The sequence below is a fragment of the Terribacillus saccharophilus genome (assembly GCF_000725365.1).
Taxonomy (GTDB): Bacteria; Bacillota; Bacilli; order Bacillales; family Amphibacillaceae; genus Terribacillus; species Terribacillus saccharophilus.
This window is the reverse complement of sequence record NZ_CP008876.1, coordinates 1,913,092-1,970,762: the sequence shown is the minus strand read 5'-3', so window position 1 is coordinate 1,970,762 and position 57,671 is coordinate 1,913,092. Positions and strand designations below refer to the sequence as shown.

The following is a 57,671-nucleotide window of genomic DNA, read 5'->3' as shown; positions in this document are numbered from 1 at the left end:
TACACCTACCAAAAATTCAGAAATGAATTTATTTGAAATATCGGTGATAATCACACCCACTGTATTAGAGCTTTGTGACCTGAGATTTGCAGCGACTCTGTCATATACATACCCTAATTCTTTCATTGAATTCATCACTATTTTCCGTGTTTTATCAGATATTCTAGGATTGTTACGAACGACAAGGGATGCAGTGGCAGTTGATACACCAGCATGCTTTGCAACCTCTTGTAATGTGACTCGCTTTTTTTTAGGATGTTTCATTGTTGAATCACCATCTTGAATAAAATTTTAATTTCTTAAAAGAAAACTAATTGTCGCAAATCATGCATTTCATAATTATTTTTCCTTTTGATAAGACACAGGATTTCACGAATAATGTTTCTTTCTTTATAGTACCTTTTTTTTATATAACCTACAATAACAGGTCATGCCATCGCAGGGGAGGTTAAGGCTTATTGCAGTAACTTTTATTTCTTTCTATGTGTGAGTTATGCCATATAAAAGCTATAATTTAATGAAATCTTGAAAGCATTATTTATGAAATTGATACTTGTCAAGATCATTGTGAAAAAAATCACAAGAGTTATAAAGTGAAGTCATAGGTTTGACACAATATTAGTGTGGCAGTATAATAGCTGAGGCGCACTTATTTTAGTTTATTTTCTGCGCAGATTAATAGAAAAATAAGTGGAATAGATAGGGTACAAAAAAGTTTTAATGTACTTTTCAATATGATGAGGTATACGTAGTTCCTGCACATTTTAATTTCAATGCCAATTTACATCTTTTTCAAGTAATTACTTATTAAAGTGTTATAAAAGAAAAGAATTTGTTGCAGCATATGTAGAAGGATATTCAACATGGAAGACGTTGAACATATTACTATGACTGTAAGAGTTGTCACTATGATCTAAATCTAATGCGAAGGTCAAATGTGTGAATTACTTTGCATAATTAGTAGAACGATATACCAAATTTAAATGTGGTATATACACAGCTGTAGTTGTCCTATGATCTTCATATATTGAGGAGCCAATGCGAGTTACTTTTCCTCTTAGTAGAACGATATACCAAATGAAAGATGTGGTATAGACATTGCTTTAGTTGTCACTATGATCTCAATATATTTAGAAGCTAATACGTGAGTTAATTTCGCATATTTAGTAGAACGATATACCAAACAAAAGATACGGTATAGACACAGTTGAAGCGGTCACTATGACTATGATTCCAAACTAATGCGAAGGCCAAATATGTAAGGCACCTTGCACAATTAGTAGAACGATATACCAAATTAAACGATGTAGGACAGATACAGTTGTCACTGTGACAATGATACGAATCAAATGCAAATGCCAAATGCGTAGGTATCTTACTCATTTAGTAGAACGATATACTAATCTGCTTTAAGTAACCACATGATTGTATAGAGAACTAATTAAATTAAAATCTCAGAGTTAAAGCCCTATTAACTATATGAAGTGGTTACTGGTGACACACGTTCAAGGAATTGACTAATCAGTGTGTATTGAGAGGTTGTGATAGATGAACAGGTCAGGTTGGAAGGGCGTACAAATATACTAATTTAATGTTTATTTTTTTATAGAGGGGATGGAGGATTTTTTTATGAAAAGTCCATATATAACAGCTGCTGGTGGAATGTATCTTAACTTTTTCATATTAGGCATGGTTAATATAATATTTGCATCAAATATGAGCAGTTTAACAGAACAATTAAATACAAGTACTTCAGGAATTAGTCTTCTTTTATCTGCTTTCGGGATTGGGAAGCTTCTTACTTACGCTTTAAACGGATATCTATCAGACAAATTAGGTAGAAAACCATTAGTTGCTTTTTCAAGTATCTTAATGGCTATATTCTTAATCGGATTTCCTATGGCACCCAATTACCAAATAGCCTTTGTTTTGGCTGTTTTAATGGGAATTGCGAACTCAGCGATGGATTCAGGGACGTATCCCGCCCTTACCGAGTCTTTTCCAAAATCTGCAGGAACAGCCAATGTTCTAGCAAAAGCATCTAATTCTGTTGGGGCAATCCTGCTTCCAATACTTATTACTTTTTTAGCTACTAATAATATAAGCTATCGATTTTCATTCTATATTCCTGCAATTGTAACAATAGTTGCGTTGGTCCTGATTCTTATTGCCAGATTTCCGCAACATAAAAATGAAGAATCTGATAAAGGAAGTGCGAAACAGTCTGAGGAAAGCGTATTTCTATCTCAACCGAAATTTTGGGTGGAAGGTCTTGCCCTCATCATCATCGGCTTTACCTCTTTAGGATTAATCATGATCGCGCCATTGTGGCTGCCTACTTTAGGACAAGAAGTATTAGGTATGACTGATACCGAATCCGTTACAATGCTTAGCTACTATAGTACAGGAGCATTTGTTTCTGTTATTTTGCTAGCTGTTGCACTGAAAAAGATTCGTCCAGTAACAATTATGGTTGTATACCCGATTATTACTGTTATTTCTTTGATTGTTCTCTTATCAGTAAATTCATTAAGTGTAGCAATTATCAGTGCTTTCTTTGTCGGGTTATCTATCTCTGGAGTACTGCAGTTAGCCATTACGGTTATCACTCAATTATTCTGGCAGAAGAAAGGCACGATGACGGGGATTATATCAACATCGGGAAGTATAGCAGTTATTTCTTTGCCAGCTTTAACAGGTATGATGGCAAATACTACTAGCATCACTGCGATTATCTGGCTTGAAGTGGCCATTGCTGTAATAGAAATTTTGGCTGCACTGGTAGTGATGTATCGATTTAATCTATTAACAAGAAAAAGCTGAGTCATTAAAACGCAAACGTTTTAGATTTAATAGGATTAAAAATATCTAGAAATAAAGATTTTAGTAGGAGGATCACTTAGTGAATACAGTAACAATAAAAAACACCATAATTGGAGAAGGTACTCCAAAAATTATTGTTCCATTAGTAGCGACTAAAGAAGAACAAATACTTCAAGAAGTTGAAGCAGTAAAATTATCGAAACCGGATATTGTTGAGTGGCGAGTAGATTGTTATGAGCACGTTGAAAGCTTAGAAGCTGTTTCAGATATGATTACAAAACTTAGAAAGGTTTTGCCAGATACACTTCTTCTTTTCACTTTTAGAAGTTTTAAAGAAGGTGGTAATAAAGAAATTTCCGATCGTTATTATTTTGAATTGCTGCATACAGCTATTCAAACGAAGCAAATAGATCTTGTTGATGTTGAATTGTTCTTTGAAGAATCCGAAGTAAAAGCAACAGTGAAATTAGCGAAAGAAAATGGTGTTTATGTCATCATGTGTAATCATGATTTTCATAAGACCCCACCTAAGGAAGAAATAATTTATCGGCTTCGCAAAATGCAAGAGTTTGGTGCTGACATACCGAAAATCGCTGTTATGCCCCAGAGTGCAGAGGATGTTCTAATTTTATTAGAGGCGACTAATGCAATGAACACAATGTATGCGGATCGACCGTTCATTACTATGTCCATGTCTGGTACAGGCCTTGTTAGTCGATTAGCTGGTTCAGTATTTGGTTCAGCTTGTACATTTGGTGCTGGGATAGAAGCATCTGCGCCAGGTCAAATTCCTGTGGACCAGTTAAGAAATGTTTTAGAAGTAATTAGTTAAACTCTGTAAGTTGGTATGGCTATTCTTATCTATTTTATTGTGAAGTAAGGTTATTCAATATAAATGAAACTTTTTATAGATAATTCATAAGGGAGATTTTAACATGGAAAACTTTGAAAAAAACTTAGAAAAAATTGATGGAAAAACAAAATTAGTTGGATTACTTGCTACACCAATCGGACACAGTTTATCACCGAGAATGCATAATTTAGGATATACATTAAAAGGCTTAAATTATGCGTATCTTGCATTTGAAGTGGGCAATGAAACGTTGGAAAAAGCTGTAGAAGGGATGAAAGCTCTTGATGTGGCTGGTTTCAATGTTTCGATGCCAAATAAGATGGAAGTTATTCAATATCTAGACGAATTAGATGAGAGCGCTAAGTATATTGGAGCTGTCAATACGGTCGTCAATAGAGATGGAAAATTAATTGGTTATAACACTGATGGAAAAGGTTATGTAAACAACCTTAAAGAACATGGAGTCGATTTACAAGGGAAAAAGGTAACACTAGTAGGATCAGGTGGTGCGGCAACACCAATAGCAGTTGAATTGGCACTTGCAGGCATTTCTGAGATTAGTATCTTTGCACGCAATGATCAATATTTCCACCAAGCTGAATTAAATGTAGAAAAAATCAACAATGACATGAAGGATTATAATGTAAAAGCAAACATTTTTCCACTAGAAGATAAAGAGGCATTTCGTCGTGAAGTAGCAGAAAGTGCAATACTTGCAAATGGGACAAGTTTAGGAATGAAGCCTTTAGATCATTTAAGTATACTGGATGATAATTTAGATGTATTGCGTAAAGATTTAATCGTGACAGATGTTGTTTATAATCCAGCAAAATCTAAATTATTAGCTCAGGCAGAAGAAGCTGGTGCAATAATTATCAATGGCTTGGGAATGATGTTAGGACAAGGTGCATTAGGATTTAAACTATTTACTGGTGAAGAAATGCCTAAAGATGAAATTAAAAAAATTATGTTTGAATAAAAAGTACTCTAACTATATGTAAATTAACTTAGAGTGGAGATAATAAATAAGATTGATTTATCACTTTATAATGTGAATGCTATACATCACATCTAATTAATGAATGAAGAATCAGAGCTAAGAAAAACAGGAGGCTACTCTATGTTTTTCTTAGTTTTTTTGGGGATTCTTTTATCAATATTAAGATCACTTTTTTTACTGTATTTTTCTATGGGGAGAACAATTGCAGGGTGTTTCATAGTATGGGGGGAAACAAATGAAGTATCAGTACTTTTTATCAGCCTTTGGGATGTATATTAACTACTTTTTATTAGGTATGGTAAATATTATCCTAGCTTCGAATATGTCTTCTTTAACAAATCAGTTGGATACAGATGCTACTGGTGTCAGTTATTTAATTGCAGCGATAGGTATAGGAAGGTTGATAACATACAGCATAGCAGGGGCATTGTCAGATAGAGTCGGTAGGAAACCTTTAATCATCTTTTCCGCAATTGCGATGGTCGTATTTTTAGTAGGAATTCCATTTGCGCCTAATTACGGGATAGCGATTGTGTTAGCATTGTTTGCAGGTATTTCGAACTCTGCTATGGATGCTGGAACTTATCCAGCTCTCACTGAGATGTTTCCAAAATCCGCTAGCTCAGCAAGTGTCATGATAAAAGGTTTTGTATCGCTTGGAGCTACTTTTTTGCCATATATCATTTTAATTCTATCCGATAATAATCTGTTTTATGGCATCTCTTTTTTGGTACCAGCAGTAATTTACATTGTTAATATGATTTTTTTGTTTTTCGCTATTCCAAAGACTCAAACTGAACAAGCAAGGAAAGGTGAGCATCCTCAAGTAAATCAGTTTTTAACCGAACCTAAATTTTGGAAAGAAGGTCTTGCTCTTATTATTATAGGTTTTACATCAACCGCATTATTAACAGTTTCACAAATTTGGTTGCCTAGCTATGGTCAAGAAGTTGCAGGGATGTCTGCATCCAATTCAGTCGAATTGTTGAGTTATTATAGCATCGGTTCTTTAATTTCAGTACTCTTTTTGTCTGTGCTGTTAAAGAAAATTCTAAAGCCTGTAACGGTGATTTTACTTTACCCAATTATTACTTTGATTGCTGTCACTGTTATTTTGTGCAACCATACTCCACTTGTTTTAAGTATAACGTGCTTTTTCCTAGGATTTTCGACCGCAGGAATCTTACAACTGGCTATTTCAATGATGACACAGCTTTTCTGGGAAAGAAAGGGGACTGTTACAGGGTTTGTTTCCACAGCCTCTAGTATAGCAAGTGTTGTCTTACCTGTAGCAACTGGACTAATAGCTAAAAATGGGGATATGGAACATATATTTATTTTTGACAGTGTTGTTGCATCAGTTGGAATTGTCGCTGCAGCTTTCCTATATTATCGTTATCAAAAGCTGACTAAACCGCAATTGAGAACCAATATATGAGATAAGTAAAAAACTTCGAGGCTTTGAATTAGCTCGAAGTTTTTTTGCAATGTCAGGTATACAAAGAAGTCTTTAATATAGAAGATCACCAAAAAATAAAGACTGCTTTCCTCTACTTTTTAAACATTTACCCCTGTTTTCTATATACCCTCCATTCCCATCCTTTTGGTAAAATCATAAATGTAATCGCTTACATTAGATCTGGGGGGATTGGACATGAAAAGAAAATCGCTTCTGTTGGTTTTTGGAATGATGATGGTTTTATTGCTTGCTGCTTGTAGCAGTGAGGGAAGCAGTTCTGGATCAGATGACGGTAAGGTGAAGCTCAGAATTGCATGGTGGGGCGATCAGCCGCGAAATGATTATACGACGAAGGTTATTGAGATGTATGAGGAACAAAATCCTGATGTGCAGATTGATGCGGAGTATGCGAGCTGGGATGATTATTGGCAGAAGCTTTCACCTCAAGCGGCAGCAAATGAATTGCCGGATATCGTACAAATGGACGTTTCCTATCTTGCTCAATATGCGCAAGGAAATAAATTAGCTGATTTGACTCCGTTTTTAGGTGAGCAAATCGACACGAGCAATATGACAGAGGATTACGTGAATGGCGGAAAAATAGATGATGGTATCTATGGAATGAACACTGGTGTAAACGCAGTTGGATTCCACTACAACCCGGAATTATTGGAAGAACTAGGTCTTGGAAGTGAAATTCCGGAAGATTGGACGTGGGATGATTATAAGAGCATGTCTGATAAAGCTGTTGCACAAGGTGCATTTTTCGATACGCATCTAAGACCTGATGTATTTTTCGATTACTACCTTCGTAGCCAAGGCTCTCGTCTTTATGCGGAGGATGGCAGCGGCTTAGGTTATGAAGATGATAAATTATTCGTGGATTACTGGAGCATGATCGCAGAGCAAGTGGAAAAAGGAGCAACTCCAACGCCAGATGCTCTTGCTCAAATAACTGGTATTGAAGATGATCCGGTTGTAAAAGGAGAGGCAATAGGGATTTTCCAATGGTCCAATCAGTTCGTAGGATTAAAACAGGTTGCAGAGAAGCCGCTGGAGATCGCGCCAATGCCTGGTCCTGGTACGTCTGACGGTCTTTATTTAAAGCCTGGTATGTTCTTCTCAGTGTCACAAAACTCTGAGCAGAAAGAAGCTGCTGCTGACTTCTTGGATTTCTTTATGAACGATGTAGAAGCGAATAAATTGATTCTAGGTGACCGTGGTGTGCCAGGATCTTCTGAAGTAAAAGACGCGTTGAAAGATGAAGTTTCCGAAGCGCAGAAACAAGTCTTTGAATATGTGGAATGGGCAGAAACGAACAGTTCTCCAATGGGAGCTCCAGATCCAGCTGGTGCTGGGGAGGTCATCGAATTATTAGAAACATTAGCGGAACAAATCAGTTATGGTCAGCTTGCTCCTAAAGAAGCTGCTGAAAGTTTTAGAACGCAAGCAGAAGGCATGCTTGGACAATAGTGCATAACAGTGATCAAGACGGCAGCTGAGCAGCTGTCGTTTTGATTACACTTGTATATGGAGAGGAGTAAGGTCATTGAGCTCACGTCTAAGAAGCAACTTGTGGGGATATCTTTTCATTGGTCCGTTCATCATCGGCTTTTTAGCTTTTACGATCATACCAATGCTAGCTTCTTTATATTTCTCATTTACGGATTATGGTTTATTTGATGATCCAGTATGGATTGGTTTTGAGAACTATATAAAAATGTTCACGGAAGACCCTCGCTATATTAATTCATTGAAAGTCACCATCATTTACGTATTCGCTGGCGTTCCATTGCGGCTCGCTTTTGCCTTACTGGTGGCCATGCTGCTAAATGTCGGATCACGAGCAGTTGGCTGGTACCGGACATTGTATTATCTACCTTCTCTTATCGGGGGGAGTGTGGCAGTTGCGATCATGTGGCGTAACATTTTTGGCGATGACGGGATTGTCAATATAGCTCTTAAGACTATGGGCATTGATTCGATTCGTTGGTTTGGTGAACCAACAGCAGCGCTATGGATGCTTATCTTTCTATCCATCTGGCAGTTTGGGTCATCGATGCTGATCTTCTTGGCTGGATTGAAATCCATTCCTGCTAGTTTTTATGAAGCAGCCAGTGTGGATGGAGCGAACTTTTTCCAGAAATTCTTCCGCATCACATTGCCGATGCTAAGTCCTGTTTTATTGTTCAACATTATCATGCAGACAATCTCTGCGTTTATGACCTTCGTGCCTGCCTTCATTATTTCCAAAGGGACAGGTGGTCCGCTCGATGGTACGCTACTTTACTCTCTATACTTGTTCAAGCAAGGATTTGAGTACTTCAATATGGGCTATGCGTCTGCAATGGCGTGGGTCATGCTGGTTATTGTAGGTATTTTGACAGGAATCATCTTCTTGACTTCTAAGTATTGGGTGCATTATGAGTCGGAGGGGAAATAAAATGACTAAAAGAAGACCTCGATATTTTCTCTACCACATTCTAGTCGGAGGCTTTGCCGTTCTGTTGCTTTACCCGGTTATTTGGCTTTTTGTCAGCTCGTTTAAGGAAAGCGGAGATATTTTCATTACCGCTAGTTCTCTTATTCCCAATCCCTTTACGTTGTTGAATTACGCGCAAGGATGGGAAGGCTTTGGCGGATATGGTTTTGGTACGTTCATTAAAAATACAATCGTTTTTGTTATATGGATGCTGCTTGGTCACTTGATTTCGTGTTCACTAATTGCATTTGGCTTTGCCAGACTGAAGTTCGTGGGACGAGGGTTTTGGTTTATGATCATGCTCGTTACACTGATGCTGCCTTACGAAGTCGTCATGATTCCGCAGTACATCATCTTCTCTGAGCTGGGCTGGCTGAATTCCTTAAAACCGTTAGTTGTGCCAGCCTTCTTTGGACACCCATTTTTCATCTTCTTGCTCGTTCAATTCATCCGAACCATACCGAGGGAGCTGGATGAGGCAGCGACAATTGATGGGGCGAATACGTTCCAAATCTTTTATAAGGTAATACTGCCACTTATCGTTCCTGCTTTAGCTACTACAGCAATCTTCACTTTCTATTGGACTTGGGATAACTTGCTTGGGCCGGTTCTCTATTTGAACAGTCCAGAAAAATATACAGTCTCGATGGCGTTGAACATGTTCTTGAGTAACGAAACGGTATCAAACTGGGGAGCGATGTTCGCCATGTCGATTGTCACACTTGTACCAGTGTTTGTTATCTTCTTCATCTTCCAGCGCTATGTTGTGGAAGGTATCAGCACAACTGGTCTAAAGGGATAGAGAGGAGATGCTTTTATGGCTGCTATAAATACAGGGCTGGAATGGATCATGAGAATGGCATATGTAAATGTTCTTTGGCTCGTTTTCTTGCTGCCAGGTCTGGTAGTCTTCGGGGTTTTCCCCGCTACCACTGCCCTGCTGCATGTGATGCATCAATGGCTGCAAGGAAAAACGGACATTCCTATTTTTCAGACCTTTTTACAAACATATAAAAAGGAGTTCGTGAACAGTAACAAGCTGGGATATATCTTCGTGCTGTTAGGATATATCCTCTATCTTGACTTCCTCTTCCTAACTTCTGCTGCGAACGCCGCTTTGTACTTCACGATTCCGTACCTCATTGTCACATCTATTGCTTTTTCGGCAAGTTTATATGCGTTTCCGATGTTAGTGCATTATGATATGAAGCCGTTTCAAATCGTGAAGCGTTCATTCTTTATTATGATGCTAAATCCAAGCCAAACGTTTGTCATGCTCGTCGGAACGATCGGAGTCGGTTCGATTTTATGGTATTTTCAAGGGTTGGCGTTGTTCTTCAGCTTCAGCATTGTGGCGTTAATTGTTATGATGCCAGCTGCTAAAGCATTTGAAAGAACAGAAAAGAAATCCTCAAAACTCCTAGCCAAAGAAATCAAATCAGTCCCGGCGAACTAAGATCAAACTAATGGGAGGTTGCGCTATGAAAAAGTATGTAGTTGTGGGAACAGGCGGCCGGGCGGAGTTTTACTTTGGAGCAATGGTGAAGGATTTTAAGGATACATGTACACTATCCGCTTTTTGTGACATAAACGAAACAAGGATGAATTATGCAAATCAACTGCTGGAGGAAAGGTACCAGCATCCCGCTATACCAGCATACCCAGCAGCGGACTTTGAAAAGATGATACAGCAAGAAAAGCCAGATATAGTCATTGTCACAACTATCGATCGAACGCATCACACATATATCATCAGAGCATTGGAGCTGGGATGTGATGTAATCACTGAAAAACCAATGACAACGGATGAAAATAAGTGTAAGGAGATTTTGGAGGCCATTGAAAGGACAGGAAGAGAAGTCCGGGTAACATTCAACTACCGATACGCCCCGCATAACACAAAAATCAAGGAATTGATAAGCTCGGGTGCCATCGGAAAAGTAAACTCGGTACATTTTGAATGGGCGCTTGATACGACACATGGCGCTGATTATTTCCGGCGATGGCATCGGGATAAACGAAATAGCGGCGGTCTGCTCGTTCATAAGTCTACACACCATTTTGATTTGGTGAACTTCTGGCTTGATACGACTCCACAGCGTGTGTATGCAATTGGCGATCTGCTTTTCTACGGAAGGGAAAATGCCGAACAAAGAGGGGAAACGAAGTTCTATCAGCGAGCGTATCAAAGCGAACAAGCAAAAACTGATCCGTTCGCTCTTGATTTGGCAAGCAATGAACATTTGAAACGCATGTACTTGGATGCAGAGAAAGAGGATGGATACCAAAGGGATCAAAGTGTTTTTGGAGATGGAATAAGTATTGAGGATACTTTAGGGGTGCTGGTGAACTATAAAAGTAAAGCAATCCTGACATATAGCTTGAATGCCTACTTGCCATGGGAAGGTTTTATCGTCTCCTTTAATGGAACAAAAGGGAGAATCGATGCACGCATTATAGAAAAGTCTTATGTGAATTCGGGAGGAAGCAAGGCCGAGGAAGGTCAGCTGGAGCAATTATCAATTGTTGTAAGTCCTATGTTCGACGTACCTTACGAGGTACAGGTGGATAATGGTATCGGAGGACACGGCGGAGGCGATACGGTGATGCTGCAAGATTTATTCGGCAATCCCAAGCCAGACCCATTTAATCGCGCAGCTACCCACATAGACGGAGCAATGTCCATCATGACAGGCATTGCAGGTAATCATAGCTTGAAATCAGGAAATGCAGTCAATATAAACGAGTTAATAGATCTATAAAAAACTGTTTGCTTGAATGGAGGATTTCTTGGTGGAGAAAACGGCCATCATTTCAGGCGGAGCTTCCGGAATCGGAAAAGCGGCGGCACTTAAGCTTGCTGAGGTCGGATTCCGAGTTTGCCTGCTGGATGTGAATGACACGAAATTGAAAGAAGTCAAAAAGGAGATGGAAGAAAAGAACTTCAAGGTAATAACCATCCCTTGTGATATGTCACAATACGACCAAGTAGAGACGGCCGTGAAAAAAGTGATAAAGCAGTGGGGAAGAATCGATGCGGTGTTCGCCAATGCCGGAATAGTTGGGCAAGTTTCGTCCATCGAGTCGATGAGCATTGACAATTGGAATCAAGTTCTCAGCATTAACTTGAACGGAACATTTTTCCTCGTGAAGGCAGCTATTCCACATGTAAAGCAACAAGGCGGGAGCATCATTATCACAAGTTCTATCAGTGGAAACAGAGTCTTTTCTCAAGCTGGATTCACAGCATATTCCACATCAAAAGCAGCACTGGCAGCATTTTCCAAGATGGCCGCATTGGAGCTGGCAAAATACCATATCCGTGTAAATGTCATCTGTCCAGGTGGGATAGAAACAAATTTCAAAGAGTCGATAAAACGATCACCAGATCTGGACGAAATCAAAATACCTGTGGCATTTCCTGAAGGAAGCAAACCATTGGATAACCGCTCTGGTAAACCTGAGGAAGTAGCGGATCTTGTGAAGTTTCTAGCCTCAGATGAATCCAGCCATATTACAGGTACAGAAATCTATATTGATGGAGCAGAGTCCTTATTGATCGGCTAAGACATCTTCTATGAACAAACACCATGAACTCAGTCATGGTGTTTGTCTGGTATACAAAGATCTTTATGAAAGGAGAGTAGTGGCATGATCATAGATTCCCATCAACATTTTTGGCGCAAATCACAGGAAGATATGAATCGCGGATCCGGCAGCAGAAGTTACTCCTATTTGCCTGATCAGTTAGAACCCATATTGCATGAACACAGCATAAACAAAACAATCGCTGTGCAAGCTTCACCATCATTAGAAGAGAATGAGTTTTTACTCCAGATAGCTAAAACTAGAAAAGAAGTGATTGGAGTTGTCGGTTGGGTTGAATTGGACGATCCCAAAGCTTTGCAAACATTGGATATGTATAAAGAAGATCCTCTTTTTATAGGGATCCGCCCAATGATACAAGATTTGCCTTCAGAGTGGCTGTTAAAAAGTACAGTGCTTCATAATCTCAACAAGTTAGCAGATGAAGGTTTTCCGATTGATTTACAGGCAAATCCAAGACATCTACCTATAATTATTGAGATCTTAGAAAAGATGCCTCACTTACACTGCGTAATTGACCATATAGCTAAACCGCCAATAGACAATGGACAAATGGAGCCTTGGGCCAGTCATATGCGAAAAATCGCAGAATACCCTAATATCATGTGTAAGATTTCTGGTCTTGTTCCCGAAAAAGTAGGAGCCATATGGACAACTAAGAGCATCTTACCTTATGTAGAAATTGTTTTAGATATTTTCGGTCCAAAACGAATTATGTTCGGAAGTGACTGGCCAGTCTGTTTGAAATCTGCTTCTTACTCAGAGGTGGTTCAGCTGTTTGTGGATACAGTGTCGGGTCAATTGTCTAAGAATGAGAGAGAAGATGTATATTACAATAACGCAAAGCATTTTTATAGATTAGAAGATACACTGCAGAGGAAATAAAGAGGATATTATTTCAATTGTAGAGAACTAGAACGGATAGGAAGCAAAAAGCAAGAGGAGGAGTAGCAGCATGAGAAAACTCAAAAGCTTATTTTCTAATCTAAAGATGAAATATAAGTTGGTTTGTTTACTCTTCCTCATTTTGGTTTCTTTTAGTATCGGCGGACTAGCGCTTTTACAATATGCCCTCGTTACGTACAATGATGAAATTCATCGACAGTCCGCGCAGTCATTGAAGGTATCATCTGCTTTGATTGAAAACGAGATCGAAAAAATGAAAGGGTTTTCATATGGGTTGTCTACTGATCCATATCTGCAATCTTATCTATACAATTTAAAAGAAACGGAAGATGATTACGAGGCGTATCTAATCGGAGTCACGATCAAAAAAAGGCTTGTTGATTTAGGAGCCTTCGAAGATTCAATAGATTCCATTCAGCTGTATGATACAACGGACAGAGGCTATAGTGCAGGAAACCGAGTTATTACCATCGGAAACGAGCGACTGCTTCAGTATAAAGAAGGCACAAATCAAAAAGATGGAGGAGCTGAATGGTTCACGCCTGATGAGCAGGACAAATCGTTTGTCGTGGCTCGCGAAGTAAATGCTTATCCAGATCTTTCGTTCGAGAGACTGGGTATGATTGTTGTGCGATTTGATATGCAGAATATTGTATCTTCCTTTGAAAATAGTCTCGACGAAAAAGAGATGCGATTGCTTATAGCGAATTCTAATGGAGACATTATCTTCCCACAGGAAACGACAAAGAAGGATTCCTATCTTATGGCCAGTGTGCAAGGAAACGATGGATATCAGCTAGTGAATTATGATGCTGCCAGGTATTTTGTGACGTACTCTTCAGCTGCTTATACGAACTGGACATATATGATCGCTTCTCCCTACAGTCAATTATTCCAGGCCGTTACTTTGGTGAAAAGTACTGTATTGTCCATTTATGTTTTGTTATTTGTGATATTACTGTTTCTTGGTATCCGTTTCATTAAAGGAATCACCAATCCAATAGAAGCATTGAATAAAAAGATGAAGAGAGTACAAAAAGGGGAGGTTGAGGACTTTAAGGTGGATAGTAACGTAAGGTTCTCTAAAGATGAGGCAGGGCAAATGCATGAAAACTTCAATAAAATGATGAACCAGATTCATTCATTAATTGAAGAAAATTATAAAAAGCAGCTAGTAATCAAGGACGCTGAATTCAAAACACTCCAAGCACAGATTAATCCTCATTTTCTTTATAACACATTGGAATCCATTAATTGGTCGGCAAGACTGGGCAAACATAAGGAAACATCACATATGGCAACGTCACTTGGCTTTATTTTACGGTCGTCTCTGGAAACGAAAGAAGCTCTGATTCCTCTTGCTGATGAACTGGAAATAGTGAGCCACTATATTACGATTCAATCTTATCGTTTTCAAGAACGTCTAAGATTCCACACGGATATTCCTGATCATCTTCTTTCGTGTAAGGTACCTAAATTCAGCTTACAGCCTTTGGTTGAAAATGCAATACGATATGGTCTGCAGGAAATTATTGGTGTATGTACGATAAGAGTGGAAGCGGTGCGCAAAGGAGGAGAAACGTTTATTTCAGTAACGGATGACGGGCCTGGAATGGAAAAAGAGCTACTAAATAAATTAGCTAGCGGAGATTATCGTCCAAAAGGCACGGGCTTAGGCATCAGAAATATAGATAATCGGTTAAGGATCATGTTCGGTCCCGAATACGGAATTCAAGTAATGAGTGAAATTGGCGTGGGAACAAAAATCATGCTGACGATTCCTTATGAAGGAGGAAGTGATAGTGTTCAAAGTTCTGCTGGTAGATGATGAGCCGATGCTTCTGGAAGGAATATCTTCTATTGTAGAATGGGAGCAGCAGGGAACTGTTTTACATGGTGTCGCAAAAAATGGACTGGAAGCTTTGGATTTTATTAAAGAGCAGAACCCAGATATCGTGATTACTGATATCACCATGCCAGGTCTGGATGGAATGGGATTGATCGAACAAGGAAGAAAAGTCTCTCCTCTAATCAAATGGATACTGCTTTCTGGATATAACCAATTTGAATATGCACAAAAAGCGATGCGTTTTGGTGTGAAGCATTATTTGCTGAAACCATCAAGTGAAGAAGATATTCATGAAGCATTAGCGGAAGTCGTCCAAGAACTTGCAGATGAGAATAAAGAGAAAAATATAAGCAGCCAAACGGAAGCATCTGTAAAATACTCCGCAGTCGTTAACAAAATAATAGATAGCATAAAAGAGAATATTGATAATCCGGACTTGTCATTGCAATGGATAGCCAATGAGATCTTATATATGAACACAGATTACTTAGGGAAGTTATTCAAGAAAGAAGTAGGAGAGAAATTCTCTGCTTATGTATTGAGATGCAGAATTGATAAAGCGATAGAAATTATGAGAAGACAGAGGGATATTAAAGTCTTTGAACTAGCAGAGCAATTAGGTTATGGAAATAATCCGCAATATTTCAGTCAGATTTTTAAGAAAAGTAAAGGATGCAGCCCTACTGACTGGATAAAAAACAGGTGAACAGGCTGGTATTTTAAAGGAGGTATTTAGATGAGTCAAAAATGGGTTTTTATCGGAGACAGTATTACCGAATGTGGAAGATTTGAAGATCCTCGAGACATAGGTAATGGCTATGTAAAAATGATTCAGGATGAACTGGTACCGAAAAAAGATGTAGATATCTTCAATAAGGGAGTAGGAGGCAACCGTGTCACCGATTTAGCGGCTAGATGGGAACAAGATGTACTCTCATTAAAGCCAGTCTTAGTATCAATCTCAATTGGAATCAATGACGTATGGAGACAGCTGGATCAGCCTCAAATAGACCAGGTGTATCCGGATGAGTTCAAAGCAGTCCTCTCTAATCTCCTCGCTGAAACAAAACATATGGGTGCTGAGATTTTCCTTATGGAGCCGACAATTATTGAAGAAAATAATGAATCAAAAGGAAATCAGATGTTAATTCCGTATGTAGACATTGTCAGGGAACTGGCCGCAAAGTATGATGCTACTCTCGTCCCGACACATACAGCCTTCTTGCAAACAAAGAAAACGGATTTGACAACAGACGGTGTTCATATGACCGATGCCGGTAATAGACTGATGGCTGATACGTGGTTGGAAGCATACTTTGCGACAGAACGTAATTGATTTTGTCTTATCACAAAGATGGGAAACCCTTATTGCAATGGTTTCCCAAATGCTTTACTTAACACTGAACTTCTTCTATTTTTTTCTGAATATAGCTGTATTTTCAACACGTATTGAATCAACTTCACCACATTCTAAGCAAAAAGTATATATTTTATTTCCGCCACTTAAAGCCATTTTGTTCGGTTTGATAGGTATGAAATCTGTACCTTCAGCAAATTCACTAGCACCACATTTAAGGCATTTTTTATTATCCATGTTCACAAGACCTCATTTCATCATTATTTTTATTTTTCTGAATAAATTCACATCTTCATTATATAGCTACTTCTGCAAGTATAAAACCCCAGTATTTACCTTTAGTAAGAGCTTTTCTTGTGAAAAATGAAAAATATATATTTTGCATACATAGGACTAAGCTTTCCTCTAATACAATGACATGAAAGAGGGCTTTTTTCATACGCTGTATGTGGGGTGATAACATGGCAAGAGTACAATACAATAGCTCAGACATTGACTTGATGGCTAGAATGATGCGCGCAGAAGCAGAAGGGGAAGGACAGCTAGGAATGCTGTTTGTAGGAAATGTCATTGTAAACCGTGCTGTAGCTGACTGTTTAGATTTTGGGGATGTAAGATCAATCAATGACGTCATTTTCCAAATACAGGGCGGGAATTATTCATTCGAAGCTGTTCAAAAAGGAAATATTTTTTATCAACGAGCACGTGAACAGGAAAGAAGGTTGGCAGAAAGAAACTTGAAGTCCTGGAGACAGCAGCCTGCTTCGTACGCGCTTTGGTATTTTAATCCGTATGCACCATGCCCTCCAACATGGTATGGCCAGCCGTTTGCAGGTCAGTTTAAAGATCATTGCTTTTATGAGCCGCAGGCTGGCACGTGTGATAGTGTTTATATGGGGTAAGATGAATGATGGAACGAGGCTGGAAAATAACTAAATTCTCATTACTTAAAATGAATGTTATTCTTGAGCGCCGCTTCGGCAGAACACTCCGCTTTCCACGGGCACGGCCTCAGCCTCCTCGTGGAAAGTTCACCACTGCGGGGTCTTCAGCTCGTGCTGTTCCCGTAGGAGTCTCCGTGTTCTGCCTACGCTAAGATGGATAACTAATCAAAATTACCGAACTTATGTAAATTTTCTTATGAAGATTTACAATATTGTTCGGTTTTTTTATGGTTAAAACACTTATGCCCAGCCTCGTTTTGATTTATCTAATTCACTATCATAGTATTACATTAATTTGTGGTAAGATTATCCTATTGAAAAATGTATATTCTAATTCGTGGTTTGAAAAGAGGCTGATTAAATTGTTGCAGAGGTTGTTTGGTAAAAGATCTAAATCAAAGAAATCAAATGCAAAATCGGAAAAGTCTAAAACTGTACCAAAAGCAAAGAAACCTATGATAACTTCAACCAGAATTGGAGAACTTGGAGAGTACAAAATCAACATTCAACTTGATCAATTACCCAAGAATAGCCGATATCTGAGTGATGTTTTACTCCCTAATCCTCGCGCAAAATCTGGTTATTCTCAAATTGATCATGTCATATTTACATCCTATGCAATATTCGTAATTGAAACGAAAAATTACGCCGGGACAATTTATGGCGACCGAAATAGAGATAAGTGGAGTGTGAATGGGAAATTTCCTATGATGAATCCTTTTCATCAAAATTTTGGACATATTAAAGCATTAAAATCGATATTGTCGGAAGAGGAAGAATCGAATTTCGTTTCCATTGTCTCGTTTACCAGAAGATGTATGTTTAAGGTGAATGAAGATCTGAGAAAAATTCAATCGAATGATCTCATCGTTTATGATACGGAATTATCGGAGTACATAAGTAGAAAAATGAATGTGTTAAGAGTGCAAGCCAATTCTCCAAGATACACTGATGAAGACGTCTTATCCATGTATCGTATATTGAGCAAAAATAACATAACGGATCCAAAGATTAGATCAGAGCATATTGATTCATTGAAACAAAAAAAATATAGAGAGGCATCAGCTGCTCAGTCTGAAGCGAAAGCGAAATGTTTCACCTGTAATATAGAAGTTTCTAGAAAGGTAAAGGCTTACTGCGAGGATAATCATATTCGTTTTAAAGGTAAGGTTTTTTGTTTTGAACACCAAAGAAGTTGACGAGAGGATTACATTAGCAAGATTCAATGTCTTGTGCTTTATTTTCTTGAACTGAAAAGCGATTTTACTATATAATGATAGTTAACAGAATATTCTCTTATCCAGAGAGGCGGAGGGACTGGCCCTATGAAGCTTCAGCAACAGACTGTTTGTACTGTGCTAATTCCAGACTAGATAAGAACCGGACTACATAAAAGTAGCGAACCTCTTCTTATTTAGGAGAGGTTTTTTGTTTTTTACACTATTAATATGAGGTGATTGTGTATGTCAAACGAGTTGAGTAAAGCATTGGATGTTTTAAGAGAAAAGAAATGGGTGGATCTGACGCACACCTTTGGACCAGAGTCTCCGCGTTTTTCAGCTTTTAATTCTGCAAAGTTCGAAACACTATTCTCGCATGATGATGGGTTCTTCGCTCAGAGTTTTACTTTCCCGGGGCAATACGGAACGCATCTGGATGCACCGATTCACTTTGTGCGTGAGACACGATACTTAGAAGAGCTGGAGCTGAAAGAATTGGTGTTACCGCTTGTTGTGATTGATAAATCTAAGGAAGCTGCTGCCGATCATGATTATGCATTGTCTGTAGAAGATATTCAGGCGTTTGAGTCAGTGCATGGCAAGATTGAACCGGGCACTTTCGTAGCCTTAAGGACAGATTGGAGCAAACGCTGGCCAAATCAGGAGCAGATGGATAATAAAGATGAACAGGGAAGCAGTCATTCTCCTGGCTGGTCACTGGAAAGTCTAAAGTTTCTATATGAAGAACGAGATATTAAGGCAGTAGGGCATGAGACGTTTGATACTGATGCAGCGGTCGATTTTCAAAAAAATGGCGCTCTGATTGGTGAATATTATGTGTTGGAACAAGATTCCTACCAAGTTGAGCTGTTGACGAATCTTGATCAGCTGCCAGCAAAAGGGGCGTTCATCTTTAATATCGTACCGAAAGCAGGAAAAGCGTCAGGATTTCCTGTTCGTTCTTTTGCTGTCTTGCCTTAAAAGTAACGCAATATGATTAAAGGCTCTCCAAATCGGATAATGGGTAAAATACTCACTGATAGGAGGCGGCATGATGGAGAAGGAACAGAAGTTGCCAGCAGTATTCAACGAACTAGCGGAAACGCTGCGAGATATAAGTCGAACTAGCAATCATTTAAATGAAAAGTTAAAGTCAGCATATACAATAGTAGCAACAGATCATCCGCTAATCAGAGCTGATGGAAGACATGATGATGCGAAGGGTATTCAGCAGCTGCTGAACCTAGCTGATCGCAAAAAAGGCTTACATATTGTCTTTCCGCCAGGACTTTACATATTGCGTCGACCATTGCGTCTCAAGCCAAACACATTCTTTGAGGCGGATGATAATTCTATATTCCGAAAAAAGCATCATGGACCGATGCTGCTGAATTTACGCAGGCGGAATCGAATGCGTGCATATCGTGGCAATGGCAATCTAATTATTCGAGGCGGGACATGGGATGCGAATTTCCCTGCTTACCGTGGCGGTACTAGCTTTGTATTAGCGCATGCGGAAAATGTGATTATTGAACAGCTGCAGCTGGTAGAGCACGGTGGCGGACACGCGATTGAACTGAATGCCATGCGTAATATCGAAGTGCGGCATTGCAAGTTTCTTGGTTATGATGATCGTAATGGAGAGCGCGCTTATAGTGAGGCAATTCAGTTGGATTTAGCCAAAGCACGCAGAGTTTTCCCTTGGGGAGGCTCTGTATTCGATCAAACAACTTGTCAGGATATTTGGATTCATCACAATAACTTCGGTCCATCTGAAACGAAAGGAAGCTGGGGAAGGGCTGTTGGTTCGCACTCCGCTACTGCAGATAGATGGCATGAACGCATATTTATTTCAGACAATGTAATGAGTGAAACTCTCCAGTGGGCTGTACGGGCTTATTCATGGCGGGATGTTGTTTTATATAATAATCGGATGGAATCGTGCGGTGGTGGGATTGCTATTCATCCAAATAATGTGGACGGCAGAAATGACACAGATAGTAGAAACCGTCCTACAGGGCGCAGCAATCCAATCAGAAATTTCCTCATCGTGCAGAACGCCATCAGAGGCGGCGGTAATTATGCTTCAGCAATAAGGTTGAAAGGCGATGAGCATTCACCTATAAGTGGCGCATGCTTGCGTGACAATCATGTGGAATCCTATCCGGGGAGAGGCGTTTTTGTTACAGGTACAATAAACAGTCTAATCGATAAAGAAACCACACTTTCTCGGTAGTCACTCCGATACTAGTGTGCATGATTAAGTAAATGTAAGTTTTCTGTATATTATGGAGAAAATATGCATATAGATGTCGATACATGCTACACTTTTCTTGGAGGTGGCCTATGTATATAGATGAGACGAAGCGTTATCGGTTTATCGGATCCGTACCTTTCGGGAAATACTTCATGGTCCGCATCTACGATCTGGAACTGCAGCAAGAGTATACAATATCGGATCGGCTTCTAAGCCAATATACAGATAAGCCCTTGAAGGAGTTTTACCTTCAGATCAAGCGCAATATCTATGATTTGGAAGCAAATGAAAGCAGCATGACCTCGGAACTTGGAGATATGCAGAAGCGATTATTCGATTTTCTAGATGAAGAAGAGGAAGGCGACGATGATGCACATTTCCACAGGGAAAATGTCGTACCTTTCAGAAGACCCCGCTCTGAGGATCACCAGGAAAAGTAGGGAATAGTATTATAAGGCTGTGAATGCATGGATTCACAGCTTTTTGCCATTTTAAAGTTGCAATCTGCGTTTTCTTTGTTACATTTAAGGGTATAGCTGTTACCAGGTCTCTAACTGAAAATCTAATGAGGATGTTGCCGATGGATAAAGAGAATAATGTTGTCCTGTTCCCGGGTCTGAAGACGCGGCTGGAGCGGGAAGGGATGAAGGAGCTGCAGGAGAAGAACTACACCGATGCTATAGGGAAGTTTGAACAGCTTCTGGATTATGGATACCGTCAGCCGGAAATTCTGACTGGGCGCCTAATATGTCTAATGGAGCTGGGCAGGCATGAAGAGGCGGAGGAAATGTCCTTGCAGCTGTTGGCTGCCAAGGATAAGGATTATCTGCAATACTTACATATTCATTTAACGCTGCTGTTCCAGCTCGGACGCTACGATGAAGTAGTAGAACTGCTGGATGAGGTGTATGCAACTGAGAAAATACCGACGCCGCTTAAGACATCGTTTGACCAGCTGCAGAAGGTAAGTCGTAAAATGGCCGAAGATAAGAGCCAGACAACTGCAGATCAGCTTATACATAATTTCGAAAAAGCACGCAAGAGTAAGGATGCCAGCTTGCAATGGCAGCTCATCCAAAAATGCCATTCTCTTGATGTCAGTCCGCATGTACAGAAGATGGAAGCATACCTTCTTGATGAGGAAGCCGATCCCGTTGTACAGACAGCTGTACTGGAATGGCTCGTGAAGCAAGAAATCGAATTCCCAGTCACAATACATAAGATGAAAGAAACTATGACAGTTGTCCCGGAGAACCTGACAACAGTTGAAGAATCGGAAGGGATGAAACAGGTACTGCAGCATTTGCATCTTCTTGAGCAGCAGAATCCATCACTATACGACTTGGTGTACAAGCTTTTGCATCGTTATATGTATGTTAGATACCCAATGGTGCCTACGGAAGAAGACGGTACTGTTTTGGCTGCTGCACTGCAGAAGCTGGCAAGCAGTTATCTTCAAATCGATCAGCCTGCTGTTACTGAGGAAGAAGCGCAGAGAATCGCTTCCATGATGGAAGAGATCATTACATTAGAAGCGAAATATCTGACTGTCGCCGAGGAATGACATAGTTCGTATCGTTAGTGTTGAAAGCGACTATGAATATGTTATAATAAGATGGTTGTAAACCAGTACTAGTTAATAACTTATATTATGCTAGAATTGAGAACGATTAACATGAAACAAACGATAGATGTTGGAGGGAATATTATGTCAGCAAAATTCGAAAGAACAGAAGGCAAGAACGAGGGAATTTTAACAATTACCCTATCTCCTGAGGAATTGGACGGAGCGCTTGACCAAGCGTTTCAAAAAGTAGTTAAACAAGTTCAGGTACCAGGTTTCCGTAAAGGAAGAGTACCACGTAAAATCTTCGAACAACGCTTCGGTGTAGAATCTTTGTATCAGGATGCAATTGATATTGTTCTTCCAGGAGCATACATGAACGCTGTTGAAGAAACTGGCATCGAGCCTGTTGCACAGCCGGATGTAGATCTTGAGCAGATCGAACAAGGTAAAGAACTTATCTTCAAAGCTACTGTAGCTATCAAACCAGAAGTTGAGCTTGGCGACTACAAAGGTCTTGAAGTAGAAGCAGAAGACACTACTGTAACAGACGAAGATGTTGAAAAAGAAATCGACGCACTTCGCAACAGACAAGCTGAATTGGTTGTTAAAGAAGAAGGATCTGCAGCAGAAGGCGACACAGTCGTAATCGATTTCGAAGGTTTCGTTGATGGCGAAGCATTCGAAGGCGGCAAAGCAGAAAACCACTCTTTGGAAATCGGTTCTGGCAGCTTCATCCCAGGATTCGAAGAACAGCTTGTAGGTAAAGAATCCGGTAGTGAGTCCGATATCACTGTGACATTCCCTGAAGAATATCATGCTGCGGAACTTGCTGGTAAAGAAGCAGTCTTCAAAGTGAAAATCCATGAAATCAAAGCAAAGGAACTTCCTGAGCTTGATGATGAATTCGCAAAAGACGTAGACGAAGAAGTTGAATCTTTGGATGCGCTTCGTGAAAAAACGAAAAACCGTCTTCAAGAAGAAAAAACAACAGCAGCGGAAAACAACAAACGTGAGCAGCTGATCAACCTTGCTACAGACAACGCGAAAGTGGAAGTTCCAGACGCAATGGTAGATACAGAACTAGACCGCATGGTTCGTGAATTCGAACAGCGTCTTCAAATGCAAGGTATGACACTTGAAATGTACGCTCAGTTCTCTGGTCAGGACGAAGCTGCACTTCGCGAGCAAATGAAAGAAGATGCTGGCAAACGTGTGAAAACGAACTTGACTCTTGAAGCTATCGCGCAAGCGGAAAACGTAGAAGTGACTGACGAAGACGTTAGCACAGAGCTTGATAAAATGGCTGAAATGTACCAAACAGACAAAGAGCAATTGACTCAAATGCTTGGCGGCAACACAGACGCTATCAAAGACGATCTGAAGTTCCAAAAAGCTATCGATGTATTGGTAGACAACAGCAAAACTGCATAAGACATAATCAGAAAAACAAGGCAGCAATCACTGTGCCTTGTTTTTCTAAAAAATAAACGTATTTTCAGAAGGTATTAATAGCCTCTCTGTGGAATTACGTGCATGAACGGCTTTTTCGTTTACATATACTACATACATATGGTTTGACTTTTACAAAAAAAACTCCATAATAAAACGTACCTCTTTTTTCGCGTATGCAGGATTTGCCAGTTTAATAAAGGGAGAAATCTTCCTTTGCAGGGTTTACCTGCGTTCATTTGGCTAATACTGATGGAAAAAGTGTTTTGCTTTTTAATACTGCTTTTATCTGATATGATTGGAAAAAGGAAGGCTGGGCGCATCCAGAATGTGTTTGATCTTTCGAGATATCATATATAGATATTACATTCGAGGGGTGAAATGATGTTTAAATTTAATGAAGAAAAAGGACAACTTAAATGCTCCTTCTGTGGCAAAAGCCAAGACCAAGTACGTAAATTAGTAGCCGGACCAGGCGTCTATATATGTGATGAGTGCATCGACTTGTGCACAGAGATCGTGGAAGAGGAACTTGGAAATGAAGAAGAAGTTGAATTCAAAGAAATTCCGAAACCACAGGAAATTCGTGAAATCCTAAGCGATTACGTTATTGGACAGGACAAAGCGAAGAAGAATCTTGCTGTAGCGGTTTACAACCACTATAAACGTATCAATTCCGGTAAGAGCTCTGATGATGTAGAATTGTCTAAAAGTAATATCGCTATGATCGGACCAACTGGTAGTGGTAAGACATTACTAGCTCAGACATTAGCGCGTATCCTGAACGTACCATTTGCAATTGCAGATGCAACTTCCTTAACAGAAGCTGGTTACGTTGGGGAAGATGTAGAAAACATCTTGCTTAAATTGATCCAAGCAGCTGACTACGATGTAGAAAAAGCTGAAAAAGGAATCATCTATATCGATGAAATCGATAAAGTAGCACGTAAATCCGAGAACCCATCCATCACTCGTGATGTTTCCGGTGAAGGTGTGCAGCAGGCACTTCTTAAAATTCTTGAAGGTACGGTAGCAAGCGTTCCGCCACAAGGTGGCCGTAAGCATCCGCATCAAGAATTCATCCAGATTGATACAACAAACGTTCTATTTATCTGTGGTGGTGCTTTCGACGGAATCGAGCAAATCATCAAACGCCGTCTTGGTAACAAGGTTATCGGTTTTGGTGCTAATGATGGTAAAGAGACACTAGACAAAGGCGAATATCTTTCCAAGGTATTACCTGAGGATCTATTGAAATTCGGTTTGATTCCAGAGTTCATCGGCCGTTTGCCTGTTATCGGCAGCCTAGAGCCGCTTGATGAGGAAGCTTTGGTTGAGATCCTAACTAAACCTAAAAATGCATTGGTGAAACAATACCAGAAGCTCTTCCAGATGGACCAAGTAGAATTGGTTATCGAAGAAGATGCGCTTCGTGAAATTGCTAAATTGGCAATTGAACGTAAAACTGGTGCGCGGGGCTTGCGCTCCATCATGGAAGGTATCATGCTGGACGTTATGTATGAACTTCCATCCCGTGATGATATCAAGCAATGCATCATAACTAAAGATACAGTACTGCTTGAGAATGGCCGTCCGAAGTTTGTACTGCATGATGGTACCGTAACAGATGAGAATCAGCAATCTCCAAAAGAGAGTGCATAATCTCTATCTGACAAGCAGATGATCATGTACAGCAAATCCCTTGTTACAGTTGGTGGCAAGGGATTTTTTTCTTGATTTTCACAAAGTATGGGTACAGTACTGTGGTTGTGTATATACTTTAAGAAGAACTGAAGAAGACAGACATTTGGAGGTGTCACGATGGAAAAAGAGAAGACACTGATAACGCCTCTTTTACCCTTAAGGGGTTTGCTTATTTTCCCGACTATGGTTCTACATTTGGATGTAGGAAGAGAAAAATCCGTTCATGCATTGGAACGAGCGATGCTGGAAGGAGAAACAATCTTTCTGGCTGCGCAAAAGGAAGTAGATTTGGATGAACCGACAGAAGAGGAAATCCACCATATAGGTACGGTAGCAAAAGTCAATCAGATGATGAAGCTTCCGAATGGTACGATGCGTGTATTGGTTGAAGGACTATATCGTGCTGAAATCATCCGTTTCTTGGAGGATGACAAGCAGTTCATGGTTGAAATAGAAGAACGTCCTGACGAGCATGGTACGAAGAATGAAGAAGAAGCACTGATGCGTGCGCTTTTGGAACAGTTTGAGCAATACATAAAGGTTTCTAAGAAAATCGGCCAAGAAACGTTTGCGACCTTAACGGATATTACGGAACCTGGGCGCATGGCTGATATGATCACCTCTCATCTGTCACTGCGATTGGATGATAAGCAAGAGATCTTGGAGATGCAAGATGTAAAAGAACGTCTGCGTCATATTATTACGATCATTACGAATGAGCGGGAAGTACTTGATCTTGAAAAGAAAATTGGCCTTCGTGTCAAACAATCCGTCGAGAAGACCCAAAAAGAATATTACTTGCGAGAGCAAATGAAAGCAATCCAGAAAGAACTTGGTGATCGAGATGGCAAGTCCAGTGAGATAGAACAGTTCCGGGCGGATATCAAAGCATCTGATATGACGGATCACATGAAGGAAGTTGCGGAAAAGGAATTAAGCCGCTATGAGCGAGTACCACAGAGCTCTGCAGAAAGCTCTGTGATTCGTAACTACTTAGAGTGGTTGATTGCTTTACCGTGGAAGAAACAAACAGAAGATAATCTCGATATTCCTCATGCCGAAGAAACCTTAAACGAGGATCACTACGGTCTGGATAAAGTGAAGGAACGTATACTGGAATACTTAGCTGTTCAGAAACTAACTAATTCCTTGAAGGGTCCAATTCTTTGTCTTGCTGGACCTCCCGGGGTCGGTAAAACATCCTTAGCAACAAGCATCGCCAAAGCAATTAATCGGAAATTTGTTCGTATTTCATTGGGCGGAGTACGAGATGAAGCGGAAATCCGCGGACATCGTCGTACATACGTCGGAGCGATGCCAGGACGGATCATGCAGGGCATGCGTCGTGCTGGTACAACGAACCCTATCTTTCTGCTTGATGAGATTGATAAGATGTCCAATGACTTCAGAGGCGATCCGTCTTCAGCTATGCTTGAGGTACTTGATCCGGAACAGAACAGTTCATTCAGTGATCATTTCATCGAAGAGACGTATGATCTTTCCAATGTCATGTTCATTGCAACAGCGAATAACTTAGGCTCTATTCCAGGGCCGCTCCTTGACCGGATGGAAATCATCAGCATTGCAGGGTATACGGAAGTAGAAAAACTGCATATTGCCAAGGAACATCTATTGCCGAAGCAGATTAAAGAGAATGGCTTGAAAAAAGGGAACATTCTTGTAAAAGATGAAGCGCTCGAACATATCGTGCGTCGCTATACAAGGGAAGCAGGTGTACGTGGTCTGGAGCGTCAGCTGGCAGCAGTTTGCCGGAAAGTTGCACGCATCATTGTTTCCGAAGATAAGAAACGGGTGACAGTAAGCGCGAAGAAAGTAGAAGAATTGCTTGGACGCCCACGCTTCCGGTATGGTTTAATGGAAGAGGAGAATCAAGTTGGCGCAGCGACAGGTCTTGCTTATACGACTGCTGGCGGAGATACACTATCAATAGAGGTTTCCTTGTCTCCAGGTAAAGGAAAACTAACACTAACCGGTAAGCTCGGCGATGTTATGAAAGAATCAGCTCAGGCTGCATTCAGCTATATCCGTTCCAATGCCGAAGAACTCGGCGTTGATCCATCGTTCCATGAGCACTACGATATTCATATCCATGTGCCGGAAGGAGCAACACCAAAGGATGGTCCATCTGCTGGTATCACGATTGCCACTGCCTTGACGAGTGCACTTACTGGGAGACCGGTTCGGAAGGAAGTCGGGATGACAGGGGAAATCACCCTTCGTGGACGTGTCCTGCCGATTGGTGGATTAAAGGAAAAGAGCTTGAGTGCTCACCGAGCAGGTATTACAACAATCCTCTTCCCAGCCGATAATGACCGGGATCTGGAAGAAATACCGGATACAATCAAGCAAGACATGACGTTTATAAAAGTCAGCCATCTTGATGAGGTATTAAAATACGCATTGGTGGAAGATAAACATGAAAGTAACTGAAGCAGAAATAGTAATTAGTGCGGTATCGAAAAAGCAATATCCGGTGACACATATGCCGGAGATTGCTTTAGCCGGCCGCTCGAATGTAGGGAAATCATCTTTTATCAATAAGATGATCAACCGAAAGAACTTGGTTCGTACATCCCAGAAGCCAGGGAAGACACAGACATTGAACTTTTATAAGATCAATGATCGCTTTCATTTTGTGGATGTGCCGGGTTATGGATATGCCAAGGTTTCAAAGAAAGAACGTAATGCTTGGGGCGTTATGCTCGAGGAATACTTTACAGAACGTGAGAATCTGAAGGCGGTTGTACTGCTTGTCGATATTAGGCATGAACCGACGAAGGACGATGTGAGCATGTATGAATTCCTGAAGCATTATGAATTGCCGGTTGTCGTAGTGGCAACAAAGCTGGATAAGATTCCAAAAGGTAAACGTGTCCAGCATATCAAGCGAGCTGCTAATAAATTGCAGCTGTTACAAGAAGATATCATCCTTCCATTTTCCTCCGAAACAGGAGAAGGAAAAGAGGAAGCATGGGGAGTATTGAAACAATTCCTATAAAAAATAACCGTACAAGCATAGCTTGTACGGTTATTTTTTTCTGAATAAAAGGTAAGCACCAGCCAAAATAAGCAAAACAGGCCAATAATTACTAATAAAACCTGCTGTCCTATCGAGCCAGCCGAACCATGCAGGCTGCTGCGGTGCTGCAATGGCAAAAATGCCGAGAGCAAGCAGCAAAATTGCCCATACATACCCTTTTTTCGTTTTTAATGCGCTAATGAATAAAGCGGCACCAGCTAAAAATGGATAGGCTCCCCAGCTATCGGTCCAAAAGCCATAATGTTTCAGTCCGTGGAAATGGATACCTAAGCCAAGAATAAAATAGCCAGCGAATAAGTTTTTATGATCTTTCGCAAGATAAGCATGCAATAGTAGTGCGGCGCCTATGATAATTAATAAAGTCGGCCACGAATAGAAGTCGACAAACAAGGGAACACGCAACTGACGTAACAGGAAATAAGCACCGATCCCCAGTAGCAGGAATCCGATAAAAGCATTTTTCTTCGTCATAACATCTCTCCACATAATAATTATTATTAAATAAGATTAAATCGTTGATTATCATGACTAGCTGTGTTAACTTGTTATATGTACTTATGAAATCATTCACAAACATTCACAAATAAACACACACTCTATCCTAACACAATTGTTTACGATTCTGTTCACAATTTTGAATAGGACAGAAATACCATAGTGTTATACTAGTAAGAGCGACATGTTTTCAAGGGGGAAAAAGGGAATGTACATGTTAGTTGCTGGAATCAATTATCGCACAGCCCCGATTGAAATAAGAGAAAAACTAAGTTTCAAGGAAGAAGAGCTTGGCTTAGCGATGCAAGCACTCTCCAACCAGAAAAGCATGCTCGAAAACGTCATTGTTTCGACATGCAACCGTACGGAGATCTATGCAGTGGTCGACCAGATCCATACTGGCCGCTATTATATAAAGAAATTCTTGTCTGAATGGTTCGGTATCGAAAAAGACGAGATTGCATCTTATCTTACTTTTCATGAGGATGAAAGAGCTGTGGAGCATCTGTTCAAGGTAGCAAGCGGACTGGACTCCATGGTAGTAGGAGAAACACAAATCCTTGGACAGCTGAAACGCGCGTTCCAAAAAGCACAAGAGCTGCACACATCTGGAACAATTTATAATGAATTGTTCAAACAGGCTGTTACGGTAGCTAAACGTGCACATACAGAGACTGGAATCGGAGAAAATGCTGTCTCTGTCAGCTACGCAGCGGTTGAGTTATCTAAAAAGATCTTCGGTGATATTTCTTCTAAACGAATCGTCATCTTAGGCGCTGGTAAAATGGGGGAACTGGCAGCGAAAAACCTGCACGGTTCAGGCGTAAAAGATGTTACGGTAGTCAATCGAACAAAAGAAAAAGCAGAACAGCTAGCTGCTTTGTTCAACGGTAAAGCAGCTGGTTGGGATGAACTGGATAGTACATTGCATGATGCAGATATTGTTATCAGTTCTACTGGTGCACCAGGATATGTACTGGATAAAGAAATGCTTCAAGCAGTTCACAAGGAACGTAAAGGTCAGCCATTATTCTTAGTTGATATTGCTGTTCCGCGTGATATTAATCCGGACGTGGATGAGCTGGAAAGCACTTTCCTATACGATATCGATGATTTACAGGATGTTGTTGATGCGAACTTGGCTGCGCGTCAGGAAGCAGTTGAGAAGATAGAAATTATGATTGAAGGCGGCATCGTCGATTTCAAAGTGTGGCTGCAGACATTAGGTGTTGTACCAGTCATTTCTGAGCTACGCCGTAAAGCAGCAGCTATCCAAACTGAGACAATGAAGAGTTTGGAACGAAAACTGCCTGACCTTAGCGAACGTGACATGCGAGTGCTGAACAAGCATACGAAGAGTATCATTAATCAGCTTCTTAAGCAGCCGATCACACAAGCAAAAGAGCTTGCCGGCCGTGAAAACAGTGAAGAATTAATTCAACAGTTCGCAGAGATTTTTGGAATCGAAAAAGCGGTGTTGGATAAACAAAATAATCTTATCAAACTGGAGCGCACAGAGTCACAAAAGCTTCAGTCTGTACCAAGTGCTTCCACAACTAGATAAAAAGAAGGGCTTATAGATGCAGGTACCGGCTTATCTTTACGAAATTATTTTACTTCTATATGCAGCCAGCATTTTCAGCTATTTTATCGATTTTATACAAAAGAATCGGAAGGCGAATGTTTTCGCCTTCCGTTTGCTTACTTTAGTATGGTTCTTCCAGAGCCTTTTTTTATTGCAGGAAATGATTGCGCATGCTGGCCTGCCGGTAAAGGACGTATATGAAGGGTTATACTTTTATGCTTGGGTCCTGGTGTCACTATCTTTATTCATCAATCGCATCTACAAAGTCGATTTTCTCACTTTCTTTCTGAATGTGGTCGGCTTTTTTATGATGTTATTATATATTGCAAGCTCAGCTTACGAGAGGGAATGGACTCAGACCATTCCTTTTATGAATGAAGTGCTGATCGCACATATTACGCTGGCTATTCTTGCGTATGGGTTCTTCACTCTGTCCTTTGTCTTCGCTACCATGTACTTATTTCAATTCCAACTTTTGAAGCAGAAAAAAGGGTATAGGTGGTGGACAAGGCTTGGCGACTTGGGCAAGCTAGAGACATATACCTTCACTTCTATAACCATCGGGACGCCTTTGTTATTGTTATCGATTGTTATGGGGATTGTATGGGCTTATACGACAACAGCCGTCTTTTATTGGTATGATTGGAAGACAATCGGTTCGCTGACGGTGCTGGCCGTCTATGCAGTGTATCTTTTCCTGCGTTTGGCAAGAGGTGTCAGAGGGAAAGGCCTGGCAATATATACTATTGCAGCCTTTCTGATCCTAATCATTAATTTCTTCTTGCTTAGCACGTATTCATCATTTCATTTTACTGGGTAAATTATGTAGTCCTTAGGAGGTAGAGCAATGCGAAAAATTATCGTCGGTTCAAGAAAAAGCAATTTGGCTCTTACACAAACAAAGTGGGTTATCGAGCAATTAAAACAAGCAGGTGCGCCATATGAATTCGAAATCAAGAAAATCGAAACAAAGGGAGACAAAATCCTAGACGTTACACTTTCAAAGGTTGGAGGAAAAGGGTTGTTCGTCAAGGAAATCGAGCAAGCTATGTATGACGAGGAAATCGATATGGCCGTACATAGTATGAAAGACATGCCATCCGAGCTTCCTGTCGGTCTAACCATTGCCAGCGTACCAGTTCGGGAGGACTATCGGGATGCTTTGATTTCTAAGAATAACGTCTCCTTAAGGGAATTGCCGGAAGGTGCGGTTGTTGGAACAAGCAGCCTTCGTCGCGCTTCACAGATTCTTGCTATTCGTCCGGATATCGAGATCAAACCGATACGCGGTAACATCGACACGCGCTTGAAAAAGCTTGAGAATGAAGATTTTGATGCAATTGTTCTTGCTGCTGCTGGCTTGAAGCGCATGGGCTGGGGCGATGAAATTGTAACAGAATTCCTGGAAACAGATCTTTGCCTTCCAGCTATCGGTCAAGGAGCACTTGCAATCGAATGCCGCGATACGGATATGGAATTGATCGAGCTTTTAGCGAAAATCAATGATTCTTATACGCAGCAGACGGTAGCGGCTGAGCGTACTTTCCTCTATTTGATGAACGGAAGCTGTCAAGTGCCGATTGCTGGTGTTGCTCATATGGAAGAAGATGATGTTGTTCTGACAGCTTTGATTGCTTCTGTTGACGGAAAACAAGTATACAAAGAAGAAGTACGAGGAACTGATCCTCAGGAAGTTGGTAAACTTGCCGCTGAAAAGATGCAGGAACAAGGTGCGCAGAATATCATCACCAAAGCGATTCAGGAGTCGGAATCCAATTGAGCCGGCTGCCGGCCGTGAAGGTGCTCGTAACGCGCCCGAAGCAGCAGGCTGTCCGATTAGCTGAACAGCTGGCCCAAGCAGGCGCGAGTCCTATTATGGTGCCTTTACTAACATTCCGAACTAGAACGGATAAGAACAATCAAATGCTTAGCCAGCAAGGCAATCGCTTTGACTGGCTGTTCTTCTCGAGCATCAATGGAGTGGAGCACTTCCATGCATTAGTGAGTAAGTTTTCCGATTTAGAGAACTGGAAACATTGCCATATTGCTGCAGTCGGACAGAAAACGGCTGAGGCGGTAGAAAGAGTGCTGGACAGGAATGCTGATTTAATACCGGATGCGTATACTGCTGACCGCTTAGCAGAAGAATTCAGTGCAGCATATGATCCTGCTAGCCGGATACTGCTGATTCAAGGGAACTTATCCCGGCCAGCATTATCAAACGGATTAAGACAGAATGGCTATAATTTCGAGAAAATGGTCGTCTATGATACGGTAGAAGAGAAATGTAACCAAGAGCTTCTGAACAAGGTCCTGCAAAACGACAAGCCAGAGGTTTTGACGTTTACAAGTCCCTCGTCGATAGAGACTTTTCACTCTTTTATCTGTCAGTCTGAAATGAAAACAAAGCAGCTGGAAAAACTTTGTCTCGTTATTGGACCGACAACAGAGGAAGCAGCTAAGCGATATGGCTTTGATAATATCCTGCTGCCTGCTCACTACACAGCAGAAGCAATGATCGATGCATTATTACATTACTATGAACAAAGGACAGGTGAATGACAATGGCAGAATTTAAACGCCACCGCCGTTTGCGTACATCAGCAAACATGCGGGCACTAGTAAGAGAAACTGAAGTAACAGTGGATGACTTGATTTACCCAGTTTTCGTTGTTGAAGGTGAAAACGTACGTAATGAAGTTTCTTCCATGCCAGGTGTATTCCAGCTGTCTTTAGATAATTTATCAGCTGAAATGAAGGAAGTAAGCGAATTAGGAATCAAATCGGTTCTATTTTTTGGTATTCCAGCTGAAAAAGACGAAGTCGGAACTGGTGCTTTCCATGACCACGGCATCGTACAGCGTGCAATCAGTCAGACAAAACAGGAAGTCCCTGAGCTTTTATTGATTGCAGATACTTGCCTTTGTGAATATACATCTCATGGACACTGCGGCATCGTGCATGACGGAATAATCGATAATGATGAATCACTAGGCTATTTAGTAGATACTGCAGTGAGCCAAGCGAAAGCAGGAGCTGATATCATTGCACCTTCTAACATGATGGACGGCTATGTACAAGCAATCCGCAAGGGACTGGATGAAGCCGGCTTTACGAACATTCCGATTATGGCTTATTCTGTCAAATACGCCTCTGCCTTTTACGGTCCATTCCGCGAAGCAGCTGATGGTGCTCCGCAATTCGGCGACCGCAAAACGTATCAAATGGATCCTTCCAACAGAAGAGAAGCGTTCCGCGAAGCAACATCTGATATCGAAGAGGGCGCAGACTTCCTTATCGTGAAACCTGCACTTGCTTACTTGGATATCATTCGTGATGTGCGTAATCAATTCAATGCCCCAATCGTTGCATACAATGTCAGCGGCGAATACAGCATGGTAAAAGCAGCTGCATTGAATGGCTGGATTGATGAGAAAGCAATTGTTATGGAAAAAATGATCGGCATGAAACGTGCTGGTGCTGATTTGATTATGACTTACTTTGCAAAAGATGTAGCAAGATGGCTGAAGGAAGACAACTGAGGAGGAAATCTGATGAAAAGCTTTGAAAAATCGATAGCGGCATTCGAAGAAGCGAAACAGCATATGCCTGGCGGAGTTAATTCCCCGGTTCGTGCATTCCGCTCCGTAGGAATGGATCCTATCTTCATGGATAACGGTAAAGGCTCCAAAATCACAGACATTGATGGCAATACGTACATCGATTATGTACTAAGCTGGGGACCACTCATTCTAGGACATGCAGATGATCGTGTTGTAGAAGGCTTGAAGAAGATCACAGAGAAAGGTACAAGCTTCGGCGCACCTACTGTGATCGAGAATAAGATGGCAGCTTTAGTAAAAGAGCGGATTCCATCCATGGATATCGTACGTATGGTTAACTCCGGTACAGAAGCGACAATGAGTGCTCTTCGTTTGGCACGTGGCTTCACTGGACGCGACAAGATCCTGAAATTTGTAGGCAGCTATCATGGACATGGCGATTCCCTTCTAATCAAAGCCGGTTCTGGTGTGGCAACACTTGGACTTCCGGACAGCCCAGGTGTACCGGAAACAATTGCTCGTAATACGATTACAGTACCGTACAATGATCTGGAAAGCGTTCGATATGCTTTCGAACAGTACGGTGACGATATTGCGGCTGTCATTGCTGAGCCAGTTTGTGGAAATATGGGTGTTGTACCACCTCAGCCAGGCTTCCTTGAAGGAATTCGTGATATCACGAAGCAGCATGGTGCTTTGCTCATTTTTGATGAAGTAATGACTGGTTTCCGAGTTGGTTATCATTCTGCACAAGGCCACTTCGGCGTTGAGCCGGACTTGACTTGCCTTGGTAAAATCATTGGCGGTGGTCTTCCAGTAGGCGCTTATGGCGGCCGTAAGGAGATTATGGATCGTGTTGCTCCAGCGGGCGATATTTATCAAGCAGGCACATTGTCAGGAAATCCACTGGCTATGACTGCTGGATACGAGACGTTGGCAGCAATGGATAAAGCGGCGTATGAGCGTATCAATGCGCATGCTGACCGTCTTGCTGAAGGCTATAAAGCAGCTGCAGAGGAGTTCGGCATCCCATTGCAAGTAAACCGTGCTGGTTCCATGGTTGGTGTGTTCTTTACGGATACTCCTGTTATCAACTTTGATACGGCGAAGACATCTAACTTGGATCACTTCTCCATGTACTACCGAGAAATGATTGAAGCGGGTATCTTCCTGCCGCCTTCTCAATTCGAGGGGTTGTTCTTATCAGCTGCTCATACAGATGAGGACATCGAAGCGACGATTGAAGCAGCTAGACAAGCCTTCAAGAAAATAGTAGCATCTTAAACTCAAAGCCCAAGCTTTTATGCTTGGGCTTTTTTTCATGTGGACAAAGGATTTTCCTTACATATAAGAATGGGCGTAAGCATAGGTTTTAGTACAGAGGAACGCTTAAATCTTGGAAGGAGGATTCCACATGTCTTCAAATGAGACAACACCTTTTATGTTTGATATACAAGAATCACTCAGTTTCCGTGCCGACGCACAGCTGCAGGATCTAATAGGAATCGCATTGGAGCCGGAGATCAGTATCCAGGAGTTTGAGCACGAAATTTCTGTTCGAGGTGTCATCGAACTTACAGGTGAATATTACCCTATCCAGGAGGTTGCAGAAGGAAGTGCAGTCGCAGTCAGTCCTGGTACAAGGGAAATGGAAAACATCGAGAAACAGGAAGCTGGAACAAATACTTTTTATCATCGTTTCCCTGTTGAGATATCTGTTCCGAAAAATCGTATCAAGCAGCTGAATGACGTATATGTCACAATCGATAATTTTGATTATGAAGTTCCTGGTAGCAATGTTCTTGAATTACATGCCACAGTTGCAATATACGGTGTGTTGGAAGAGAGAAAACAAGCGCAGCCACAAGCACCGCAGCAGCCTTACTTCCCGCCTCCGATCCCGCAAGCAGAACAAGCAAAATCTTATACAGACGAAATAGCTAATCAAATTGAAGCTCAAGCACGTGACAATCAGCAGTATGAGCAGCAAAGCTATCAATTTGTTAAAGAAGAACCAGCAGAAGCTAAGTCCGAAGAATCAGCTTCATATGCGACAGACGAGATAGATGCTGAGCAGCAAAGCTATCAGATTTCTCAAGATGAGTATGTAGAGGAAGCAGAGGTAGTAGAGAATCGAGAGGAAACAGAAGCAGATGCTCGCGACGAATATGAGACCGAAGAGCAAAGCTATCAGGTTTCTCAAGATGAGCATGCAGTTGAAGCAGCGATAGAAGTGAACCGCGAGGAAACCGAAGCGGATGCTCGCGACGAATATGAGACCGACGAGCAAAGCTATCAGTTTACTCAAAACGAGTACCCGGAAGAAGAGGTAGAAGTGAACCGCGAGGAAACAGAAGCAGATGCTCGCGACGAATATGAGACCGACGAGCAAAGCTATCAGTTTACTCAAGACGTGTATGCAGAAGAAGAGGTAGAAGTAAATAAAGAGGAAACAGAAGCAGATGCTCGTGACGAATATGAGACTGATGAGCAAAGCTATCAATTTGCCCAGGATTATGTGGAGCAAAAAGAAGCAGAAGTCCAGGACGATCAGGATGCCGGAGGGCAGGGCTATCAGTTTTCTCAGGAATATACAGAAACAGAAGTAGAAGCTGAATTAAAAGCAGAAACCCGCGATCAGAAGATTGAGGAGCAAAGCATTCCATTTACTCAGGAATATGCAGAGCAAACTCAGGCAGAAGCAGGACCGGAGGAGTCAGAGACTTCAGCTGCATCAGCAGATTATATAGAGCAACGCCCCTCTGAAGAGGAACAAGAAGAACCACAAACTTTTGTACATGATCAGGCACCTGCTTATCCGAAGGTAACTATACAAGCGGAGAAGCCTACTGAAAATTCACGTGACGAAGCAGTTTATGAAGCAGAAGAACTATCACATCTACAAAATGCTCATCAAAATCCTGAAGCTGGCAAGCTTCCAGAAGAATTTTTCGTCCTTCCGGATGAGCTTGAGGATGCGTATCAAGCGGCCGATTTCCGTCAGGCGCATATACAAGATGATGATGTGTATTATTTGGATCGGGAACTACCGCATGAAGAACCTTCTGATACACCAGATTTCACTTTTACTTATCAAGCAAAACAAGAAGAAGCACCTCCTGAGCCAATAAGATTCGAGGCACCTCCTCTTTTGACACCTGAAGAGGATGATAGATGGAAATATAAAGAGACGAAAACATTCAGTGAGTTTTTCGGTAGCAAGCCAGTCGAGCCTACTGAAGTACCTCAAGCAGATGTAACTGCTGAAGAGGTCAATACAGAAGAATCATACGAAGATGCTTATAAGGAAGTTTCGCTGCAGGCTGTTCCAATAAATCAAGAGCTGCAGCCAGAGGATTTGCCGGAAGTGATCGAGGAAGAAATAGAGGAAGAAGCAGAAAGAAAAGACAGCAGCAGCAATTTCCTTGTCAGTATGTTCGGTGCACGGGAAGAAACTTACACAAAGCTTCGTGTTTGCATCGTCCAGGAACGAGATACATTAGAGAAGATTGCGACTCGATATGACGTGCCGATCAGCTCAATTGCCAGCTCCAACAATTTAGAAGAAGAAACAGTATCTGAGGGACAGCTGCTTCTCATACCGCAGCGGCGTTCAAAAAAGAATTAATCAATAAGAATGAACGGGGTGTGCTAGATGGAAAATATCGATCGAATACTAGCTGCCTATGGTATCACGCCAGCCTCGGTTCAAACCATAACCAGCCGCCTGTCTAAAGTGCAAACGCACCAGGCGGCTTTTGCTTTAAAAAGGTCATCCCTCCATCCGGAGCGGCTCGATCGCTGGCTGATGGTCGTCCAAGGCAAGCATAATTTTTACCGGGAAGGTGTTCCTCCTGTCTATCAAACATTGCAGGAGAATTTCTATGTGGTGGATGAAGGAGAAGTTTATTATCTGATGCCATGGCTGGAGCGGCATCGAACAGATGAACCAGATCACCCTTATGAGATGCTGTTTACCTCACTTGGAAAAATCCATGCCTCCTCCAGCAAACGTTATCCAATCGATTATGAAGCGTACGCATTGGCTATACGAAAGCAGAAAGAAAAGCTCCAGCAGGACAGGGAGGAACTGCTTGCTTTGGTGGAGCGATTCGAATCTCAGACTTATATGGGTGTTATCCCATTGTTAGTTTGCACGCATTACAAGGATTTAGAGCATGTGTCCGCAATGCTTGATAAGTGGTATGACCATTATGATGCAGATCTTAAGGCAGATCCAGAGATGGAGCATAGCGTTCTGCATGGAAGCCTACGTCCTTCTCATGTCCAGGAAGGCAGTCCGCTGCACCTGCTTAATTGGGAAAAGACCAAGCTCGGTAATCCTAGCTTGGATCTTGCTGCCTACTATAAAGAGGAATGGCGGTTTATCGACAGTAATATGATTAACCCCCCATATTATTTGCATACGTATGAAGAACACCGACAAATGAAGAAAAATGAAGAGAGCCTGTTCATGCTGCATCTGCTGCATCCGGGCCGATATTTGAAGCAGGTCAGAGAGTATGTAAATGCTCCGCAAAAGGCGGATACCCCTGCTGTCGTTTTGGAATTGACCCAAACACATAGGCAGCTGATGCAGGCTCTCCAGGCCCAATCCTATTTCCAGGATCTTAGAGATCAGGAAGAACAGGATGGCGGGGAATCTTGATCAGATAGATTTCGACTGAAAGCTGAAGTAAAGAGCAATCAAGCCGCCAAGTAACAAAATATCCAAAATCGACGGAAACAATATTGTCCGGATGAACTGGAAGATGATCAGCGGAATTACCGCCTTCTCGGTGACATTGATCCAATACTTGAGGAACCCCGGCATGTTGTTGCGGTTGAATTTACTCATTGTTATCCCTCCTATAGGTAGTATATGAACGGGAAAAGCTAGGCGTTTACCCTTTTTTGAAAAAAATATGCCTCTTCATTGACTTTTTTACTGTCAAGTGGATACAATAAGCTATACATGATACAAATGCTTTGACAGGGAAGAGTATAGTGTAAGGGTCCATACTAGAGAGGGAAGCAAATTGGTGGAAGTTTCCCGGATACCTGCAGTAGAAGGTCGCCCTGTATGCAGCGACCCTGAACATGACTTTTAGTCAGTAGGGGAAGCCGGTGAAGAGCCGTTATCTCCCTCGAGTGTACGACACCTATAATTTAGTGTCGTAAATGAAGGTGGTACCACGGAAACTAACCCTTTTCGTCCTTTTGGATGAGAAGGGTTTTTATATGTCACCAAAAGCATTAAAGGAGGAACCAGGCATGACAACAGACAAATCACAAGAAAACAACTCACTGCCATCCAAATATGATCCCGCAAGCATCGAAGCAGGCCGCTACCAATTCTGGCTTGATGGCAAATATTTTGAAGCAACTGGGGATGAAAGCAAGCAGCCATATTCCATCGTTATCCCGCCGCCAAACGTAACAGGAAAGCTGCACCTAGGGCACGCTTGGGATACAACATTACAAGATATTCTTACACGTATGAAACGTATGCAAGGCTATGATGTGCTTTGGCTTCCAGGAATGGACCATGCAGGTATAGCGACACAAGCAAAAGTAGATGCAAAACTGCGCGAGCAGGGTATCAGCCGCTATGATCTTGGCCGCGAAGGCTTTTTAGAGAAGAGCTGGGAATGGAAAGAAGAATATGCAAGCTTCATCCGCAAGCAATGGTCGAAGATGGGTCTTGGTCTTGACTACTCCCGAGAGCGTTTCACATTGGATGAAGGACTATCTGAAGCAGTTAAAGAAGTATTCGTTACATTGTATGAAAAAGGTTTGCTGTATCGTGGCGAATATATCATCAACTGGGATCCGGCAGCCAAAACGGCTCTTTCTGATATTGAAGTAATTCACAAGGATGTACAAGGTCACTTCTATCATATGCGTTATCCACTTGCTGACGGAACAGGACATATCGAAATTGCGACAACTCGTCCGGAAACATTCCTAGGGGACACGGCAGTAGCTGTACACCCGGATGATGAGCGCTACCAGCACTTGATCGGCAAAACGGTCATCCTACCGGAAGTAAACCGCGAAATTCCGATCGTAGCAGATGATTATGTAGACATGGAATTCGGTTCTGGAGCGGTGAAAATCACTCCTGCACATGACCCGAATGACTTTGAAGTAGGTAACCGTCATAATCTTGAACGCATCCTTGTAATGCATGAAGACGGCTCAATGAATGAAAATGCCGGTAAATATAACAGCTTAGATCGTTTTGAAGCTCGTAAGCAAATCGTTAAAGATTTGCAGGAGCAAGGCATCCTATTCAAAATTGAAGACCATATGCACAGCGTTGGACATTCTGAGCGCAGCGGCGCAGTAGTAGAGCCGTATCTATCCACGCAATGGTTCGTTAACATGGAGCCATTAGCGAAACAAGCTTTGGAATTACAAGCTGGCGAAGACAAAATCAACTTTGTTCCAGAACGATTCGAAAGAACATATTCCTACTGGATGGAAAACATTCGTGATTGGTGTGTATCCCGTCAGCTATGGTGGGGCCATCGTATTCCGGCTTGGTATCATAAAGAAACAGGCGAAGTGTATGTTGGCAAAGAAGCACCAGCTGACATCGAGAATTGGGAACAAGATGAAGACGTACTTGATACGTGGTTCTCGTCTGCACTATGGCCGTTCTCCACAATGGATTGGCCGAACACAGAAGCGGCGGATTTCAAACGCTACTTCCCGACAGATGTACTCGTAACAGGATATGACATCATTGCCTTCTGGGTGAGCCGTATGATCTTCCAATCCAAAGAGTTCACAGGCGAACGTCCATTCAAAGATGTACTTATTCACGGTCTAGTACGTGACGGCGAAGGCCGTAAGATGAGTAAATCACTCGGTAACGGTGTTGACCCGATGGATGTTATCGAAAAGTACGGTGCTGACTCATTGCGTTACTTCTTATCAACCGGTTCATCGCCAGGTCAGGATTTGCGCTTCCAATGGGATAAAGTAGAGTCCACTTGGAACTTTGCTAATAAAATCTGGAACGCATCCCGTTTCGCATTGATGAATATGGAAGGCTTACAGTACAGCGATATTGATCTGACTAAAGAGAAGAGTCTTGCAGATAAATGGATCCTTACACGCTTGAATGAAACAATCGAAGCTGTCACATACAACGCAGAGAAATATGAATTCGGTGAAGCTGGTCGTCATTTGTATAACTTCATCTGGGATGATGTGTGTGACTGGTATATCGAGATGGCGAAACTTCCGCTATACGGCGAAGACGAAGATGCTAAGCAGATGACACGCTCTGTTCTTGCACATGTACTCGATCAGACAATGCGCATGCTGCATCCATTCATGCCGTTCATCACTGAGGAAATCTGGCAGCAGCTTCCGCATGAAGGTGAATCCATCACTGTGGCTGCATGGCCGACAGTTAACAAAGATTTGCATGATGAAAAAGCAGCAGAAGAGATGAAACGCTTAGTAAGCATCATCCGCTCTGTCCGTAATATCCGTGCAGAAGTTGATACACCGATGTCCAAACAGATCCAACTGCTTATCCAAGCAGAAGACAATACAATCGAAACAGAACTTAAAGCACAGCAGCATTATATTGAACGCTTCTGTAACCCAAGTGAGCTGACGATTGCAACAGCAATTCAAGCACCAGACAAAGCGATGTCAGCTGTTCTTACTGGTGTAGAGCTTTACTTGCCGCTAGAAGGCTTGATTGATATCTCCAAAGAAATCGAACGCCTGGAGAAAGAACTCGACAAATGGACTAAAGAAGTCGATCGTGTTGAGAAGAAGCTTTCCAACCAAGGCTTCATCAGCAAAGCACCAGAGAAAATCGTCGACGAAGAACGTGCTAAGCAAGCAGATTATGAAGATAAACGCGCACGCGTACAGCAGCGCATCAATGAACTAAAAGGCTAAACACACCACAAGACGCACTAGAATTTTGCTAGTGCGTCTTTTTTTACATAGGAGAGATGAATATGCTGACATTTCAAAAGCTTGAAACCGAACGAATAGTATTGGATGAAGTGAAGATGCAGGATGCTCCGTACGTATTTGCCGCTCTGTCTGACCCTGCTGTAACACAGTTTTACGGCATGGAGCCACTCCAGTCAATCGACGAAGCAGAGCGAGTCATTTCCTCCTTCCGATGCGGTCTGCAGGAAGGCCGCGTAATAAGATGGGGTATGTTCTGCAAAGAAGCAGGTCGTTTTCTTGGAACTATTGGCTTGCATCAAGTTAACCGAAGCAATCGACGTGCAGAAATCGGGTACGAATTACATCCTGATCATTGGAAGAAAGGATTTGCGAATGAAGCGATGGGAGCTGTTCTAAGCTATTGCTTTGAAGAACTGGACCTGTTACGTGTCGGGGCTATGGTCTACCCGGAGAATGAAGCTTCAGCATCACTTGTGGAGAAGCAAGGATTTAAGAAAGAAGGGCTTTTGCGCAGTTATTATTATCATGGCGGTAAAACATATGATGCGAATGTATATGCACTGTTGCGAGAAGACTGGGTAAGTGAGCAGGATAACTATGGGAATTAATAGAATGGATCTTAATATAAATAAATTGTTTAAAAAACGCAGAGGGTAAGTCGCCTCTGCGTTTTTTTAAAATTTGAAGTTTATTATTTAGCAGAATAGAGAACTTATAGAACATGAGAGTTAGTCAAGATTATCCTTTTAAAGAACTTGATGAATCTAAACTTCTAATTCAGCATTTAAACAGCCAACAAAGGAGATTTTATTATGTCAGAACAACGTCAACTAGCATTGATTACTGGAGCATCATCAGGTCTTGGGCTTGAACTAGCCAAACAATTTGCACAAGATAATTATGATATAGCATTATCTGGATCAAGTGATCGAATTTTCGAAGCAGCTGACACTATCCGTGATTTAGGAGTGGAAGCTTATCCTCATAAAGCCGATGCAGCGACATATGATGGTGTAGAAAGCTTTTAGAACTTTGTCAGTGAACTGAAACGCCCGATTGAGGCGGCAGTACTTAACGTTGGGATTGGCCTTGGGGGAGCGTTTACTGATACCGATCTTGATGATGAGTTAAAACTCATTTCAATCAACATTTCTGGTACAGTACATATAGCGAAGCGAGTGGTACATCATATGGTTCCGAATGGCAAAGGCAGAATACTGATCGTTTCATCCATTTCTGCTACGCAGCCTACACCTTATGAAACTGTATATGGTCCATCGAAGGCCTTTGGGTATATGTTCGCAGAATCATTGCGTGAGGAGCTGCGTGAAACAGGTGTTACGGTCACAGCATTGCTTCCAGGACCAACAGACACCAACTTCCATTCAAATGCAGGCATGGACTCCAGTGAAATTGGTTCTTCTAAGAAAAATGATAAAGTGCTCGTTGCGAAACAGGGCTATGAAGCACTTATGAATGATGAGGATCATGTCTTCGGCGGAAATGAAGAAACGAAACAACAAGCAGAAGATAATAGAACAACACCAGAGCCTGTAAAAGCAGCAAATCATGCAGAGAAGGCTCGTCTGCAGAATTAAAATGCAATCCTGATTAAATGTATTTAATCTTGTATCCTTATTTTAATATACTTTTGATTATATTTATATGTTTTGCTATCGCTATTCAATTCTATTTAGTAAATGTAGCGGAATTAACATAAAAAGGACATCCTATATTGTAGGATGTCCTTTTAAAGAAGCGATTACTATTGAATTTAGAATTATGAAGAACTACTACTTGCTCAATATTCAAAACTTACCTAAAAGTAGGCGCATCTATTTTAAAACGTTCTTCAACTAAAGCTTTCACGTCAGAAGAGGCTTGATCATATGAAATATTCTTTATTTCCTGTATTTCTCCTATGAGGAACTCTTCTGCATTTTTATATATTTTTTTGTCTGATTGAGATAAACGACCGTCCGTAGTATGAAAGTGCATCAAATCTCTTATTATTTGACTGATTTCTATCGTAGTACCAGATTTCATCTTAACATCCAAGACTTTTGATCGTTCACTTACTGAAGAAGGCAAAGGAACACCATTGTCATAGAAATCCAATTTAACCTGCTCTAATTGTTCTAAAGAAATGATTGGGCGAAGACCATTCTGGTTTTCGCTCTGACTCGGTACAAACACATGTAACTTTCTATAAGGGAAAAATATTTTGAAATACTCTCTTTCCCTAATGAATTCCGTTGATTCTATGGTTCCTGTTCCGTGAAAAGGATAGAATACACTATCTCCGCCTTTAAGCAAATTAACAATCTCCCTTCAAAGATACCTCTATTATAACACAGACTGGTCCGGAGCATTTTTTGCTTATAGGTTTATTGTTCACTAAGGTCATTTTTTACATTCAAAATTTAATATGTAATCAATAAAGCTAAGAAAAAAGTGAATCTTATAAGAATAAATAATGTTGTAGATACGGCTTTCTATAGATTATATGCGAGCTGTACAATAAAAAATAACACTGGATATGTTGATTTTTAATTATATTTCCTGTAGGATACTCAATATATTAATAAATGAGCGTTGAACGGATTACAGTAATGTGTGTTCTCCCTGTTAGAGAGAGCTGACGGATGGTGCAAGTCAGTACAAAGAACAGCATGAATTACGATTCTGGAGCATCTTCTTCGAACCGGATGGTGAGGGGAAGACGGTTAATAGCCGTTATGATAATGAGATATTGACATATTAACTATGTTGATAATTAGGGTGGTACCGCGTAAATCACGTCCCTGCTGATACTTTTCAGCAGGGATTTTTTTTAGAAACTAACTAAATAAATGATAGCAATGAATGGATTATAGTAGTGCATGTTCTCCCTGAAACAGAGAGCTGACGGATGGTGTGAGTCAGAACAAAGAACAGCATGAATTACGATCCAGGAGCTTTCTTCTTCTAACCGGATGGTGAGGGGAAGACGGTTAATAGCCGTTATGAGTAATGAGATATTGACATATTAACTATGTCGATAATTAGGGTGGTACCGCGTAAATCACGTCCCTGCTGATACTTTTCAGTAGGGATTTTTTGTTTTTAAGAAACTAAATAAATGATAGCAATGAATGAATTGAAGTAGTGCATGTTCTCCCTGTTAGAGAGAGCTGACGGATGGTGCAAGTCAGTGCAAAGAACAGCATGAATTACGATTCTGGAGCATCTTCTTCGAACCGGATGGTGAGGGGGAGACGGTGAAGAGCCGTTATTAAAATCGAGATATTGACATATTAACTATGTTGATAATTAGGGTGGTACCGCGTAAATCACGTCCCTGCTGATACTTTTTCAGCAGGGACTTTTTGTTTGGTTAGACAGTTAAGGAGGTGGTTAACCGTGGATGATGATTATTACTATACAAAATTAATCAGAACAAGATTTGATATAGAAAGAGGAGAAGAAAATGAGTCAGAATGGTTTGCGGAAAGAGCTTTTACCTAGGCACGTACAGTTTTTAGCCTTAGCGGGCATGATTGGTACCGGTATTTTTAAAGGAAGCGGCGAGACATTAGGAATTGCGGGACCAGGTGTAGTTGTTTCCTACTTGCTCGGCGGAGTGTTATTGCTGATAGTCATGGTTGCGTTAGCTGAAATGGCGGTTGTGTATCCAAATCATAATGTGCAGCATTTAGTTCATAAGGCGTTTGGATTTCATATATCCTTCATCGTTGGATGGCTGTACTGGATCAACTGGACACTTGTTACAGTAGTAGAAATACTAGCGGCAGGGTCGTTCCTGCAGTTTTGGTTTTCTGATACGCCACTGTGGTTGTTAAGCGCAATTTGTGCAGCACTTATTATCGGGATTAACAGTTTGCAAGTGAAATTCTATGGCGAAATGGAATTTTGGTTTGCCAGTATTAAAATTATCGCTCTCGTACTATTTATCTTATTGGGTGGCGCAGTTTTACTTGGTTTGACCGACTTTGCTCCGGATACACCAACACAGCATCTGTTTGGACATGGCGGCTTTTTCCCGAATGGTATGCAAGGAGTTTTTGCAGCCTGCTTGATTGTCATGTTTTCTTTTGGAGGATCTGAGTTAATCGGGGTAGCGATTTCAGAAACCAAAGATGTGAAAAAGGTATTGCCGAAAGTAATCAAAGGTGTCGTTTGGCGTGTATTGCTATTTTACATTCTTCCAATCACAATCATTGCGGGACTTATCCCTTGGAACCAGGTCGCTGGAACAGAAAGTCCATTCATTCAAGTCATGGATGCAATCGGCATACCAGGAGTAGCGCACGTAATGAATTTCATCCTTTTAACAGCAGTACTATCTGCTGCTAACTCGGGTATGTTCGCTACTTCTAGAACAATGTTTTCATTAGCTGAAAAAGGAGAAGCGCCAAAATTACTAACGAAGACTTCTAAATCAGGTGCTCCAATAAATGCTATATCTTTAAATGGAGTACTATTGTTGGTGGGTGCTGGACTGGCGTACTTTGCGCCAGAAAGTATTATTGGAACGATGATGACAATTCCTGGATTCACCATGCTGCTGCTATGGCTGAGTATTTGTGCAGCGCAGCTGAAATTGCGCCTTGGATACGCAGAAATGCCACACTTCAAAATGAAGTTGTTTCCAGCAACTACGATTGTAGGGATTGCAGGACTTGGTATCATTTTGATAGGATCAACATTCAGTAAAGGTATTTCAGTAGGAACGGTAGTTTGTTTTACAGCTTTAGCAGTACTAATTGTACTGGCACTAATTATGGGGCGGAAAAAGAGAAAAGAAGAAACAAAATTTAAAAATGCTCAGTAAGCCTATATAGACTGTCTGAAAGAGTCACTCTGTGGCTCTTTTTTTTATTTTGAGGATAATGATTTCGCAAAAGAGACAAAGGACGTCAAATTTCACCAAATAGTCTAAAAAGTAGTAAAAAAGCCTTGATTAACTAATACAACTAATTGTATCATTGATAATGAGAACCAATATCAATTAGAGAGAGCTAAAAGATAGTCGATTTCTTAGCTTAAGTTTATAGCTCTAGCCACGTAGTTTTGCACTAGTAAATAGTATACATAGAAAAAAGGGGAGAAATAACAAATGATCAAAAAGCATAGATCCTTACTTAAAATGGCGATTTTTTCAGTGTTGTTCCTATTAGTACTTTCAGCATGCGGTCAATCGAACTCAGATGAGAATTCAGAAGGAAGTAATTCATCTGGCGGAGATTCTGCTTCATCTGAAGGTTATCCAATCACGATTGAACATGCTTTCGGAGAAACGATAATCGAATCTAAGCCTGAACGAGTTGCAACTGTTCAATGGGGTAACCAAGATGTTGCGCTTGCACTTGGCGTTGTGCCAGTAGGTTTTTCTGCAGCAAACTTCGGTGTGCAGGACGACAGCGGACTGCTTCCTTGGACTGCTGAAAAACTAGAAGAATTAGGCGAAAGTGATCCAAACGTTTATCAAGATACAGATGGTCTAGATTTTGAGGCTATTGCTGATTCACAACCAGATGTCATTCTAGCGGCTTATTCAGGTCTGACAGAAGAGGATTACAATACACTAAGCGAAATTGCACCTGTAGTAGCTTATCCGACTTCTCCTTGGACAACGTCTTGGCGTGACCAAGTGACAATGAATGCAAAAGGTATGGGGATGGAAGAAGAAGGCGAGCAGTTAATTGCTGATACAGAGAAAACAATTGAAGAAAAAGTCAACGAGCATTCTGATATTAAAGGTAAAAAGGTTGCTTGGGTCAACTTCTCAGCAACAGATCTATCAGAGTTTCATCTATATACACCAGCTGATTCTCGAGTTGCTTTCTTAGAAGAAATGGGAATGGAATTCCCTGAAAGTATCTCTGATTTAATTGAAGATGATGCTTCTTATTCTCTAAACTTAAGTGCAGAGAATGCAGACGTACTTAATGATGCAGACATAATAATTGGTTACGGTGACGACAGTACGTACGAAGCGGTTAAAAATGATGCGCGTTTAGGACAGATTAAAGCGATTCAAAATGGTTCTGTCGTATTTATCGCTAATAACTCTGATCTAGCAGCTGCGGGAACTCCAAATCCGCTTGCGATTGAGTATACAATCGACAACTATGTAACTCAGATCGATGACGCTTTAAGTAACAATGAACAGTAATGTAGCGAAGAGACCAGTGGGGCATAAGCGAAGCTACTACGCAGCGATAATGCTCGTGTTCTTCATACTGCTGTGTGTTAGTATAGTTGCTTCACTGGTTTTTGGATCAAGATCTGTGACGATAGATGATTTAATGGCAGGATTATTTTTATCCAGCTCAGACTCTTACGCTGCAGCTGTTGTTAGCGAAAGGGTACCTCGAACGGTATTTAGTCTGCTGTGTGGTGGAGCGCTAGGTGTGTCTGGCGCTCTCATGCAAGCAGTAACCCGAAATCCACTGGCAGATCCCAGTATTTTAGGGGTTAACACAGGTGCATCATTGTTTGTCGTATTAGGTATAGCATTTTTTAATATCAGCACAGCTGGTCAGTATATTTGGCTTTCAATAGTAGGGGCAATTATTACAGCTATCATTGTATACGGTATTGGTTCAATGGGGCGTACTGGCAATACGCCTCTTAAACTTGTACTGGCTGGTGCGGCAACAAGTGCAATATTATCTTCCCTGATCAGTGCAATCATGCTTCCACGCTCTTTTGTAATGGATCAGTTCAGGTTCTGGCAAGTAGGAAGTGTGGGTGCTGCAAATTGGGATTTCATTGCAATTTTTTTACCATTTTTAGTTTCTGGAATCCTGCTGGCTTTCATAATGGCGCCATCGCTTAATGCGCTGCTGCTTGGAGACGAAATTGCAACAGGTCAAGGGGTCCGCACTGGATTATTGACTTTAGTATCCGCTTTTACAGGAGTCATTTTGTGCGGAGCAGTTACAGCATTGGCTGGTCCAATTGGTTTTATTGGTTTGCTCGCGACGCATTTGATGCGGCTTATCTTTGGTCCGGATTTACGTCTTATTATACCTATGTCAGCTATTTCAGGTGCTAGCATACTAACGATTGCCGATGTACTTGGCAGATTAATAGGGAGTCCTGGTGAAGTGGAAGCCGGGATTATAACTGCTTTTATTGGTGCTCCAGTATTAATACTGCTCGCAACTAAATTGAAAGTGCGGTCACTATGATAAACAGCTCAACAATTCTTATTAAACAAGGCAGACAACGTCGATTCAGAAAGTGGCTGGTCATTAACATCCTGCTTGCAGCACTTGCTGTAGCACTTTGTATGGCCATGCTTCTTTTAGGTAACACAATCTACCCAATTTCAGATGTTTTTCAAGTGCTTATGGGTGAAAGAATCCCTGGAGCTTATTTTGCTGTTAATACAATAAGGCTCCCAAGGATGATGGCAGGTCTTTTTGCCGGCTTGGCTTTCGGAATGGGTGGCCATATTTTCCAGACAATGCTTCGTAACTCGCTTGCCAATCCAGATGTACTGGGAATTACCACAGGTTCAAGTGCTGCAGCATTGTTCAGTATACTAATCTTTCAAACGAGTAATACGGTTGTTTCTTTAGCTTCGGTAATAGCAGGACTTGTCACAGTTTTACTCATTTACTTGTTGTCATCAGGCAGTCATTTTTCTATTGGTCGGCTTATACTCATTGGAATCGGTATTCAGGCAGCTCTTAGCGCAGTTATTTCCTACCTATTAATGGTTGGCAGCCAACAAGATTTGCCTGCAGCACTCCGATGGTTAAGTGGAAGTCTAAACGGTGCTAAAATGGAAACCTTATTACCGCTTATTTGTACAGTAGTAATTTTCGCTCCACTATTAATTGTTTTAGGAAAGCAATTAGACATATTAGAGCTCGGAGAAGAGTCTGCATTATCTCTTGGATTGAGTACAAACAAGATAAGACTTATCCTCATATTGAGCGCTGTACTCATGATAGCTTTTGCAACCGCCACAACCGGCCCAATAGCGTTCGTCGCTTTCCTTTCTGGTCCGATTGCAAAAAGATTAGTTGGAACTGGGTTTTCAAATGTCTTGCCCGCAGGTCTTATAGGCATTAACCTAGTTCTAGGAGCAGATTTGATAGGACAATTTGCTTTTGAAGTCAGATATCCAGTTGGTATAATAACAGGATTGGTTGGAGCACCATATCTGCTTTATTTACTTATAAGGATGAATCGAAAGGGATATTTATGATGAAATCAACTCACAAACTTCAAACTGAGCAAATTGCTGCCGGCTATGAAAGTAAAAAAATCCTTCACGGGATTGATGTTGTTATTCCCAACAATCAAATTAACGTCATTATTGGTCCTAATGCATGCGGTAAATCAACCTTGCTGAAGACGATGGCAAGACTGATCAAGCCAATTGCTGGGGATGTCATTTTAGATGGGAAATCAATTCATAAAATACCTCCTAAGAAACTAGCAAGAGTTTTAGGCGTGCTGCCGCAGTCGCCAATCGCACCTGAAGGTATTTCAGTAGCGGATTTAGTCGGCAGAGGCAGATTCCCGCATCAATCATTGCTAAGCGGATGGTCAGAAAAGGATTATCAAGCGGTCGAGGAAGCAATGGATATGATGGGTATTACCGAGCTTGCCAACAGACACCTAGATGAACTGTCTGGCGGCCAAAGACAGCGTGTTTGGATTGCTATGGCATTGGCTCAACAGACAGATATATTATTCCTTGATGAACCAACAACCTTTTTGGATATTACGTACCAAGTTGAGATTTTGGACTTGCTTACAGATCTTAATCGAAAATACGGTACGACAATTGTGATGGTTCTTCATGATATTAACCTTGCTGCTCGCTATGCAGATTATATTTTTGCTCTTCGAAAAGGCGAACTGATAGCCGAAGGACGACCATCTGAGATTATTACGGATGAGTTGATTAAAGATATTTTTGAGCTGGATTGTACTGTTATTGAGGATCCCGTTTCAAAATCTCCAATGATAGTACCGCGGGGACGTTACCACGTTTTTAGTTAAACTGCTTCTCTCTGACAACTATTAGGCTGCAATGTTCAACTTACTTAAACGGTACTCTAACAGATAAAAGGAGCAACGCTATGCGTTGCTCCTTTTATAATTGTAAACCTACATATTTGTCTTCTTATACGCTAAAGGTGTCATACCAATATGCCTACGAAATTTTGCAATAAAGTAACTAGTACTATTAAACCCTACTTTATAACCCACATCTGTGACATTTGCATCTGGATCCTGAAGCAGGATCAAACTTCTTTGGATACGATAATCAGTTACGTAGCTCAAAGGAGATTGTTTTACTATCCGCTGAAAATATCGGCATGTTTCTGAACGGCTTAATTGGCCGGCTTTGGCGATGTCGGACAAACTTAGTTTTTCATTGTAATGAACATGAATATAATAGAGCATTTGTTTCATTCGCTGACTTTTTAAAATGTCTGTTTCTCTGTATTCCAGCTGTATACCATTCATGATTAAATTTTGCCATATAGCATTAAGATGGTGGATTACGCTAATCTCAAAATATGGTGACTTCAATTCGATTAATTGATGTATTTCCATTATGGCTCTTAAAATGTTTTTCTCCCAATCTTCATTAATTCCTATTTTTAAGTAAGTCAGGTTAGTCGCTTGGACATAGGGATGCACATACTTAGCATGCAGCTCCTTTGTTAGAAGTGTGTGTGGAGAAACATTTAAACAAATATAGACAGAGCTTGAGTCGGTTTGATCATCTGCTCTGTGCAGACAACCGCTATTTATAAAAATTCCTTCTCCTTTTTGCACCTTCACTATCTCTTCATTTATCTGAAATTCAGCATTGCCGTTTGTAACTAGCACAAATTGGATCTCATTATGCCAATGAAGCGGAATATAACCATGTACATTTTGTTTAATCGTTGTTTCATAACATGCGACAGGCAATTCAACTGTTTTATGTTGGGTTAATTCTTCTAATTGCGGATTGATTAAGAAATCTTTGATTTGCATGCTGTTACCTCAATATAGTTATATTTTTATATACAAATTTTGTATTAAAATGCTATTGGTTTATTTATGATGGCACTATTGTAACAAAAGAGGAGGTTAACATGTGCAGAATAGTCGCGTTTTAGGAATAGCTTTGGTACTCATTGGAGCTACTTTATGGGGCGTTTCAGGAACAGTTGCTCAATTTTTATTCCAAGAGAAAGGATTCAGTACGGAGTGGCTCACCGTGATAAGACTATTAGTAGCTGGAGTCGTGTTATTGTCGCTTGCTCACCTAAAAGAGGGAACGAAAGTGTGGGCAGTCTGGAGAAGTAAAAATGGTGCGATGAGTATAATCTTATTTGGAATCTTAGGAATGCTTGCTGTACAGTATACATACTTCGCCGCTATTGAACATGGAAATGCAGCGACCGCCACCATTCTTCAGTATTTAGCGCCAGCTATTATCACATGTTATTTGTCGCTTCGATTCAGACGTCTGCCATCATTCACAATCATTCTATCTGTCGTAATAGCTATTATAGGTACTTTTCTTTTAGTGACTGGAGGAAACCTTCAATCTCTTTCTATCTCGGGCTGGGCCGTGTTTTGGGGTATTGCCTCAGCATTTGCTTTAAGCTTTTACACATTACAGCCCTTAAGACTGCTTGCGGACTGGGGAGCTAAGATTGTAGTTGGTTGGGGAATGCTGATTGGCGGTGTGACTTTCAGCTTTATACATCCGCCATGGCAAGTGCAAGGAGAATGGACATTATCCTCTGTAGCAGCAGTACTATTTGTCATCATTTTCGGTACGATAATTGCTTTTTATTTCTACCTGGAGAGCACAACATATATTGCCGCTTCCAAAGTGAGTCTGCTTGCTTCTGTTGAACCATTGTCTGCAACGTTTCTTTCTATCTTGTGGTTCCATATTCCGTTTGGGTTGGCGGAGTGGATAGGTACGATACTGATACTAGCCACTATTACCACTTTATCCATAGTAAAGGATGACAGAAAATAACTGTTAAACGATCTTACATTTATATTAAACTATAAGAAGTTCAAGCCAGTGAAATAATAGAGTATAGTACTTATCGGCATGTATATAATAGGAGATGTGCAAAATGAACATACACTTTTCAATACCACGCCCAGAGGATATAAAAGAGCTAATTCATATAGAAAATTTAGGCTTCACGCCAGAGGAAGCGGCATCGGAAGAAGCTATGATAGAGCGGATTGCTGTCATTCCGGACTCCTTTATCATAGCGAGAGATGAACAGAGTAAGGTTATTGGTTATGTCGTTGGTCCAGTTTTAAATCAGCGTTATATTACAGATGATCTATTTGAGAAATCAGTACCTAATCCAACTACTGGAGGATTTCAAAGTATACTCAGTTTAGTAGTGCATCCTGATTACAGAGGGAAAGGTATTGCTGCACAATTGTTGGGTGAGTTAGAACGAATCTGTGTGAAATCTAAAAGAGAAGCTATGACTTTAACATGCTTAGATTATTTGGTTCCATTTTATGAAGCGAACGGGTATCAAAACGAGGGGAAATCAGATTCGGTACACGCGGGTTTGGTCTGGTTTAATCTGGTGAAAGAAATTAAAAGTGTAAATTGACTTTGCGTGATTATGTAAAAGTTAAGAGGAATTATGCAAAGCAACAAGAAATAGACGCCATTTAGCGTCTATTTTAGTAGGGTTTTATACAAGGCAAGAAGGCTTCTAACTCGACAGGCTTTCCATGTTTTCTGTTACAGTAACATGTAAATATAAATCACTGATTAACTTGAGATGCTTCCTTAGCATCTACTGTAGAAGGTCGTTTAACTACAGGAGATAAGAAGAACACAGCGACTACAACTATTAGCACAGTACTCATTGCGTTAAGAAGTCCAATTGCATCTCCCAGCATACCTAAAAGTGGCGGTCCAACTAAAAATGCTAAATAGCCGATAATGGAAACAGCTCCGACTCTTTGTGCGGAGTTAATGGGATTATCACCAGCTGCAGATAAACCGAGAGGGAATCCAATGGAAGCACCAATGCCCCATAGAAATACACCTATTACTCCTATTGGTAAATTAGGTGCAAAAATTAATACCCCAACACCAATTGCCGCAAATATTGCAGCGTATCTTAAAACTGCAACTCGCCCAAAACGATCCAAGAAGTATCCAGCGCTTAATCTGGCAATTAACATAGCACTTAAAAACACAACATAGACAAGTGTGCCTGATTGAGCTTCTACATTAAAGCCATCAACGATTGCGAGTGGAAGCCATTCATTAGCGGTTCCTTCTGCAAAAGCCATGCCTAAAACAATCAATCCAATTAAAATAGTACGCTTTTCTTTCCACACATTGGAAGTGGGGTGGTCTTTGGCCGAACTTTTAGTTTCTTTTAACATCTTTCCGTTTCCAGTAGGGATATTGCTGATAAATATACCTACTATAATTAGTGATACTATTACGATGCCGATAAGATGCTGCAGAGTGGATATTCCAAGACTTAATGTGAGGTAGCCAAGACCTGCGCCAATTAGTGTACCTGCACTAAAACATCCGTGTAATGCAGGCAAAAGTGTTTTTGAAGCGGCTTGTTCCAGCATTGCACCGTCAACATTTATTGCTACTTCTCCCATTCCGTATCCTAGACCGAATAAAGCCAATGATAAAAATAATAAAAAGGGAACCGGGAAAAACGCCGCATTTATACCTATAGAGGCAAGGCCAAGAATAATAAGGATTAGGCAAATTAAGATAACAGGTCGAGTGCCTAGCTTGGCAATTACTTTATTTGCTGCTAAAAGCCCTATGATTGAACCACAAGCTAACCCGAAAATTATCCAGCCCATTAACGACGTAGACGCTTCAAGTGTATTACGGATATCTGGTGTTCTTGAGATCCAAGTTGAAAATGACAGACCTGGTAGGCTAAATAAAATGAAAAGTGCATATTTCCACTTACGCAAATCATGCAATGCTACATTATTATCCATTCCGATCATCTCCTTCACACTACTTCTTAAAGGTCTTTTAAAAAGTATACAAGGCTATACTATTGGTAAATATAACCTCTGTCAATACGTTCTTTTACTTTAATCGTTTGCATCCAGAAGAACATGAATCAATCCATTAAAATAACATTGTGTTACATCCTTCATTTTTTCAATTTGGGGTAGGTGGGAAGAGGGTATCCACTCCATACATTTTCTTTTTATATCAGCAATATTCATAATACGCAGCAGTTCTCCAGTTAGTACAATGGTGTGAGGATTCATCACAGCTGTAATGGAAGTAAGAATCTTTGATACAGGTTCAAGATATTCCTTAGGCTCGTGTATTTTTCTGACTAATTCTTGTGGATTTGAGTCTACAGGTAAGAGTGATATCTCACCTGCGAAATTTGAATTGCCTGCGTAGGGTTTGCCGTCAAGGATAAATCTAACTCCTGGAGGATGACCGTCTACTAGTGTTAACAATCCAATAGTCTTTGGGTCGCTATATGATTGTTCTCGATAATAGCCGAGCAGACTAAAAGATAATTCGTTATCAATAAAGAAACTCAAATTGAATCTTCTTCTGAGTAGTGAGACTAAATCTATTTGTGCCAAACTTGGAGCATCACAATTTTCAATCTGGCCATCGCGAACTACTCCAGGTATTCCTATTGCTACTTTTGTGCAAGTGGGGTATCTTTTGGTGATTTCTTCTAAGAAAAGAATAATTTCATCAACTGTAATAGAAAGAAGTTGCTTACATACTGTTTCTATTTCCTCTCCCAGAATGTTTGCAATCACTACTTCGATTGCATTTCTTCCTCCCTCTGTTTTTATGCACATACCAATAAGTATTTCGTAGTGTACGTTCAATTTAAAAACTCTTGGACGTCTGCCTCCTGTAGACAGCTCTGTCTCAGTTTCAAAAACTTCACCGCGTGTCACAAAGCTTTTTAAGATATTGCCGCAAGTGGCTACGCTTAGACCACTAAGTTTAGAAAGTTGAAGTGCGGTAATCTCCCTTTTTTGTCTCAGAATACTTCTTATGATTTTCTCATTTTGTATCTTAACTGCTTTTGTCGTGTTAATAGCATCAGACATCCCGCTACTCTCTCCTTAGCTGCGATCATATATAGTGTTAGGCTATTACTGTTTCACGAATTTTTCAATACATCTTCTCATAAGAGCTGATATTTTTTAAGAAATGGCTTTGGAAGAGAGTGAATAAGTCAAATTGAATAGAAATCCAAATTGCGCCATTTGCATCTCAACTTATCTTCTTTCATATGTAGATAATTTCCAAAGAAAGGACTATTTCTATTAATAGACTATAATAAATAGGTATTTGTTATTTCACATGCTAGAATAAGGTGTTGAGCATATATAGACTAAGGAGATATAGTAATGACAATCGAGAAAAAACTGCAAGTAGCAGTAGATAAAGAGTTACATGAATTTCTTTGTGATAATATACATAAATTGAATGATGAATGGTTTGCTGGACTTACAAAGTCAGAAGGGGTTTATGGTTCTGATGATCAAGCAGTAATAGATGTTTTAAAAGAACAAAACAAAGATTTTCATGTTCGTTTTTGTGAGTTGTTTGATCCTGAAAGTCCTCTATCTTACGAATTATTTGAGGAGTGGATAGTGGAGATATCCAAGGATGAACAACATCTAATGACTCCAATTGATGACATAATAGATGAATTCAATAGAACAGAAACATTGTATTTAGAGCTATTAGATGGCTTTGTGGCAGAGCATGATTTATGTGGTAAGGAAACACTTAGTTATACTCGGAAGATTACAAGCGCTTTCAATCAGATCATTGTCTGGTTTACTAGGGAGAATGCAAAACAAGCTGAATTCAAGCTGGTTGCACAGCAAGCAATGATCTTGGAGCTGAGTACCCCGGTTATTTCATTAACACCGGATGTAGCGCTGCTGCCTCTGGTTGGTGATATTGATACAAACAGAGCTAAGTATATGATGGATAATGTACTGGAGCAATGTGCAAAATTAAGTGTAGAATATCTAATACTTGATTTGTCAGGTGTAGTTATAATTGATACCATGGTTGCCCACCGAATATTCAATATAATAAACTCTTTAAGACTGCTAGGAGTAGAAACTATATTGTCGGGAATCAGACCGGAGATTGCACAGACTGCAACACAATTAGGAATTGGTTTTAATGTTAAAACGACACATTCTTTAAAAGCTGCAGTTGAACGTTATATATTGAAATAAAAAAAACTCTCCATTTACGTTTTATGAAAAGTGGAGAGTTATTTTTTCGCTTTATAATGGATTGCTTGTTTTAAAAGTGCTATATCTTGATTGATATGTTTTTTAATAGATTCATTTGGGCATCTGTCGAAATCATGCATTAACCTGGCTAGCTCCCTGTAAATTAATTTCTTTTCATTTAAGTACACGTTATTGCTTTCCCCCTCAACTAAAGTACTTTGCCCGATAATTCGACATCCTAAACCTTTATTTCTAAATGAGGGAAACTTTACATATT

The 57,671-nt window shown here is 40.8% G+C and carries 50 protein-coding genes, 1 pseudogene, 1 riboswitch and 4 other annotated features (1 of these 56 running past the window's edge); of the genes and pseudogenes, 43 read left to right on the top strand and 8 right to left on the bottom strand.

Annotated features, from left to right (window positions below):
• Window positions 1–264, bottom strand: partial view of a LacI family DNA-binding transcriptional regulator gene (locus tag GZ22_RS10000; protein WP_038561922.1) — the 5' portion only. 750 nt of this gene lie to the left of the window's left edge; only the first 264 of its 1,014 coding nucleotides appear in the window; its start codon is at window positions 262–264; its stop codon lies off the left edge, out of view.
• 1,365 nt (window positions 265–1,629) lie between these two features.
• On the opposite strand from GZ22_RS10000, the gene GZ22_RS09995 reads away from it, so the two are divergent.
• The 14 genes from GZ22_RS09995 (at window position 1,630) to GZ22_RS09930 (ending at window position 16,314) form a co-directional block, all read left to right on the top strand.
• Window positions 1,630–2,823, top strand: coding sequence for an MFS transporter (locus tag GZ22_RS09995; protein WP_038561919.1), 1,194 nt, complete (start codon window positions 1,630–1,632; stop codon window positions 2,821–2,823).
• A 79-nt stretch (window positions 2,824–2,902) separates the two neighbouring features.
• A complete protein-coding gene (gene aroD / locus GZ22_RS09990; RefSeq protein ID WP_038561916.1) occupies window positions 2,903–3,655 on the top strand; it encodes a type I 3-dehydroquinate dehydratase in 753 nt (250 codons plus the stop codon).
• 103 nt (window positions 3,656–3,758) lie between these two features.
• The gene (locus GZ22_RS09985; RefSeq protein WP_038561913.1) at window positions 3,759–4,655 is read left to right on the top strand and encodes a shikimate dehydrogenase; all 897 of its coding nucleotides are present in this window, start codon (window positions 3,759–3,761) and stop codon (window positions 4,653–4,655) included.
• Window positions 4,656–4,911: 256 nt separating this feature from the next.
• Complete coding sequence (locus GZ22_RS09980) at window positions 4,912–6,114, top strand: MFS transporter (protein ID WP_038561909.1); 1,203 nt, start codon at window positions 4,912–4,914, stop codon at window positions 6,112–6,114.
• Window positions 6,115–6,330: 216 nt separating this feature from the next.
• Window positions 6,331–7,608 (top strand): ABC transporter substrate-binding protein, encoded by a 1,278-nt coding sequence (locus GZ22_RS09975; protein WP_038561906.1) that lies wholly within the window; start codon window positions 6,331–6,333, stop codon window positions 7,606–7,608.
• Between the two features lie 76 nt (window positions 7,609–7,684).
• On the top strand, window positions 7,685–8,578 hold the full coding sequence (locus tag GZ22_RS09970; protein ID WP_084160715.1) for a carbohydrate ABC transporter permease: 894 nt from the start codon (window positions 7,685–7,687) through the stop codon (window positions 8,576–8,578).
• Window position 8,579: 1 nt separating this feature from the next.
• Entirely contained in the window at window positions 8,580–9,419 is an 840-nt protein-coding gene (locus GZ22_RS09965; RefSeq protein WP_038561899.1) for a carbohydrate ABC transporter permease, read from the top strand.
• Between the two features lie 15 nt (window positions 9,420–9,434).
• The gene (locus GZ22_RS09960) at window positions 9,435–10,073 is read left to right on the top strand and encodes a YesL family protein (protein WP_038561893.1); all 639 of its coding nucleotides are present in this window, start codon (window positions 9,435–9,437) and stop codon (window positions 10,071–10,073) included.
• A gap of 25 nt (window positions 10,074–10,098) precedes the next feature.
• Window positions 10,099–11,379, top strand: a complete 1,281-nt coding sequence (locus tag GZ22_RS09955) for a Gfo/Idh/MocA family protein (RefSeq protein WP_038561889.1) — start codon at window positions 10,099–10,101, stop codon at window positions 11,377–11,379.
• A gap of 16 nt (window positions 11,380–11,395) precedes the next feature.
• The gene (locus tag GZ22_RS09950; protein ID WP_038561886.1) at window positions 11,396–12,184 is read left to right on the top strand and encodes an SDR family oxidoreductase; all 789 of its coding nucleotides are present in this window, start codon (window positions 11,396–11,398) and stop codon (window positions 12,182–12,184) included.
• 84 nt (window positions 12,185–12,268) lie between these two features.
• A complete protein-coding gene (locus tag GZ22_RS09945) occupies window positions 12,269–13,108 on the top strand; it encodes an amidohydrolase family protein (protein WP_038561883.1) in 840 nt (279 codons plus the stop codon).
• Window positions 13,109–13,178: 70 nt separating this feature from the next.
• Window positions 13,179–14,957: a cache domain-containing sensor histidine kinase gene (locus tag GZ22_RS09940; RefSeq protein ID WP_051748178.1), complete on the top strand. Its 1,779-nt coding sequence runs from the start codon at window positions 13,179–13,181 to the stop codon at window positions 14,955–14,957.
• Window positions 14,932–15,684: a response regulator transcription factor gene (locus GZ22_RS09935; RefSeq protein WP_038561880.1), complete on the top strand. Its 753-nt coding sequence runs from the start codon at window positions 14,932–14,934 to the stop codon at window positions 15,682–15,684. Before GZ22_RS09940 ends, GZ22_RS09935 begins: the two co-directional genes overlap by 26 nt.
• A gap of 30 nt (window positions 15,685–15,714) precedes the next feature.
• On the top strand, window positions 15,715–16,314 hold the full coding sequence (locus GZ22_RS09930) for an SGNH/GDSL hydrolase family protein (RefSeq protein WP_038561876.1): 600 nt from the start codon (window positions 15,715–15,717) through the stop codon (window positions 16,312–16,314).
• Window positions 16,315–16,389: 75 nt separating this feature from the next.
• On the opposite strand, the gene GZ22_RS09925 is transcribed toward GZ22_RS09930, so the two are convergent.
• Window positions 16,390–16,572, bottom strand: coding sequence for a hypothetical protein (locus GZ22_RS09925; RefSeq protein WP_038561873.1), 183 nt, complete (start codon window positions 16,570–16,572; stop codon window positions 16,390–16,392).
• 224 nt (window positions 16,573–16,796) lie between these two features.
• Here GZ22_RS09925 and GZ22_RS09920 point away from each other — a divergent pair, with 224 nt between their 5' ends.
• From GZ22_RS09920 to yihA, 10 genes are all read left to right on the top strand, one after another.
• Window positions 16,797–17,237, top strand: coding sequence for a cell wall hydrolase (locus GZ22_RS09920; protein WP_038561869.1), 441 nt, complete (start codon window positions 16,797–16,799; stop codon window positions 17,235–17,237).
• A 356-nt stretch (window positions 17,238–17,593) separates the two neighbouring features.
• Window positions 17,594–18,478, top strand: coding sequence for a nuclease-related domain-containing protein (locus GZ22_RS09915; protein WP_245609656.1), 885 nt, complete (start codon window positions 17,594–17,596; stop codon window positions 18,476–18,478).
• A gap of 94 nt (window positions 18,479–18,572) precedes the next feature.
• A riboswitch (SAM riboswitch) is annotated at window positions 18,573–18,659 on the top strand.
• Window positions 18,660–18,742: 83 nt separating this feature from the next.
• Window positions 18,743–19,480, top strand: coding sequence for a cyclase family protein (locus GZ22_RS09910; RefSeq protein ID WP_038561866.1), 738 nt, complete (start codon window positions 18,743–18,745; stop codon window positions 19,478–19,480).
• A 70-nt stretch (window positions 19,481–19,550) separates the two neighbouring features.
• Window positions 19,551–20,735 (top strand): glycosyl hydrolase family 28-related protein, encoded by a 1,185-nt coding sequence (locus GZ22_RS09905; RefSeq protein WP_123921901.1) that lies wholly within the window; start codon window positions 19,551–19,553, stop codon window positions 20,733–20,735.
• 110 nt (window positions 20,736–20,845) lie between these two features.
• A complete protein-coding gene (locus GZ22_RS09900; protein ID WP_038561862.1) occupies window positions 20,846–21,196 on the top strand; it encodes a hypothetical protein in 351 nt (116 codons plus the stop codon).
• Between the two features lie 140 nt (window positions 21,197–21,336).
• Window positions 21,337–22,320 (top strand): tetratricopeptide repeat protein, encoded by a 984-nt coding sequence (locus tag GZ22_RS09895; protein WP_038561859.1) that lies wholly within the window; start codon window positions 21,337–21,339, stop codon window positions 22,318–22,320.
• A 144-nt stretch (window positions 22,321–22,464) separates the two neighbouring features.
• Window positions 22,465–23,754: a trigger factor gene (gene tig / locus GZ22_RS09890; RefSeq protein WP_038561856.1), complete on the top strand. Its 1,290-nt coding sequence runs from the start codon at window positions 22,465–22,467 to the stop codon at window positions 23,752–23,754.
• Between the two features lie 402 nt (window positions 23,755–24,156).
• Entirely contained in the window at window positions 24,157–25,434 is a 1,278-nt protein-coding gene (clpX, locus tag GZ22_RS09885) for an ATP-dependent protease ATP-binding subunit ClpX (RefSeq protein WP_038561852.1), read from the top strand.
• A 159-nt stretch (window positions 25,435–25,593) separates the two neighbouring features.
• The gene (lon, locus tag GZ22_RS09880) at window positions 25,594–27,927 is read left to right on the top strand and encodes an endopeptidase La (RefSeq protein ID WP_038561849.1); all 2,334 of its coding nucleotides are present in this window, start codon (window positions 25,594–25,596) and stop codon (window positions 27,925–27,927) included.
• Entirely contained in the window at window positions 27,914–28,495 is a 582-nt protein-coding gene (yihA, locus tag GZ22_RS09875; protein ID WP_038561846.1) for a ribosome biogenesis GTP-binding protein YihA/YsxC, read from the top strand. Before lon ends, yihA begins: the two co-directional genes overlap by 14 nt.
• Window positions 28,496–28,525: 30 nt before the next feature.
• Here yihA and GZ22_RS09870 read toward each other — a convergent pair whose 3' ends face one another.
• Window positions 28,526–29,008 (bottom strand): LiaI-LiaF-like domain-containing protein, encoded by a 483-nt coding sequence (locus tag GZ22_RS09870; RefSeq protein WP_038561843.1) that lies wholly within the window; start codon window positions 29,006–29,008, stop codon window positions 28,526–28,528.
• A 232-nt stretch (window positions 29,009–29,240) separates the two neighbouring features.
• Here GZ22_RS09870 and hemA point away from each other — a divergent pair, with 232 nt between their 5' ends.
• The 8 genes from hemA (at window position 29,241) to GZ22_RS09830 (ending at window position 38,849) form a co-directional block, all read left to right on the top strand.
• Entirely contained in the window at window positions 29,241–30,596 is a 1,356-nt protein-coding gene (gene hemA, locus GZ22_RS09865) for a glutamyl-tRNA reductase (protein WP_038561839.1), read from the top strand.
• Between the two features lie 16 nt (window positions 30,597–30,612).
• Window positions 30,613–31,437, top strand: a complete 825-nt coding sequence (locus GZ22_RS09860) for a cytochrome C assembly family protein (protein WP_038561835.1) — start codon at window positions 30,613–30,615, stop codon at window positions 31,435–31,437.
• A gap of 27 nt (window positions 31,438–31,464) precedes the next feature.
• On the top strand, window positions 31,465–32,397 hold the full coding sequence (gene hemC / locus GZ22_RS09855) for a hydroxymethylbilane synthase (protein ID WP_038561832.1): 933 nt from the start codon (window positions 31,465–31,467) through the stop codon (window positions 32,395–32,397).
• Entirely contained in the window at window positions 32,394–33,179 is a 786-nt protein-coding gene (locus tag GZ22_RS09850) for a uroporphyrinogen-III synthase (RefSeq protein ID WP_038561828.1), read from the top strand. Before hemC ends, GZ22_RS09850 begins: the two co-directional genes overlap by 4 nt.
• Window positions 33,176–34,159 carry a porphobilinogen synthase gene (hemB, locus tag GZ22_RS09845; RefSeq protein ID WP_038561826.1) on the top strand — a complete coding sequence of 328 codons (984 nt, stop codon included), beginning with the start codon at window positions 33,176–33,178 and terminating at the stop codon, window positions 34,157–34,159. Before GZ22_RS09850 ends, hemB begins: the two co-directional genes overlap by 4 nt.
• A 12-nt stretch (window positions 34,160–34,171) precedes the next feature.
• Window positions 34,172–35,464, top strand: a complete 1,293-nt coding sequence (gene hemL, locus GZ22_RS09840; RefSeq protein WP_038561823.1) for a glutamate-1-semialdehyde 2,1-aminomutase — start codon at window positions 34,172–34,174, stop codon at window positions 35,462–35,464.
• 130 nt (window positions 35,465–35,594) lie between these two features.
• The gene (locus tag GZ22_RS09835; RefSeq protein WP_038561821.1) at window positions 35,595–37,808 is read left to right on the top strand and encodes a LysM peptidoglycan-binding domain-containing protein; all 2,214 of its coding nucleotides are present in this window, start codon (window positions 35,595–35,597) and stop codon (window positions 37,806–37,808) included.
• A gap of 27 nt (window positions 37,809–37,835) precedes the next feature.
• On the top strand, window positions 37,836–38,849 hold the full coding sequence (locus GZ22_RS09830; RefSeq protein WP_038561819.1) for a protein kinase family protein: 1,014 nt from the start codon (window positions 37,836–37,838) through the stop codon (window positions 38,847–38,849).
• Here the strand turns inward: GZ22_RS09830 and GZ22_RS09825 are convergent, their stop codons facing one another.
• The gene (locus GZ22_RS09825) at window positions 38,850–39,038 is read right to left on the bottom strand and encodes a hypothetical protein (RefSeq protein WP_038561816.1); all 189 of its coding nucleotides are present in this window, start codon (window positions 39,036–39,038) and stop codon (window positions 38,850–38,852) included. It lies immediately after the preceding gene.
• A 122-nt stretch (window positions 39,039–39,160) separates the two neighbouring features.
• Window positions 39,161–39,403 (top strand) — a binding site (T-box leader).
• A gap of 51 nt (window positions 39,404–39,454) precedes the next feature.
• Between GZ22_RS09825 and GZ22_RS09820 the strand changes: the two genes are divergently transcribed.
• From GZ22_RS09820 to GZ22_RS09810, 3 genes and pseudogenes are all read left to right on the top strand, one after another.
• On the top strand, window positions 39,455–42,109 hold the full coding sequence (locus tag GZ22_RS09820) for a valine--tRNA ligase (RefSeq protein ID WP_038565862.1): 2,655 nt from the start codon (window positions 39,455–39,457) through the stop codon (window positions 42,107–42,109).
• A gap of 62 nt (window positions 42,110–42,171) precedes the next feature.
• Window positions 42,172–42,738 (top strand): GNAT family N-acetyltransferase, encoded by a 567-nt coding sequence (locus tag GZ22_RS09815; RefSeq protein ID WP_038561814.1) that lies wholly within the window; start codon window positions 42,172–42,174, stop codon window positions 42,736–42,738.
• A 204-nt stretch (window positions 42,739–42,942) separates the two neighbouring features.
• A pseudogene (locus GZ22_RS09810) lies at window positions 42,943–43,728 on the top strand (SDR family NAD(P)-dependent oxidoreductase).
• 217 nt (window positions 43,729–43,945) lie between these two features.
• On the opposite strand, the gene GZ22_RS09805 reads toward GZ22_RS09810, so the two are convergent.
• Entirely contained in the window at window positions 43,946–44,446 is a 501-nt protein-coding gene (locus GZ22_RS09805; protein WP_038561811.1) for a CarD family transcriptional regulator, read from the bottom strand.
• A 270-nt stretch (window positions 44,447–44,716) separates the two neighbouring features.
• Window positions 44,717–44,939, top strand: a binding site (T-box leader).
• 43 nt (window positions 44,940–44,982) lie between these two features.
• Window positions 44,983–45,207, top strand: a binding site (T-box leader).
• A gap of 44 nt (window positions 45,208–45,251) precedes the next feature.
• Window positions 45,252–45,475: a binding site (T-box leader), on the top strand.
• Window positions 45,476–45,599: 124 nt separating this feature from the next.
• On the opposite strand from GZ22_RS09805, the gene GZ22_RS09800 reads away from it, so the two are divergent.
• The 5 genes from GZ22_RS09800 to GZ22_RS09780 all read left to right on the top strand — a co-directional run bounded on the left by GZ22_RS09800 (window position 45,600) and on the right by GZ22_RS09780 (window position 51,160).
• Complete coding sequence (locus GZ22_RS09800) at window positions 45,600–46,964, top strand: amino acid permease (RefSeq protein WP_038561809.1); 1,365 nt, start codon at window positions 45,600–45,602, stop codon at window positions 46,962–46,964.
• Between the two features lie 285 nt (window positions 46,965–47,249).
• Window positions 47,250–48,308, top strand: a complete 1,059-nt coding sequence (locus GZ22_RS09795; RefSeq protein ID WP_038561806.1) for an iron-siderophore ABC transporter substrate-binding protein — start codon at window positions 47,250–47,252, stop codon at window positions 48,306–48,308.
• A gap of 49 nt (window positions 48,309–48,357) precedes the next feature.
• Entirely contained in the window at window positions 48,358–49,329 is a 972-nt protein-coding gene (locus GZ22_RS09790; RefSeq protein WP_425427805.1) for a FecCD family ABC transporter permease, read from the top strand.
• On the top strand, window positions 49,326–50,357 hold the full coding sequence (locus GZ22_RS09785) for a FecCD family ABC transporter permease (protein ID WP_038561801.1): 1,032 nt from the start codon (window positions 49,326–49,328) through the stop codon (window positions 50,355–50,357). Before GZ22_RS09790 ends, GZ22_RS09785 begins: the two co-directional genes overlap by 4 nt.
• The gene (locus tag GZ22_RS09780) at window positions 50,357–51,160 is read left to right on the top strand and encodes an ABC transporter ATP-binding protein (protein WP_038561799.1); all 804 of its coding nucleotides are present in this window, start codon (window positions 50,357–50,359) and stop codon (window positions 51,158–51,160) included. The genes GZ22_RS09785 and GZ22_RS09780 overlap by 1 nt, the downstream gene beginning before the upstream one ends.
• Window positions 51,161–51,268: 108 nt before the next feature.
• Here the strand turns inward: GZ22_RS09780 and GZ22_RS09775 are convergent, their stop codons facing one another.
• Window positions 51,269–52,150 carry an AraC family transcriptional regulator gene (locus GZ22_RS09775; protein WP_038561796.1) on the bottom strand — a complete coding sequence of 294 codons (882 nt, stop codon included), beginning with the start codon at window positions 52,148–52,150 and terminating at the stop codon, window positions 51,269–51,271.
• 103 nt (window positions 52,151–52,253) lie between these two features.
• Between GZ22_RS09775 and GZ22_RS09770 the strand changes: the two genes are divergently transcribed.
• Complete coding sequence (locus GZ22_RS09770; protein ID WP_038561794.1) at window positions 52,254–53,153, top strand: DMT family transporter; 900 nt, start codon at window positions 52,254–52,256, stop codon at window positions 53,151–53,153.
• A gap of 103 nt (window positions 53,154–53,256) precedes the next feature.
• Window positions 53,257–53,760 (top strand): GNAT family N-acetyltransferase, encoded by a 504-nt coding sequence (locus tag GZ22_RS09765; RefSeq protein ID WP_038561791.1) that lies wholly within the window; start codon window positions 53,257–53,259, stop codon window positions 53,758–53,760.
• Window positions 53,761–53,917: 157 nt separating this feature from the next.
• Here the strand turns inward: GZ22_RS09765 and GZ22_RS09760 are convergent, their stop codons facing one another.
• Window positions 53,918–55,141, bottom strand: a complete 1,224-nt coding sequence (locus tag GZ22_RS09760; RefSeq protein WP_038561789.1) for an MFS transporter — start codon at window positions 55,139–55,141, stop codon at window positions 53,918–53,920.
• 99 nt (window positions 55,142–55,240) lie between these two features.
• Window positions 55,241–56,242 (bottom strand): ROK family protein, encoded by a 1,002-nt coding sequence (locus GZ22_RS09755; protein WP_038561786.1) that lies wholly within the window; start codon window positions 56,240–56,242, stop codon window positions 55,241–55,243.
• A gap of 303 nt (window positions 56,243–56,545) precedes the next feature.
• On the opposite strand from GZ22_RS09755, the gene GZ22_RS09750 reads away from it, so the two are divergent.
• A complete protein-coding gene (locus tag GZ22_RS09750; protein WP_038561783.1) occupies window positions 56,546–57,394 on the top strand; it encodes an STAS domain-containing protein in 849 nt (282 codons plus the stop codon).
• Window positions 57,395–57,671 lie beyond the last annotated feature (277 nt).

Bases quoted from the DNA above. Each gene is read 5' to 3' on its own strand.
- GZ22_RS09775 (WP_038561796.1), bottom strand. From the start codon at position 52,150: ATGCAAATCAAAGATTTCTTAATCAATCCGCAATTAGAAGAATTAACC.
- GZ22_RS09780 (WP_038561799.1), top strand. From the start codon at position 50,357: ATGAAATCAACTCACAAACTTCAAACTGAGCAAATTGCTGCCGGCTAT.
- GZ22_RS09905 (WP_123921901.1), top strand. From the start codon at position 19,551: ATGATGGAGAAGGAACAGAAGTTGCCAGCAGTATTCAACGAACTAGCG.
- GZ22_RS09755 (WP_038561786.1), bottom strand. From the start codon at position 56,242: ATGTCTGATGCTATTAACACGACAAAAGCAGTTAAGATACAAAATGAG.
- GZ22_RS09815 (WP_038561814.1), top strand. From the start codon at position 42,172: ATGCTGACATTTCAAAAGCTTGAAACCGAACGAATAGTATTGGATGAA.
- hemC (WP_038561832.1), top strand. From the start codon at position 31,465: ATGCGAAAAATTATCGTCGGTTCAAGAAAAAGCAATTTGGCTCTTACA.
- GZ22_RS09920 (WP_038561869.1), top strand. From the start codon at position 16,797: ATGGCAAGAGTACAATACAATAGCTCAGACATTGACTTGATGGCTAGA.
- GZ22_RS09965 (WP_038561899.1), top strand. From the start codon at position 8,580: ATGACTAAAAGAAGACCTCGATATTTTCTCTACCACATTCTAGTCGGA.
- GZ22_RS09925 (WP_038561873.1), bottom strand. From the start codon at position 16,572: ATGGATAATAAAAAATGCCTTAAATGTGGTGCTAGTGAATTTGCTGAA.
- tig (WP_038561856.1), top strand. From the start codon at position 22,465: ATGTCAGCAAAATTCGAAAGAACAGAAGGCAAGAACGAGGGAATTTTA.
- GZ22_RS09985 (WP_038561913.1), top strand. From the start codon at position 3,759: ATGGAAAACTTTGAAAAAAACTTAGAAAAAATTGATGGAAAAACAAAA.
- GZ22_RS09825 (WP_038561816.1), bottom strand. From the start codon at position 39,038: ATGAGTAAATTCAACCGCAACAACATGCCGGGGTTCCTCAAGTATTGG.
- GZ22_RS09790 (WP_425427805.1), top strand. From the start codon at position 48,358: ATGCTCGTGTTCTTCATACTGCTGTGTGTTAGTATAGTTGCTTCACTG.
- GZ22_RS09750 (WP_038561783.1), top strand. From the start codon at position 56,546: ATGACAATCGAGAAAAAACTGCAAGTAGCAGTAGATAAAGAGTTACAT.
- clpX (WP_038561852.1), top strand. From the start codon at position 24,157: ATGTTTAAATTTAATGAAGAAAAAGGACAACTTAAATGCTCCTTCTGT.
- GZ22_RS09910 (WP_038561866.1), top strand. From the start codon at position 18,743: ATGTCAAACGAGTTGAGTAAAGCATTGGATGTTTTAAGAGAAAAGAAA.
- lon (WP_038561849.1), top strand. From the start codon at position 25,594: ATGGAAAAAGAGAAGACACTGATAACGCCTCTTTTACCCTTAAGGGGT.
- GZ22_RS09760 (WP_038561789.1), bottom strand. From the start codon at position 55,141: ATGGATAATAATGTAGCATTGCATGATTTGCGTAAGTGGAAATATGCA.
- hemB (WP_038561826.1), top strand. From the start codon at position 33,176: ATGACAATGGCAGAATTTAAACGCCACCGCCGTTTGCGTACATCAGCA.
- GZ22_RS09995 (WP_038561919.1), top strand. From the start codon at position 1,630: ATGAAAAGTCCATATATAACAGCTGCTGGTGGAATGTATCTTAACTTT.
- GZ22_RS09980 (WP_038561909.1), top strand. From the start codon at position 4,912: ATGAAGTATCAGTACTTTTTATCAGCCTTTGGGATGTATATTAACTAC.
- GZ22_RS09870 (WP_038561843.1), bottom strand. From the start codon at position 29,008: ATGACGAAGAAAAATGCTTTTATCGGATTCCTGCTACTGGGGATCGGT.
- GZ22_RS09765 (WP_038561791.1), top strand. From the start codon at position 53,257: ATGAACATACACTTTTCAATACCACGCCCAGAGGATATAAAAGAGCTA.
- GZ22_RS09820 (WP_038565862.1), top strand. From the start codon at position 39,455: ATGACAACAGACAAATCACAAGAAAACAACTCACTGCCATCCAAATAT.
- GZ22_RS09950 (WP_038561886.1), top strand. From the start codon at position 11,396: ATGGAGGATTTCTTGGTGGAGAAAACGGCCATCATTTCAGGCGGAGCT.
- hemA (WP_038561839.1), top strand. From the start codon at position 29,241: ATGTACATGTTAGTTGCTGGAATCAATTATCGCACAGCCCCGATTGAA.
- GZ22_RS09795 (WP_038561806.1), top strand. From the start codon at position 47,250: ATGATCAAAAAGCATAGATCCTTACTTAAAATGGCGATTTTTTCAGTG.
- GZ22_RS09900 (WP_038561862.1), top strand. From the start codon at position 20,846: ATGTATATAGATGAGACGAAGCGTTATCGGTTTATCGGATCCGTACCT.
- GZ22_RS09960 (WP_038561893.1), top strand. From the start codon at position 9,435: ATGGCTGCTATAAATACAGGGCTGGAATGGATCATGAGAATGGCATAT.
- GZ22_RS09835 (WP_038561821.1), top strand. From the start codon at position 35,595: ATGTCTTCAAATGAGACAACACCTTTTATGTTTGATATACAAGAATCA.
- GZ22_RS09830 (WP_038561819.1), top strand. From the start codon at position 37,836: ATGGAAAATATCGATCGAATACTAGCTGCCTATGGTATCACGCCAGCC.
- GZ22_RS09940 (WP_051748178.1), top strand. From the start codon at position 13,179: ATGAGAAAACTCAAAAGCTTATTTTCTAATCTAAAGATGAAATATAAG.
- GZ22_RS09975 (WP_038561906.1), top strand. From the start codon at position 6,331: ATGAAAAGAAAATCGCTTCTGTTGGTTTTTGGAATGATGATGGTTTTA.
- GZ22_RS09945 (WP_038561883.1), top strand. From the start codon at position 12,269: ATGATCATAGATTCCCATCAACATTTTTGGCGCAAATCACAGGAAGAT.
- hemL (WP_038561823.1), top strand. From the start codon at position 34,172: ATGAAAAGCTTTGAAAAATCGATAGCGGCATTCGAAGAAGCGAAACAG.
- GZ22_RS09785 (WP_038561801.1), top strand. From the start codon at position 49,326: ATGATAAACAGCTCAACAATTCTTATTAAACAAGGCAGACAACGTCGA.
- GZ22_RS09860 (WP_038561835.1), top strand. From the start codon at position 30,613: ATGCAGGTACCGGCTTATCTTTACGAAATTATTTTACTTCTATATGCA.
- GZ22_RS09930 (WP_038561876.1), top strand. From the start codon at position 15,715: ATGAGTCAAAAATGGGTTTTTATCGGAGACAGTATTACCGAATGTGGA.
- yihA (WP_038561846.1), top strand. From the start codon at position 27,914: ATGAAAGTAACTGAAGCAGAAATAGTAATTAGTGCGGTATCGAAAAAG.
- GZ22_RS09800 (WP_038561809.1), top strand. From the start codon at position 45,600: ATGAGTCAGAATGGTTTGCGGAAAGAGCTTTTACCTAGGCACGTACAG.
- GZ22_RS09955 (WP_038561889.1), top strand. From the start codon at position 10,099: ATGAAAAAGTATGTAGTTGTGGGAACAGGCGGCCGGGCGGAGTTTTAC.
- GZ22_RS09895 (WP_038561859.1), top strand. From the start codon at position 21,337: ATGGATAAAGAGAATAATGTTGTCCTGTTCCCGGGTCTGAAGACGCGG.